The organism is Azohydromonas sediminis, from assembly GCF_003574675.1.
In the GTDB taxonomy this organism is placed as follows: domain Bacteria; phylum Pseudomonadota; class Gammaproteobacteria; order Burkholderiales; family Burkholderiaceae_C; genus Calidifontimicrobium; species Calidifontimicrobium sediminis.
On the sequence record NZ_QOAZ01000027.1, the window covers coordinates 1 to 50,740 of the forward strand.

The window sequence follows — 50,740 nt, forward strand, 5'->3', positions numbered from 1 at the left end:
ATGCTCAAGCGGCTGATCGCCAACATCGGCGCGGCCTTGCAGCACGTTCGGTCAGCTGCGGAGCAGTTCAAGGACCTCGACCGCTGGGGCTGCCTGCTGCGCTACGTCAGCGACCGCATAGCCCCGATCGTCGGCCCACCACGACCCGCGGCTGGCCTGCCAGCGACGGGGTAACTGCCGGATTTAGGGTCAGTGATCCTCGAGGCGCGTGTGCGTCTCTTCGGCGGGTTCGCCGGTCTCGGGGTCGATCCAGTCGGCGATGCCGAGCTCTTCCTCGGCTTCCTGCAGCGTCTCGCCGGGCTCGACCCCCTCGTCGTCGTCGGCGGCGAGCATGTCGGCGCGCGCCTCCTCGGCGGTCTCGAAGGGGCCGAACTGGTTCTTGCCGTCGGGGGCAAGCCAGTACCAGCCGTCGGGGTGCTGCACCAGGCCTTCGCTGTCGGGCGGCGTCAGGTCGTCGGGAAGCACCGCCTCGGGGGCCGGTTCGGGGGCTTTCGTCTTGCGCGGCGAGGCCATGATGGTCACGATCCTTTCTGGGCCGCGATGCTAACGCGCGTCACGAACGCGTCCTTGTCCGAGGTCAACGGCTGCCGGCGCGCTTGAGCGCGCGCGCCGTGCCGGTGTCCGAAGGGCGAGCGGCTCAGTGCGGCAACGGCGGCAGGCCGTGGTGCGCGCGGGCGCGGTCGCAGGCGTCGTCGCCGAGGCCCAGCGGCGCGCGCAGCCCGAACTCGCGGCACGGCGACGGGCGCCACTCGTGGATCGCGCAGCGCACGCGCTCGCCGACGCGGCCCACCAGCGCCGCGCAGCGCGGCGGCTGGTGGTCGGTGCCGCGCAGGCGGCAGGTGGCGCCGCCGAGGTCGACGGCCAGCCCGTCGGGCACGGTGCCGCCTTCGCTGTGCAGCTCGGCGCGCGCGAAGTCGACGCGAAAGCTCGCGCAGCAGGCGCCGCAGCGGGTGCAGGGGTTGTCGGCGGCGGTCATCGTCGCCGATCATCGCCGATGCCGCAGCAGCGGGCTGCGGCGTCAGGCCGACGCAAGCGCCGGCCTCAAAATCGGCCGTCGAAATCCACACGAAGATCCCGAGGAGACGCCGCATGTCGTACGCCGACTTCCACCGCCGCTCGATCACCGACCGCGACGCGTTCTGGGCCGAGCAGGCGACGCTGATCGACTGGCACCGCCCGTTCACGCAGGTCTGCGACTACTCGAACCCGCCGTTCGCGAAGTGGTTCGTCGGCGGCCAGACCAACCTGTGCCACAACGCGGTCGACCGGCACGTCGCCACGCGCGGGGCGCAGAACGCGCTGATCTGGGTCTCGACCGAGGTCGACAAGGAGGTCGTCTACAGCTTCGCCGAGCTGCACGCCGAGGTGCAGCGCACCGCGGCGATGCTGCTCGAGCTCGGCGTCAAGGCCGGCGACCGCGTGCTGATCTACATGCCGATGATCCCCGAGGCGGTGTTCGCGATGCTCGCGTGCACGCGCATCGGTGCGCTGCACTCGGTCGTGTTCGGCGGCTTCGCGAGCGTGAGCCTCGCCAGCCGCATCGACGACGCCGAGCCGACCGTGATCGTCAGCGCCGACGCCGGCAGCCGCGGCGGCAAGGTCGTGGCCTACAAGCCGCTGCTCGACGAGGCGATCCGCCTGGCGAAGCACAAGCCGGCCAAGGTGCTGCTCGTCGACCGCGGGCTGAGCCCGATGGAACGCGTGGCCGGGCGCGACGTCGACTATGCGCCACTGCGCGGCAAGCACATGGCCGCGCAGGTGCCGTGCACCTGGGTCGAGTCGACGCACCCGAGCTACACGCTCTACACGAGTGGCACCACCGGCAAGCCCAAGGGCGTGCAGCGCGACACCGGCGGCTACGCGGTGGCGCTCGCGGCGAGCATGAAGCACATCTTCCTCGGCGCGCCGGGCGAGACGTACTTCTCCACCAGCGACATCGGCTGGGTCGTCGGCCACAGCTACATCGTCTATGGGCCGCTGATCGCCGGCATGGCGACGATCCTCTACGAGGGCCTGCCGATCCGCCCCGACGCCGGCATCTGGTGGAGCCTGGTCGAGAAGTACAAGGTCACGTCGATGTTCAGCGCGCCCACCGCGGTGCGCGTGCTGAAGAAGCAGGATCCGGCGTACCTGAAGAAGTACGACCTGTCGAGCCTGAAGGCGCTGTTCCTCGCCGGCGAACCGCTCGACGAACCCACCGCGAAGTGGATCGCCGAGGCGATCGGACGGCCGATCGTCGACAACTACTGGCAGACCGAGACCGGCTGGCCGATCCTGACGATCTGCAACGGCGTCGAGCCGGCGCCGAGCAAGTTCGGTTCGCCGGGCAAGCCGGTGTACGGCTACGACGTCAAGCTGATCGATGAGAACACCGGGCAGGAGCTCACGGGCGCGAACCAGAAGGGCGTCGTCGCGATCGAGGGGCCGCTGCCCCCGGGCTGCATGCAGACCGTCTGGCGCGACGACGCGCGCTTCGTCAACACGTACTGGAAGAGCATCCCGGGCCGGCTCGTCTACAGCACGTTCGACTGGGGCATCCGCGACGAGGACGGCTACTTCTTCATCCTCGGGCGCACCGACGACGTGATCAACGTCGCCGGGCACCGGCTCGGCACGCGCGAGATCGAGGAGAGCATCTCGAGCCACCCGGCGGTGGCCGAGGTGGCGGTGGTCGGCGTCGCCGACCCGCTCAAGGGCCAAGTCGCGATGGCGTTCGCGGTGCTGAAAGATCCATCGAAGGCGGCGACGCCGGCCGACGCGCTGAAGCTCGAAGGCGAGATCATGAAGACCGTCGACGAGCAGCTCGGCGCGGTCGCCAGGCCCGCGCGCGTGCGCTTCGTCACCGTGCTGCCGAAGACGCGCTCGGGCAAGCTGCTGCGCCGCGCGATCCAGGCCGTGTGCGAGGGGCGCGACCCCGGCGACCTGACGACGATCGAGGATCCGAGCGCGTTGCAGCAGGTCAAGGACCTGATCGGGCAGCGGTGAGCCTTCAAGGATGGCCGACCCGGCCTCGGCGCCGGCGTTGACAGGCTGCGCGGGCGGGACTAGCCTGCGGCGGCGATCCACGAAGGAGACTGCGATGCGTCCCGTGAAAAAACCGCCCCGTCCACGCCTTCTCGCCATTGCCGTCGCCGCGGCTTTGGGCAGCACTGGGCCTGTCGCCGCCAAGGACGACAGCCAGTGGTATGCCGGCATCCTGCTGCAGTTCGACACCGTCATCAAGCCGGCTGCCGTGATCGGCTGGCGCAAGGCCAATGTCGACAGCGACGGCAAGCCGAGCGGGGCCGACATCGGTGTCCAGTTCTGGACCGACGGCCTGCACGCGGCGCGGCTGCAGGGGTTCAAGGGTGACCGCTGTCTGCAAGGGCAGCTGGGCGTCGGCTACAACTTCAAGAAGACCACGCCGCTGCTGACCGGCGGCGTGCACGGCAACCACTGGTTCGCTGGTGCGGACTTCACGCTCAACGACCGCGCACTGAGCCCTTACGTGGGTCTCGACACGATCGGCTGCTACGACAAGCCGTCAGCTCCGCCGCCTCCGCCGCCTCCGCCGCCTCCGCCGCCTCCGCCGCCTCCGCCGCCTCCGCCGCCTCCGCCGCCTCCGCCGCCGGCAGAGCCCCCCGCAGTGGAGTAGGCGTAGTTAGGGTCATGCCGGTTGCCTCCGCGTCCGCAGCGCCGGACGCGGGCAGGTCCTCGCGCGCTACAGCACGTCGCTCGCGTAGTCCGCCAGCCGCGAGCGCTCGCCGCGCGCGAGCATCAGGTGGCCGCTGTGCGGCCAGCCCTTGAAGCGGTCGACGACGTAGGTCAGGCCCGAGCTGCCTTCGGTCAGGTACGGCGTGTCGATCTGCGCGAGGTTGCCCAGGCAGACGATCTTCGTGCCCGGGCCGGCACGCGTGACGAGCGTCTTCATCTGCTTGGGCGTCAGGTTCTGCGCCTCGTCGATGATGACGAACTTGCTCAGGAACGTGCGCCCGCGCATGAAGTTCAGGCTCTTGATCTTGATCTTCGCGCGCACGAGGTCGTTGGTCGCGGCGCGGCCCCACTCGCCGGCGCCGCTGTCGCTGCGCGCGAGCACCTCGAGGTTGTCGTCGAGCGCGCCCATCCACGGGCCCATCTTCTCTTCCTCGGTGCCGGGCAGGAACCCGATGTCCTCGCCGAGCGGCACCGTCACGCGCGTGACGATGATCTCGCTGTAGCGCCGCTCGTCGAGCACCTGGCTCAGCCCCGCGGCCAGCGTCATCAGTGTCTTGCCGGTGCCCGCCGTGCCGGTCAGCGTGATGAAGTCGACCTCGGGGTCCATCAGCAGGTTCAGCGCGAAGTTCTGCTCGCGGTTGCGCGCCGTGATGCCCCACACGGCGTTCTTCTGGTGCGTGTAGTCCTTCAGCGTCTTGAGCACCGCGGTCTTGCCGGTGATCTCGGTCACGCGCGCATACAGCGGCGCGGCGCCGGGTGTCTCGAGGTAGACGAACTGGTTGACGAGCAGCGCGGGCACGAGCGGCCCCGCGATGCGGTAGAAGGTGTGGCCGCCTTGCTGCCAGCTCTCCATCGTCTTGCCGTGGCGCTCCCAGAAGTCGGAGGGCAGCGGCAGCACGCCGGTGTAGAGCAGGTCGCCGTCTTCGAGCGTCTTGTCGTTGAAGTAGTCCTCGGCGGCCAGCCCGAGCGCGCGCGCCTTGACGCGCATGTTGATGTCCTTCGACACCAGCACGACGTCGCGGCCCGGGTGCGCCTCGCGCAGCGCCGCCACGACGGCCAGGATCTGGTTGTCGGCCTTGCCCTGCGGCAGCGCCGCGGGCAGCTTGCTGTCGAGCAGCGTGGTCTGGAAGAACAGCCGCCCTCCGGCCTCGCGGTGCCCCGTCTTGGCCAGCGGGATGCCGTCGGCCGGCGCCAGCGCGCCGTCGGCGGCGAGCGCGTCGAGCTCGCGGCTGACCTGACGCACGTTGCGCGCGACCTCGCTCATGCCCTTTTTGTGGCCGTCGAGTTCCTCGAGCGTGATCAGCGGCAGGTAGATGTCGTGTTCCTCGAAGCGGAACAGGCTCATCGGATCGTGCATCAGCACGTTGGTGTCCAGGACGAACAGCTTCGGCGGTCCCTCGGCGCGTGGCTTGCGTGCACGCGCTGCCGGCCGCGTCGGCGGCTGCGTGGGGGCGGGGCGGGCCGCCTCGGGGCGGGCCGCGGGGGCCGTGGCGGCGGCGTCGAGCAGGTCGAGCACCGTGGTGTCGGCGTCGGTGCGCGGCGTGCCACCGAGGGTGCGCTTGGCCGTCTTCGGCGCGGCCTGGGATTCGAAGTCAGCGGGCGAGAGCAGGGCGGCTTTGCGGGCGGGTGGCTTCGGCAGGGGCATGGAGGGGCGTCGACTCGGTGCAGAAAACGAAAAAGCCGCCCAGTCGGCTGGGCGGCTTCGGCGGACGGCGCGCAAATTCGCGACTCACGCAGCCATTATGCACACCGCCCGGCGGCGTGCAGCACGGCCCGCGCCAATGCGAACGGGCCCCGCAGGGCCCGTCGTCATGGTCGACGCGTGCGCCGTCAGGCCGGCTGCTTCAGGCTCTTGACGGCCTTGAGCACTTCGTCGACGTGGCCGGCGACCTTGATGCCGCGCCACTCGGCGCGCAGCACGCCGTCGGGGCCGATCAGGAAGGTGCTGCGCTCGATGCCCTTGACCTTCTTGCCGTACATGATCTTGTTCTTGACGACACCGAACATGTGGCACAGCTTCTCTTCGGTGTCGGCAATCAGCTCGAACGGCAGCTCGAGGTTGGCCTTGAAGCGCTCGTGCGAGGCCATGTTGTCGCGCGAGACGCCGAACACGACCGCACCGGCCTTCACGAACTCCTTGTGACGGTCGCGAAACTGCATCGCCTCCGTCGTGCAGCCGGGCGTGTTGTCCTTCGGGTAGAAGTACAGCACGATGGCCTTGCCCGCGAACGCCTGCGGCGAGAACTTGACGCCGCCGGTGGCGGACGCTTCGAATTCGGGGAGGGGCTTGTTCAGGGCGGGCGTCATGGGCGGGCGGGTCTCGGCTTCGTGGCGGGCGCTGAGCAGTGCACGCGGCAGGCGCAACCGCGAACACAATCACAAATTATAGGGGCGCTGGCCCTTCGCGCCCCGGCCGCAGCCCCTGCGGCACGGCACGGCGCTCAGCCGCCGGGTTCGATCAGCAGCGCCGCCGCGACCATGCGCCCCTCGCTGGCCAGAACGTTGTAGGTGCGGCAGGCGGCGCCGGTGTCCATCGTCTCGACGCCGATGCGCCGCTCGATCAACGCGCGCTGCAGTGCGGGCGCGACGAAACGCAGGCGCGTTCCCGACCCGAAGATGACGACCTCGGGCTGCAGCGCGATCAGCTGCTCGAAATGCGCCGCGGTCAGGTCGGCCAGCCGCTGCACCGGCCAGGCGACGGCGTCACCGCGCCAGGGCACCAGCACGCTCGAACGCCACTCGGTGGCGTTGACCCACACCCGCCCGGCGTCGTGGCGCGAAATGACGTTGACGCCGTCGAGCCGGTCGGGCTGGAACTTCATACCAGATAATTCTAGGTCCGCCGTGCCACGGCGCGTCCGCACCCGACCGGAGCCCCTTTCCGTGAAACCGATCGCCAAGTCCAGCAAGCTGGCCGACGTCTGCTACGACATCCGCGGGCCCGTGCTCGACAAGGCGCGGCAGATGGAGGAAGAAGGGCACAAGATCATCAAGCTCAACATCGGCAACCTCGCCGTGTTCGGCTTCGACCCGCCCGACGAGATCGTGCAGGACATGATCCGCAACCTGCCCAGCGCCGCGGGCTACACCGACAGCAAGGGGCTGTTCGCGCCGCGCAAGGCGGTCGTGCACTACACGCAGGAAAAGGGCATCCACGGCGTCACGGTCGACGACGTCTACCTCGGCAACGGCGCGTCGGAGCTGATCGTGATGGCGCTCAACGCGCTGCTCGACAACGGCGACGAGATCCTCGTGCCGGCGCCCGACTACCCGCTGTGGACCGCGGCGGTGTCGCTGTCGGGTGGGCGCCCCGTGCACTACCTGTGCGACGAGGGCGCCGGCTGGCTGCCCGACCTCGACGACATCCGGCGCAAGATCACGCCGAACACGCGCGGCATCGTCGTCATCAACCCGAACAACCCCACCGGGGCGCTGTACCCGCCCGAGCTGCTGAAGGAGATCGTCGAGATCGCGCGCCAGCACGAGCTGATCGTGTTCGCCGACGAGATCTACGACAAGACGCTGTACGACGGCAACACGCACACGAGCATCGCGTCGCTGGCCGACGACGTGCTGTTCGTGACCTTCAACGGCCTGAGCAAGAACTACCGCAGCTGCGGCTACCGCGCGGGCTGGATGGTCGTCAGCGGCGACAAGCGCGACGCGAAGGACTACATCGAGGGCCTGAACATGCTCGCATCGATGCGGCTGTGCGCAAACACGCCGGGCCAGCTCGCGATCCAGACCGCGCTCGGCGGCTACCAGAGCATCAAGGACCTCGTCGCGCCGGGCGGGCGGCTCACGCGCCAGCGCGATCTCGCGTGCGACCTGCTCGGCCAGATCCCGGGCGTCAGCGTCGTCAAGCCGAAGGCGGCGCTGTACATGTTCCCGCGCCTGGACCCGAAGATCTACCCGATCACCGACGACCAGCAGTTCGCCTACGACCTGCTCGCCGACGAGAAGGTGCTGATCGTGCAGGGCACCGGCTTCAACTGGCCCCAGCCCGACCACTTCCGCCTCGTGTTCCTGCCCAACTCCGACGATCTCGCCGAGGCCATCGGACGCATCGCCCGCTTCCTCGAGCACTACCGCAAGCGCCACACGGCCTGAGCCCGCCCATGACCCTCCGCCCCCCAGCGGCCACCAGCCTGGCCGCCGATCGACGCGACGTCGACGCCAAACCGATCCAGGTCGGCCTGCTCGGCATCGGCACCGTCGGCAGCGGCACGTTCAACGTGCTCGTGCGCAACCAGGCCGAGATCCGCCGCCGCGCCGGGCGCGGCATCGAGATCGCGATGGTCGCCGACCTCGACACCGCGCGCGCCGAAGCCATCGTCGGCGAGCGCGCGCGCGTCGTCGGCGACGCGCGCAAGGTCATCGCGAACCCCGACATCGACATCGTCGTCGAGCTGATCGGCGGCTACGGCATCGCGCGCACGCTGGTGCTCGAGGCGATCGCCGCCGGCAAACACGTCGTCACCGCCAACAAGGCGCTGCTCGCGGTGCACGGCAACGAAATCTTCGCCGCCGCGCGCGACAAGGGCGTGATGGTCGCGTTCGAGGCCGCGGTGGCCGGCGGCATCCCGATCATCAAGGCGCTGCGCGAGGGGCTGACGGCCAACCGCATCGAGTGGATCGCCGGCATCATCAACGGCACGACGAACTTCATCCTCAGCGAGATGCGCGACAAGGGGCTCGACTTCGACGTCGTGCTCAAGGAGGCGCAGCGGCTCGGCTACGCCGAGGCCGACCCGACGTTCGACATCGAGGGCATCGACGCCGCGCACAAGGCGACGATCATGAGCGCGATCGCGTTCGGCATCCCGGTGCAGTTCGACAAGGCGCACGTCGAGGGCATCACGAAGCTGCAGGCCGCCGACATCCGCTACGCCGAGCAGCTGGGCTACCGCATCAAGCTGCTGGGCATCACCAAGCGCCGCGACAACGGCATCGAGCTGCGCGTGCACCCGACGCTGGTGCCGGCGCGGCGGCTGATCGCCAACGTCGAGGGCGCGATGAACGCCGTCGTCGTGCAGGGCGACGCGGTGGGCACGACGCTGTACTACGGCAAGGGCGCGGGCAGCGAGCCGACCGCGTCGGCCGTGATCGCCGACCTCGTCGACGTCACGCGGCTGCACACCGCCGATCCCGACCACCGCGTGCCCCATCTGGCGTTCCAGCCCGAGGCGCTGGCCGACACGCCGATCCTGCCGATCGACGACGTCGTGACCTCGTTCTACCTGCGGCTGCAGGTGGCCGACCAGGCCGGCGTGCTGGCCAAGATCACCGGCATCCTCGCCGAGCACGTGATCTCGATCGACGCGCTGCTGCAGCGGCCGAGCCAGGACGTCGGGGCCGAAGGCGAGAACAAGACCGACGTCATCATCCTGACGCACGACACCGTCGAGGGCCAGATGCGCCGCGCGATCGCGCAGATGCAGACGCTGCCGACCGTGCTCGCGCCGATCGTCAGCCTGCGCAAGGAAGAGCTGGCGTGAAGTACTTGAGCACCCGCGGCGACACGACGCCGCGCGGCTTCTGCGACATCCTGCTCGAGGGCCTGGCGCCCGACGGCGGTCTGTACCTGCCGACGCACTACCCGCGCGTCGACGCCGCGACCCTGGCACGCTGGCGCGGCCTGCCGTACGCCGACCTCGCGTTCGAGATCCTGTCGCTGTACGTCGACGACATCCCGCCCGACGACCTGCGTGCGCTCGTGCGCAAGACCTACACGCGCGAGGTGTTCGGCACCGACGCGATCGTGCCGCTGAAGCCGCTCGGCGACGGGTTGTACCTGGAGGCGCTGTCCAACGGCCCGACGCTGGCGTTCAAGGACATGGCGATGCAGCTGCTCGGCAATCTCTTCGAGTACGAGCTCGCGCGCCGCGGCCAGCAGCTCAACATCCTCGGCGCGACGTCGGGCGACACCGGCAGCGCCGCCGAATACGCAATGCGCGGCAAGAAGGGCATCCGCGTGTTCATGCTCAGCCCGCACGGGCGCATGAGCCCGTTCCAGCAGGCGCAGATGTTCAGCCTGCAGGACCCGAACATCCACAACCTCGCGATCGAGGGCGTGTTCGACGACTGCCAGGACATCGTCAAGGCGGTCAGCAGCGACCTCGAATTCAAGCGCCGCTGGTCGATCGGCACCGTCAACTCGATCAACTGGGCGCGCCTGCTCGCGCAGGTCGTCTACTACTTCGCCGGCTACTTCCAGGCGACGAAGACCAACGACGAACGCGTCAGCTTCGCGGTGCCTTCGGGCAACTTCGGCAACATCTGCGCCGGCCACGTCGCGCGCATGATGGGGCTGCCGATCCACCGCCTCGTGTGCGCGACGAACGAGAACGACGTGCTCGACGAGTTCTTCCGCACTGGCACGTACCGGGTGCGCGCGAGCGCCGAGACGTTCGAGACCTCGAGCCCGTCGATGGACATCAGCAAGGCGAGCAACTTCGAGCGCTTCGTGTTCGACCTGCTCGGGCGCGACGCCGCGCGCACCGCCGAGCTGTTCGGCGTGCAGGTGCCCCAGCGTGGCGGCTTCACGCTCGCGCCCGACGAGTTCGCGCGCGTGCCGTCGTTCGGCTTCGTTTCGGGCCGCAGCACGCACGCCGACCGGCTCGCGACGATCCGCGACACCTGGCAGCGCCACGGCGTGATGATCGACACGCACACCGCCGACGGCCTGAGGGTCGCGCGCGAGCACCTCGACCCCGGCGTGCCGATGGTCGTGCTCGAGACGGCGCTGCCGGCCAAGTTCGCGGCGACGATCCGCGAGGCGCTCGGCCGCGAGCCCGAGCGGCCTCCCGGCTTCGAGGGCATCGAGGCCCTGCCCAAGCGCTTCACGGTGCTGCCGGCGCAGGTCGACGCGGTCAAGCGCTACATCGAGACGCACTGCGCGTGAGGCAGGTCGCCGCATGAAGGTGGTGGGCTTCTGCGGCCCGTCCGGCGTCGGCAAGACGACGCTGATCGAGGGTGTCGTCGCCGAGCTTCGTCGAGCGGGGCAGCGCGTGTCGGTGATCAAGCACGCGCACGTCGGCTTCGACCTCGACCGCCCGGGCAAGGACAGCCACCGCTTCCGCGAGGCCGGAGCGTTCGAGGTGCTCGTCGCGTCGCCGCGGCGCATGGCGCTGCTGCGCGAGTACGGCACCGAGGTCGAGCTCCCGGTGCACGACCTGCTCGCCGAGCTGATCGACGTCGACTGGGTGCTCGTCGAGGGCTTCAAGCACGCCGACATCATGAAGGTCGAGGTCTGGCGCGAGGAGGTCGCGGCACGCCGCGGCGACGCGCCGATCTATCCCGAAGACCCGTTCGTCGTCGCCGTCGCGACCGACCGCCCCGACGCGCTGCCCGTGCCGACGCTGCGCCCCGTCGTGCCGCTGGACGACGCCGCGGCGCTCGTCGCCGTCTTGCACGCCGCCGGCGACCGTCTCGACCACGACCGATCCCGCTTCGCCTGACGCCATGGCCGACACTGCCCGCCCCCCGCTGCTCAGCCTCGACGAAGCGCTCGCGCGCCTGGCCGCCGGCGCCGCTGCCGCGCGCATCGCCGAGACCGAGACCGTCTCGACCTTCGACGCGCTCGGGCGCGTGCTCGCCGCCGACGTCGTCTCGGCGATCGACGTGCCGCCGGCGGACAACACGTCGATGGACGGCTACGCGCTGCGCGCCGCCGACGCGCAGTCGGCCGACGTGGTGCTGCCGGTCGCGCAGCGCATCGCCGCCGGCCACGTCGGCCAGCCGCTCGAGCCCGGCGCCGCAGCGCGCATCTTCACCGGCGCGCAGATTCCGCCAGGCGCCGACGCCGTCGTGATGCAGGAACTCGTCGACGTCGTCGACGGCGGCATCCGCGTGCGCGAGGCGCCCAAGCCCGGACAGTGGATCCGCCGCCGCGGCGAGGACGTGCAGGCGGGGCGCACCGTGCTCGCCGCCGGCACGCGCCTCACGCCGCAGGCGCTCGGCCTGGCGGCCACGGTCGGTGCGGCGACGCTCGGCGTCGTGCGCCGGCCGCGCGTCGCGCTGTTTTCCACCGGCGACGAGCTGATCATGCCCGGCGCGGTGGCGCCGCAAGACTTGCCGCCCGGCGCGATCTACAACAGCAACCGCTTCACGCTGCGCGGCCTGCTGCAGGCCGCGGGCTGCGAGGTGACCGACCTCGGCATCGTGCCCGACCGGCTCGACGCGACGCGCACCGCGTTGCGCGAGGCCGCCGCCGGGCACGACCTGATCCTGACCTCGGGCGGCGTCTCGGTCGGCGAGGAAGACCACATCCGCCCGGCGCTCCAGGCCGAGGGCCGCGTCGAGCTGTGGCAAGTCGCGATCAAGCCGGGCAAGCCGCTCGCGTTCGGCGCGGTCCGCCGTCCGGCCGGGGCGGGCGAGGCGCTGTTCGTCGGCCTGCCGGGCAACCCGGTGTCGAGCTTCGTCACCTTCGTGCTCGCGGTGCACGCGGTGCTCAACGTGCTGCAAGGCGCCGAAGCGGCGCTGCCGCGCGCACTGCCGATGACCGCCGGCTTCGACTGGCCCAGGCCCGACAAGCGGCGCGAGTTCCTGCGCGTGCGCGTCGGCGCCGACGGCACGCTCGAGCTGTTTGCGAACCAGAGTTCGGGCGTGCTGACCTCGGTCGTATGGGCCGACGGGCTCGTGGACAACCCGCCGGGGCAGGCGATCCGCGCCGGCGATCGGGTACGCTACCTGCCGTTGTCGACGCTGATCGCCGGATGAAGCTCACGGTGCGTTACTTCGCCTCGCTGCGCGAGGCGCTTGGCCCGACCGAGGCGGTCGAGCTGGCCGCGCCGGCCACCGTCGGCGCGCTGCGCGATGCGCTGATCGCGCGCGGTGGTCGCCACGCCGAGGTGCTCGCGCGCACGCGCGCGGTGCGCTGTGCGCTGAACCACGCGATGGTCGACGAGGCCGCCGCGCTCGACGACGGCGCCGAAGTCGCCTTCTTCCCGCCGGTGACCGGGGGCTGAGCGGTGGCCGCGCGCGTGTCGATCCAGACCGAGGACTTCGACCTCTCGGCCGAAGTCGCCGCGCTGCGCGCGCACGACGCCGGCGTCGGCGCGGTCGCGGTTTTCGTCGGCACCGTGCGCGACCGCAACGACGGCGCGGGCGTCAGCCGCATGGAGCTCGAGCACTACCCGGGCATGACGGAGAAGGCGATCGAGGCGATGATCGACGAGGCGATGCGCCGCTTCGACATCCGCGCCGCGCGCGTCGTGCACCGCGTCGGGCCGCTGAACCCGACCGACCAGATCGTGCTCGTGGCCGTCACGTCGGCGCACCGCGGCCAGGCGTTCCAGGCCTGCGAGTTCCTGATGGACTACCTGAAGACGCAGGCGCCGTTTTGGAAGAAGGAGCACACGCCCGACGGTGCACGCTGGGTCGACGCGCGCGTGGCCGACGACGCCGCACTCGCGCGCTGGGGCATCGCGGCCAAGAACGCGTGAGCGCGGCGCGAGCCGCGCTCACGACGGTGGCTCGTCGGCATCGAAGCGGTCGATGATCGCGCGCAGCTGCCGCTGCAGCCGCTTGCGCTCGGCCGCTGGCACGTCGGCGAGCTGGCGTGCCTCGTGCGATGCGGCGGCGGCCAGCAGCGGCGCCACGCGCTCGCGCCCGGCGCGCGTCAGCGCCACGCGCGCGCGGCGCGCGTCGTCGGGGTCGGCGCGCCGCTCGATCCAGCCCTGCTGTGCCATGCGGTCCAGCGCCTTGGTCAGCGTCGGCTGCTTGGCCAGCACCTCGCGCGCGAGCGTGCCCACCGGCAGCGGCTCGCGGTCGGCGAGCACCGCCATCACGCGCCACTCGAGCGAACTCAGCCCCGCGTCGCGTACGCGCGGCTCGAAGCCGCGCCACAGCGCGTGACTGGCGCGCGCGAGCAGGTACACGAGGTGGTCGTCGAGGAACGGGCGCATCGCGGCGTGCGGGTTGGTGGCACTTGCGCGAGATCAATGAATTTTCATATATTAGCCGCACGATGGCCGCGTTGCCCAGCTCTCCGATCCCTGCTTCGACCGTGCCGCCGGCCAAGGGCGAGCTGCGCACCGCGCTCGGCCGCTTCGCCACCGGCGTGACGATCGTCACCTGCCGCGACGCGGCGGGCAGCGCCGTGGGGCTGACGTGCAACTCGTTCAACGCGCTGTCGCTCGAGCCGCCGCTCGTGCTGTGGTCGCTGCGCCGCGCGAGCCCGAGCCTGGCCGCGTTCACTGGCGCGGGCCACTTCGCCGTCAACGTGCTCGCTGAAGACCAGATCGAGCTGTCGCGCCGCTTCGCGAGCCCTGCGGCCGACAAGTTCGCCGACGGCGTCTGGCACGACGGCGCCGGCGGCGCGCCGCTGCTCGTCGGCGCCGCCGCGGTGTTCGAGTGCGCGCGCGAGGCGCACCAGGACGCCGGCGACCACGTGCTGTTCATCGGCCGCGTGCTGCGCCTGGCCGACGCCGCGCTGCCGCCGCTGGTGTTCCACGGCGGGCGCTATCACCTGCTGGGAGAGATCCTGTGACTGCCGACCTGCGTCTCGAGCCCCGCTGGATCGACGGCTTCGCACACGTGTTCGGGCTGTGCGCGGTGCAGCGCGGCGACGTGTGCGCCGTACTGTCGGAGTCGGCGAGCCGGCGCGACCTCGTGCAGCTCGCCGAACTCGGCCTTGCGCGGCTCGGCGCGCGCGTGTTCCACGTCGTGCTGCCGCAGCAGCCGGTGACGACGCCGGTGCCGGTGCGCTCGACCGGCGCGTCCGACGCGATCGGCGGGCTCGACGCCGTCGTCGCCGCGCTGGCCAGGTGCAGCTTCGTCGCCGACTGCACCGTCGAGGGCCTGATGCACGCGCCCGAGCTGCCCGCGATCCTCGCCGGCGGTGCGCGCGTGCTCTACGTCAGCCACGAGCACCCCGAGATCCTCGAGCGCTGCCTGCCGCAGCCCGGCGACGACGCGCCGGTGCGCGACGCGATGCGCCGGCTGAAGAGCGCCCGGCGCATGACGGTGACCTCGGCCGCCGGCACCGAGCTCGAGATCGGACTCGACGGCGCGCGCGTCGGCGGCGTGTGGGGCTTCACGAGCAAACCGGGCACGCTCGGCCACTGGCCCGGCGGGCTGGTGCTGGCGTTCCCGGCCGCGGGGCGTGTGCGCGGCACGCTGGTGCTCGACCGCGGCGACGTCAACCTGACGTTCAAGCGCTATCTCGCCGATCCGGTGCGCCTCGTGATCGACGACGACCACGTCGTCGACGTCGTCGGCGACTCGCCCGACGCGCAGATGATGCGCGGCCACTACGCCGCGTGGGCCGAGCACGAGGGCCACCGCGGCGCCTACGCGGTCAGCCACGTCGGCTGGGGGCTGAACCGCCGCGCACGCTGGGACGCGATGCTGTTCTACGACAAGGCCGACTTCAACGGCACCGAGCTGCGCGCGTTCGGCGGCAATTTCCTGTACTCGACCGGCGCCAACGAAGTCGCCGGCCGCCACACGCTCGGCCACTTCGACCTGCCGCTGCGCGGCTGCACCGTCGCGCTCGACGGCGAGGTCGTCGTCGACGCCGGGAGGCTGGTGTGACGCCGGTGCTCGTCACCGCGGCGCCGCTGGCGCACTGGCGCTGGGGTGCGGGCGACACCGCCGTCGTGATGCTGCACGGCGTGGGCGGCGGGCGCGACGCGTGGAGCGACGCCACCGGTGGCACCGGGGGCGTGCTCGCCGACGCCGGCTACCTCGCGATCGCGCCCGACCTGCCGGGCTATGGCGACTCGCCGACGGTCACCCCGTACACGATGGCCGCACTCGCCGAGGCCGTCGTCGCGCTCGTCGAGTCGATCGGCGCCGCGCGCACCGTGCTGGTCGGCCACAGCATGGGCGGCATGGTCGCGCAGGAGGTCGTCGCGACGCGCCCCGGCCTCGTGCACGCGCTCGTGCTCAGCGGCACGTCGCCCGCGTTCGGCAAGCCCGACGGCGACTGGCAGCGGCGCTTCCTCGCCGAGCGGCTCGCGCCGCTCGACGCCGGTCAGGGCATGGCCGCGCTCGCGCCCGGCTTGGCGCGCGGCATGGCCGCGCCCGATGCCGACCCGCAGCGCATCGCGCGCTGCGCCGCCGTGATGGCGCGCGTGCCCGAGGCCACCTACCGCGCCGCGCTGCACGCGATCGTCGGCTTCGACCGCCGCGCCGACCTGCCGCGCATCGCGGTGCCGACGCTGTGCCTGGCCGGCGAGTGCGACCGCAACGCGTCGCCCGCGGTGATGCAGCGCATGGCGCAGGCGATTCCCGGTGCCGAGTACCGCTGCCTGCCGGGCGTCGGCCACCTCGCCAACATGGAGGCGCCGGCGCCGTTCCACGCCGCGCTGCTCGACTTCCTGCGCCGCCACGTGCCGGTGGCGGCCGTGCACCCCTGACCGAAGGACCCTGACGATGGCTGCCGTGCTCTCCGAACCCGCCGTCTCGCGCTACGTGCCGTCGCACATCGCCGGCGACGCGAGCAAGCTCACCGCGCAGCAGCGCGAGCTGATCGAGCGCGCGTCGCGCCTCGGGCGCGAGAAGTTCGCGCCGCGCGCCGCGCGCCACGACCGCGAGGCGAGCTTCCCGATCGAGAACTTCCGCGACCTGGCCGACGCCGGGCTGCTCGCGATCTGCGTGCCGAAGGCGTACGGCGGCGAGGGCGCCGACTTCACGACCTACGTGATGGTCGCCGCCGAGATCGGGCGCTGGTGCGGCTCGACGGCGCTGTCGTACAACATGCACGTGTGCTCGTGCATGTGGAGCGGCTTCATCGCCGACGCGCTCGACATGACGCCCGAGCAGCGCGCCGACCACGAGCGCATCCGCGCGATCCACTACGCGCGCATCGTGCAGGGCGGCAAGATCTACGCGCAGCCGTTCTCCGAGGGCGGCGCGGCGGCGGCCGGCAAGGCGCCGTGGGGCACGCTGGCGGCCAAGGTCGACGGCGGCTACGTCGTCAATGGCCGCAAGATCTTCGCGTCGCTGTCGGGGGCGGCGGACTACTACGGGGTCCTGTGCACCCTCGACCGGCCCGGTGCGACGCTGAAGGACTCGATGTACCTCGCGGTGCCGGCCGACGCGCCCGGCGTCACGGTCTCGGGCGAGTGGGATCCGCTGGGCATGCGCGGCACCGTCAGCCGCACGCTGACGTTCAAGGACGTGTTCGTGCCCGACGAGGCGCGGCTGATGCCCGAGGGCCTGTACGCGCAGGCTGCGCAGCGCTTCCCGCACATGTTCGCGACGCTGTCGCCGACCTACATGGGCATCGCGCAGGCGGCCTACGACTTCACGGTGCAGTACCTGCGCGGCGAGGTGCCGGGCATGCCGCCGGTCAAGAGGCGCATGTACCCGACCAAGCAGGTCGCGGTCGCCGAGATGCGCATCAAGCTCGAGCAGACTCGGGCCCTGTTCCTGCAGAACGCGCGCGACGCGCGCGTCGACCCCGACAAGGACACGCGCATGCGGCTGCTCGCGGCGCACTACACGATCATGGAGAACGCCAACGACATCTGCCGGCTGGCGATCCGCACCTGCGGCGGGCAGAGCATGCTCAAGTCGCTGCCGCTCGAGCGCTTGTACCGCGACAGCCGCTGCGGCTCGCTGATGCTGCCGTGGACCGCCGAGCTGTGCATCGACCGGCTCGGGCGCGAATGCCTCTACGAGGCCGGCGAGCGCGACGAAGCGATCGAGGCGTGACTACTCCCGTAGCGCTTGCGGTGCTTCCCACTCGCGGGGGGCGAGCCCGGACACGGAAGGCCCGGTGGGCCTTGAGTGCCTGGCGAGCGGCCGGGCCGCAAGGCACGGCGCGGCCTGCAAGGCCCGCCAGCGGACCGGCAAAGCCGGATCCGCGGCGGCCGCTTGACGCGGCAGTGCTTCGCGCGGCGTTGGCTCGTTGATCTGGCCTTGTCTGCAGGAATGTCACGCGAGATGACTGCCGACGGACCGTGGGCGCGCGTCGGCGCGCAGGCCGCGCGCCGCGGTGACGCACCGGCGCTGGTGTGCGGCCCGCGCACCTGGACCTACGCCGATCTCGCGCGCGAGGTCGCCGCTACCGCAGACGCGTTGCGCGCGCAGGGCCTGGGTGCCGGTGCCTCGCTCGGCTGGCTCGGAATGAACAGTGCGGCGATGCTCGCCGCACTGTTCGCGTGCGAGGCGATCGGCGCGCGCTTCGTGCCGCTGAACTGGCGCCTCGCGCCGGCCGAACTGGCCGCGATCGTCGAGCACGCCGGCGTGCAGCATCTGCACGTCGATGCGGCGCTCGAGGACCTGGGCCGCGCGGTGCGCGCGCTCGCCGCGCTGCCGCAGCCGCGGGCGCCGGGGCATCTTCCGGGTGACCTGATGCTCGTCTACACGTCGGGGACGACGGGGCGGCCCAAGGGCGCGATCCACACCGCCGCAGGCATGGCCGCCAACATCGACGCCGCGATCGACGCGCAGGGCTTCGACGCGCGCACGCGCGCGCTCGCGGTGCTGCCGCTGTTCCACGTCGGCGGCCTGTGCATCCAGACCCTGCCGGTGCTCGCCGCCGGCGGCTGCGTCGTGCTGCACGAGCGCTTCGACCCCGGCGCGTGGCTCGCGGCCATTGCGCACGAGCGGCCGACGACGAGCCTGCTGGTGCCGGCCGTGATGCGCGCGCTGCTCGAGCACCCGGCGTGGCCGACGACGGACCTCGGCAGCCTCGCGTTCGTCAACAGCGGCTCGCAGGTCGTGCCGGTGCCGCTGATCGAGGCCTTCCACGCGCGCAGCGTGCCGGTGTGCCAGGTGTGGGGCAGCACCGAGACGGGGCCGGTCTCGATCGTGCTGCGCCCGCACGAGGCGCTCGCGCACGTCGGCAGCACCGGGCGGCCGGCGCGCGGCGTGCAGATGCGCCTCGTCGGCGCCGACGGCCGCGACGTGGCGCCGGGCGAGGTCGGCGAGATCTGGGTGCGCGCGCCGAACCTGATGCGCGGCTACCACCGCGACGAGCACCCCGCGAGCTTCGCCGACGGGTGGTTCCGCAGCGGCGACCTCGCGCGCGCCGACGCGCAGGGCTTCGTCACCGTCGTCGGCCGCAGCAAGGACATGATCATCTCGGGTGGCGAGAACGTCTACCCGGCCGAGATCGAGAACCTGCTCGCGCACCACCCCGACATCGCCGAGTGCGCCGTCGTCGGCGTGCCCGACGCGCGCTGGGGGGAAGTCCCAGTGCTCGCCGTCGTGCCGCGCCCGGGCCGTGGCGTCGACGAGGCCGCGCTGCGCGCGCTGTTCGACGCGCGGCTCGCGCGCTACAAGCACCCGCGGCGCATCGTCGTCGTCGACACGCTGCCGAAGACGGCGCTCGGCAAGGTGCAGAAGGCCGCGCTCGCGCGCTCGCTCGCCGGTTCTTGACCGAAGTCAATACGATCCGGCGCCGGGGTTGAAAACTCCGGGCCGTCGCCTCACCTGCGCGGCAACCGGAGGACCCCATCCCATGCGTTTCGACAAACTCACGACCGCTTTCCAGCAGGCGCTGGGCGACGCCCAGAGCCTGGCGGTGGCGCGCGACAACCCCTACATCGAGCCGCAGCACGTGCTCGCGGCGATGCTGCAGCAGCCCGACGGGCCGAAATCGCTGCTCGAGCGCGCCGGCGCCAACACCGCGGCGCTCGCCACCGCGATGGACACCGCGATCCGCAACCTGCCGCAAGTCAGCGGCGGCGGCCAGCCGGTGCAGCCGGGGCGCGACCTGATCAGCTTGCTGCAGGCGGCCGACAAGGAGGCCACCCAGCGCGGCGACCAGTACATCGCCAGCGAGATGTTCCTGCTCGCGCTGGCGGACTCGAAGACCGACATCGGCGGCGTCGTGCGCGGCCACGGGCTGACGCGCAAGGCGCTCGAGGCCGCGATCGAGGCGGTGCGTGGAGGACAGAAAGTGGACAACCCCGAAGCCGAAGGCCAGCGCGAGGCGCTGAAGAAGTACACGCTCGACCTGACCGAGCGCGCGCGCCAGGGCAAACTCGACCCGGTGATCGGCCGCGACGATGAGATCCGCCGCACGATCCAGGTGCTGCAGCGGCGCAGCAAGAACAACCCGGTGCTGATCGGCGAGCCCGGCGTGGGCAAGACGGCGATCGTCGAGGGTCTCGCGCAGCGCATCGTCAACGGCGAGGTGCCCGACACGCTGAAGGACAAGCGCGTGCTCGTGCTCGACATGGCGGGGCTCCTGGCCGGCGCCAAGTACCGCGGCGAGTTCGAGGAGCGGCTCAAGGCCGTGCTGAAGGAGGTCGCCGCCGAGGAAGGGCGCATCATCCTCTTCATCGACGAGCTGCACACGATGGTCGGCGCCGGCAAGGCCGAGGGCGCGATCGACGCCGGCAACATGCTCAAGCCGGCGCTGGCGCGCGGCGAGCTGCACTGCATCGGCGCGACGACGCTCGACGAGTACCGCAAGTACATCGAGAAGGACGCCGCGCTCGAGCGCCGCTTCCAGAAGGTGATGGTCGACGAGCCGAGCGTCGAGCAGACGATCGCGATCCTGCGCGGGCTGCAGGAGAAGTACGAGGTGCACCACGGCGTCGAGATCACCGACCCGGCGATCGTCGCCGCGGCGGAGCTGTCGCACCGCTACATCACCGACCGCTTCCTGCCCGACAAGGCGATCGACCTGATCGACGAGGCGGCGGCCAAGATCAAGATGGAGATCGACTCCAAGCCGGAGGCGATGGACAAGCTCGACCGGCGCCTGATCCAGCTCAAGATCGAGCGCGAGGCCGTGCGCAAGGAAAAGGACGAGGCGTCGATCAAGCGCCTGGGCCTGATCGAGGACGAGATCGCGCGCCTCGAGCGCGAGTACGCCGACCTCGAGGAGATCTGGAAGGCCGAGAAGGCGCAGGCGCAGGGCAGCGCGCAGGTCAAGGAAGAGATCGACCGCATCAAGTTCCAGATCGAGGAGCTCAAGCGCAAGGGCGACTTCAACAAGGTTGCTGAGCTGCAGTACGGCAAGCTGCCCGAGCTCGAGAAACGGCTGAAGGAAGCCCAGGCCAAGGAGGCCGGCAAGGCCAAGGGCGAGGGCCGCCCGCAGCTGCTGCGCACGATGGTCGGCGCCGAGGAGATCGCCGAGGTGGTCTCGCGCGCGACCGGCATCCCGGTGTCCAAGCTGATGCAGGGTGAGCGCGACAAGCTGCTGCACATGGAAGAGAAGCTGCACGAGCGCGTCGTCGGCCAGGACGAGGCGATCCGCGCCGTCTCCGACGCGATCCGCCGCAGCCGCGCGGGCCTGTCGGACCCGAACCGGCCGCTCGGCTCGTTCCTGTTCCTCGGCCCCACCGGCGTGGGCAAGACCGAGCTGTGCAAGGCGCTCGCCGGGTTCCTGTTCGACAGCGACGACCACATGGTGCGCATCGACATGAGCGAATTCATGGAGAAGCACTCGGTCGCGCGGCTGATCGGCGCGCCGCCGGGCTACGTCGGCTACGAGGAAGGCGGCTACCTGACCGAGGCGGTGCGGCGCAAGCCGTACAGCGTGATCCTGCTCGACGAGGTCGAGAAGGCGCACCCCGACGTGTTCAACGTGCTGCTGCAGGTGCTCGACGACGGCCGGCTGACCGACGGCCAGGGCCGCACGGTCGACTTCAAGAACACCGTGATCGTGATGACGAGCAACATCGGCTCGCACCTGATCATGCAGATGGCCGGGCAGGACCCGGAGCTGATCCGCGACGCGGTGTGGGCCGAGGTCAAGCAGCACTTCCGCCCCGAGTTCCTGAACCGCATCGACGAGACGGTGGTGTTCCACGCGCTCGACCAGAAGCACATCGAGAACATCGCGCGCATCCAGCTCAAGGCGCTCGAGCAGCGGCTGGCGAAGATGGAGATGAAGCTCGACGTGTCGCCGGCGGCGCTGGCCGAGATCGCCAAGGTCGGCTTCGACCCGGTGTTCGGTGCCCGCCCGCTCAAGCGCGCGATCCAGCACCGCATCGAGAACCCGGTCGCGAAGCTGATCCTCGAGGGCAAGTTCGGCCCGAAGGACACGATCCCGGTCGACGTCGAGAACGGCGAGTTCGTCTTCGGCCGCGTCGTGCACTGAGGGCCGCGGCTCCAAGGCCGCCTGCGCGGCCTTGGACGGCCCGAAGGCCGCGAGCTCTGCGAGCGGCATGAGCGCCGCGGCTCCAAGGCCGCCTGCGCGGCCTTGGACGGCCCGAAGGCCGCGAGCTCTGCGAGCGGCATGAGCGCCGCGGCTCCAAGGCCCCGCCTGCCGCGGGGACGCGGTGGGCCCTCGGTCGGTCCAGGCCCGCGAAGGCGTGGCGTGCGGCGGCCGGCCTCAGCTTGCGGCGAGCACCTCGTCGAGCCGCTCGAGGTGGCGCAGCGCCAGCACGAGCGGCGTGCTGCTGCGGTCGATCACCGCGTGCAGCACCAGGCCCGGGTGCTGAGGCACCGGGCGCAGCACGAGAAAGTGTCCGGCAAGCGTGATCGCCGCTTCGGGGGCGGCCGCACCCAGGCCCAGGCCGCGCGAGGCGGTGCCGAGGGCGGCGCACAGCGCCGAGCCGTGTGATGCCAGTGCGGCGGGGCCGGGGCGCGCGCCGGCGAAGGCGAGCGTGCGCTGTGTGTCGGGCTCGAAGACGCAGCAGCTGACCATGCCCTTGACTTCGAGGCAGCGCTGCACGTAGCGCTGCAGCGGCGACGCGGTCTCGCTGCCGGCGGCGCGCGCCGAAGCCTTCGGATCGGGCATCGGCTGCATCGGCAGCACGCCCGCGCGCGCGGCGGGCGGTGCCGGCGGCGTGCCGGCGCTGGGGGCAGCGTGCGTGCGGGTCACCGACAGCGTGATCGTCGGCCCGACGCCACCGTGGCTGCCCAGCGGCTGGTGCAGCTGGTTCCAGACCGCGACGACCTGGCCCAGCGCCTCCTCGCCACGGCTGACGGTCGGTGCGACGCGGGTGTGCACCATCGTGCCGGCACCGAGCCGGTCGGCCTGCTGCGCGAGCACGCCCGAGCCGCTCAGCGGAAGCAGCAGCAGTTCGCGGTTGCGCCACGGGCCCGCGACGACGGCATCGTGCAGCGGCCGCAGCGCGGCCGCGAGCGCGTGCGCCGGCAGGTCGCCGACGAGCACGGCGCCGAGCCGGCTCGCGCCGAGCAGTACGCGCGCGAGCTGCTGGCGCTGGCGCGAATCGGCGTCGGCATCGGTCGAGTACAGGCGCAGCGGCGCCGCGCCGTCGACCGGCAGCTCGACGAATTCGATCGTCGCCAGCGCGACGCCGTAGCCCTGGCTGCGGATCACGAGCTTCTGCACCGGCAGCAGGTGCGCCGAGGCGATCTCGGCCAGCCAGCGCCGCGACACCGTGGTGCCGACGTCGTGCAGGGCGATGAAGGGCTCGGCACGCACGTCGAACTGCTGCTGCAGCGCCTGCGCCGGGTCGAAGACGACGAACATCTCCCACAGGTTCTCGCCGACGCGTCGGCCGATCCCGGCGTCGGCGCTGGCGCGCTCGCGGTCGGTGAGGATCTGCGTCGCCGGGCCGGCCTGCTGTGTCTGCTGCCAGGGTTCGATCGCGGAACCGGCGGTGGGCGACAGGTCGGGGTGGGCCATGGCGGGGGAGGTGTAGAGGGCTGTTCGGGATGTCGGCGCCGCGGGTGCGGCGCTTGAGCCGGTCGCGGGTCTCGATCGTGCTGGAGCGTGACGCAGCGCGCAAGTCCGTGCATTCGCACCGCGTGCGCCACGCATCGGCATGCGCCCCGACGGTGCCGCAGCGGCTGCGCGCGGCCCATCCCCCGACGGCGGATGGTGCCCTCCGTAGAATCGCCCGCATGGACGCCCGTTCGAGCCCGCCCGAGGGCGCCCCGGTCGTGATCGTCGGCGCCGGCCTGGCCGGCCTGACGGTGGCGCTGCGACTGGCCGAACACCGCCGCGTCGTCGTGCTGGCCAAGCGCAGTGCCGCCGAGGGGGCGACGCCGTGGGCGCAAGGCGGCATCGTCGGCGTGCTCGGCGCCGACGACAGCGTCGATGCGCACGTGCGCGACACGCAGGACGCCGGTGCCGGGCTCGTCGAGGAGCACACGGCGCGCTTCGTCGCGGCGCACAGCGCGCAGGCCATCGAGTGGCTGGTCGCGCAGGGCGTGCCGTTCACGCCCGACGCGCAGGGGCCGCTGGGGCTGCACCTGACGCGCGAGGGCGGCCACACGGTGCGGCGCATCGCCCACGCGGCCGATGCCACCGGCCGCGCGATCCACGAGACGCTGCTCGCGCGCGTGCGCGCGCACCCGCACATCGAGCTGCGCGAGCGCTGGATGGCCGTCGACCTGATCACCTCGCGGCTGCTGCGCCGGCGCGAGGCGCCGCGCTGCTACGGCGTCTATGCGCTCGACATCGACCGCGGGCGCGTGCAGACGCTGCCGGCGGCGGCCGTCGTGCTCGCCACCGGCGGCGTCGGCAAGGTCTACCGCTACACGAGCAATCCCGACACCGCGACCGGCGACGGCATCGCGATGGCGTGGCGCGCCGGCTGCCGCGTCGCGAACATGGAGTTCGTGCAGTTCCACCCGACCTGCCTTTACCACCCGCAGGAGCGCAGCTTCCTGATCACCGAGGCGATGCGCGGCGAGGGCGCGAAGCTGCGCCTGCCGTTGGGCACACCGGGTGACGACGGCTCGCCGTGGGGTCCGCGCTTCATGCCCGCGCACGACGCGCGCGCCGAGCTCGCGCCGCGCGACATCGTCGCGCGCGCGATCGACTTCGAGATGAAGAGGCACGGCCTCGACCACGTGTGGCTCGACGCGACGCACCTCGGCGAGGCCTTCCTGAAGGCACACTTCCCGACGATCCACGCACGCTGCGCGGCGCTGGGCATCGACATCGCGCGGCAGCCGATTCCGGTCGTGCCGGCGGCGCACTACACCTGCGGCGGCGTCGTCACCGACCTCGACGGACGCACCGACCTCGTCGGGCTGTACGCGGTCGGCGAGACGACGTACACCGGGCTGCACGGTGCCAACCGGCTGGCGAGCAACTCGCTGCTCGAGTGCGTCGTGCTCGGCCATGCCTGCGCGCGCCACGTCGCCGCGCACGCGCCGGCGGCGGCCGAGGCGCTGCCGGCGTGGGACGAGAGCCGCGTCGAGGATGCCGACGAGCAGGTCGTCATCGCGCACAACTGGGACGAGCTGCGGCTGCTGATGTGGAACTACGTCGGCATCGTGCGCACGACGAAGCGGCTCGAGCGTGCGCTGCACCGCATCGAGCTGCTCGACGGCGAGATCGGCGAGTACTACGCGCACTTCCGCGTCACGCGCGACCTGCTCGAGCTGCGCAACCTCGTCGACTGCGCGCGGCTGATCGTGCGCTCGGCGCTGCAGCGCCACGAGAGCCGCGGCCTGCATTACAGCCGCGACCACCCCTACACGCTGCCGGCGAGCCTGCCGACGGTGCTGGTGCGCGAGTCGCGGCGCGACTGACGCGCACCGCCGCGGCTCAGCTGCGCGCGCCCATCAGCTCGCGCGCCTGCACGAACTCGAACGCGTGGCGCACGGCGGCGCGCACCTCGCGCGCGTGCTCGACGCGCTCGCGGTCCGACTGGTAGAAGCTGAAGTCCACTGTGTGGCGGATGTAGCGCGGCGGCAGCCGGTTCAGCGCGACGCAGGCCACGTCGGCGAGCAGGCCGGGGTCGTGGCCGATCGCCGGATAGCGCGGCGCCAGCTCGCCGATGGCTTCGAAGACGGCGGTTTCGTTGCGGTTGTGCAGCGAGCTGAAGTCGGGCGTCATGGCGCGCAGCGGCAAGGGGTCGCGCCAGCATAGCGAGCGCCGGCCGCGGCCGCACGTGGGCGGCCGGCGCGGCCGTGAAATCGTGCCGTGCGCTGTCGGGCGTGGGCGCGGCGGGCCGCCGCTTCAGGCCGCGCCCAGGTGGCGCACGAAGCCGCCCTGCGGCGCTGCGAGCACCTGCGGATGGCGGGCGACGAAGTCGAGCATGCGCTCGATGCAGCCCAGCGCCTGCGTGCGCGTCGGCTCGGGCACGACGATCTCGCCGCTGCCGCGCTCGAGGCAGTCGACGACGCCTTGCAAGGAGTTCATCGCCATCCACGGGCAGTGCGCGCAGCTCTTGCAGGTCGCGCTCTTGCCGGCGGTGGGCGCCTCGATCAGCGTCTTGCCCGGCGCGAGCTGGCGCATGCGGTGGAACAGGCCGTTGTCGGTGGCGACGATGTACTCCTTCGCCTGGCCCTCGACGACGGCTTTGAGCAGCTGCGACGTCGAGCCGACGACGTGCGCCTGCGCGACGACGCTGTCGGGCGCCTCGGGGTGCACGAGGATCATCGCGTCGGGGTGCTGCTTCTTCAGCAGGTCGAGCTCGATGCCCTTGAACTCCTCGTGCACGATGCATGCGCCGTTCCACATCAGCATGTCGGCGCCGGTGCGGTGCTGCACGTAGCGGCCGAGGTGGCGGTCCGGCGCCCACAGGATCTTCTGGCCCTGGCTCTTCAGGTGCTCGACGATGCCCAGCGCGCACGAGCTCGTGACCATCCAGTCGGCGCGCGCCTTCACCGCCGCGCTGGTGTTGGCGTAGACGATGACGGTGCGGTCGGGGTGCGCGTCGCAGAAGGCGGCGAAGTCGTCGATCGGGCAGCCGAGGTCGAGCGAGCAGGTCGCGTCGAGGTCGGGCATCAGCACGCGCTTGGCCGGCGACAGGATCTTCGCGGTCTCCCCCATGAAGCGCACGCCGGCGACGACGAGGGTCTTGGCCGGGTGGTCGCGGCCGAAGCGCGCCATCTCGAGCGAGTCGGCCACACAGCCGCCGGTTTCGAGGGCGAGGTCCTGCAGGTCGCCGTCGACGTAGAAGTGCGCCACGAGCACCGCGTCGTGCGCCTTCAGCAGCGCGGCGGCACGCGCCTTGACCTCGGAGCGCTCGGCCGGTGTCAGCGCCGGCGGCACCTTGGCCCAGGCATGGGCGGTGCAGCTGTGGCCTTGGGCGTCGGGCTTGGTGAAGTCGTAGAGGACGGTTTGGCTCATCGTCTCGGCCGGGACGGCCGGCTGTGGCCGGCGTGTCGGTCTCGGGAACCCGGATGGTACGGCAGCCCACGTGCGTGCACGGCCGGCGCGCACGATGGCCACAGTGCGTAACATGCCGCCATGGTTGCCTCCACGCTGTCACCACCGCTGGCGTCGAATCCCGTGCCGTGGCGCGACGATGCGCGCACGATCGCGCTGGTCGGCGTCGCGCACGGCACCTCGCACTTCTTCCACCTGCTGCTGCCGCCGCTGTTTCCGGCGCTGATCGCCGAGTTCGGCGTCTCGTACTCGCAGCTCGGCCTGCTGGTGACGCTGTTCTTCGTCATCTCGGGCGTCGGTCAGGCGCTGGCCGGCTTCGTCGTCGACCGCGTCGGCGCGCGACCGGTGCTGTTCGCCGCGCTGGGCTGCTTCGTGCTCGCGGCGCTGGCCGCTGCGTCGGCGCAGGGCTTCGGCGGGTTGATGCTCGCGGCGGCGCTGGCCGGCCTGGGCAACGCGCCGTTCCACCCGGTCGACTTCACGATCCTCAACAAGCGCGTGTCGATGCCGCGGCTGGGGCATGCATTTTCGGTGCACGGCATCACCGGCAGCCTCGGCTGGGCCGCGGCGCCGGTGTTCCTGATCGGCGTCTCGACGCTGACCGGCTCGTGGCGCTGGGCGCTCGTCGCGGCGGCGGGGTGGGCGCTGGCGGTGCTGCTGCTGCTCGTGTGGCAGCGCGACGCGCTCGACGACCGCCTCGGGCAGGGCGGGCACGCGAAGCAGGGTGCCGATGCGACGGCCACCGAGCACGTGCTGGCGTTCCTGCGGCTGCCGTCGGTGTGGCTGTGCTTTTCGTTCTTCTTCTGGTCGACCGTCGCGCTCGCGGCGATCCAGAGCTTCGCCGGGCCGGCGCTCGGGCGGCTGTACGGGCTGCCGCTGGAGGTCACCGCCTTCGTCGTCACCGGCTACATGCTCGCCAGTGCCGCGGGCATGCTGCTCGGCGGCTTCGTCGCCGTGCGCGCCCGCCGGCTCGAGTCGGCGATCGCCGCGGCGATGCTTGCCAGCGCCACGGCGCTGTTGCTGGCCGGCAGCGGCTGGCTGCCAGGGGCGCTGGCGGCCGCGCTGGCGGCGCTGTCTGGGCTGGGCACCGGGCTCGCCGGCCCGTCGCGCGACATGCTGATCAAGCGCGCGACGCCGCCCGGGGCCACCGGTCGGGTCTATGGGACGGTGTACTCGGGGCTGGACGCCGGTTTCGCGGTCGGTGCGCCGGTGTTCGGCGCGCTGCTCGACCGGGGCCTGGCCGGCGGCGTGTTCGCCGGTGCGGCGCTCGCGCTGGTGCTGGGCGTGGTGTCGGCTGCCGTCGTCGGCCTGCACCTGCGCCGCCGGGCTGTCCTGGGGGTGGCGTGAGCGTGCCGCGGCTGGCGGGGCACGCGCTCGTCGAGGCGCTCGTCGCGCAGGGCGTCGACACCGCGTTCGGCGTGCCCGGCGAGAGTTACCTCGCCGTGCTCGACGGGTTTCACGAACACCGCGAGCGCATCCGCTTCGTCGCCTGCCGCCACGAGGGCGGTGCGGCGTTCATGGCCGAGACGCAGGGCAAGCTCACCGGACGCCCGGGCGTGTGCTTCGTCACGCGCGGGCCCGGCGCGACGAACGCGGCGATCGGCGTGCACACCGCGTTCCAGGACTCGACGCCGATGGTGCTGTTCGTCGGCCAGGTCGCGTCGGACCAGCGCGACCGCGAGGCGTTCCAGGAGGTCGACTACCGCCAGATGTTCGGCCCCGGCACGCTCGGGCTGGCCAAGTGGGCGGCCGAAGTGCACAGCGCCGAGCGGCTGCCCGAATACGTCGCGCGCGCGTTCCACACCGCGCTGCAGGGGCGCCCCGGGCCGGTGGTGCTCGCGCTGCCCGAGGACATGCTCACCGCCACCACCACAGCGGCGGTGCTGCCGCGCGTCGAGCCGGCGCAGGCGTGGCCGGCGCCGGGCGCGCTGCGCGCGCTGCGCGAGCGGCTGCTCGCAGCGCAGCGGCCGTTCATGATCGTCGGTGGCAGCGGCTGGACCGCCGAGAGCGCGCAGGCGCTGCAGCGCTTCGCCGCGAACTGGCAGCTGCCGGTGGGCTGCGCGTTCCGCTTCCAGGACACGTTCGACAACCGCCACCCGCAGTACGCCGGCGACGTCGGCATCGGCATCGGCCCGGCGCTCGCGCAGCGCATCCGCGACGCCGATCTCGTGCTCGCCGTCGGCGCGCGGCTCGGCGAGATGACGACCGGCGGCTACACGTTGCTCGAGGCGCCGCGTCCGGCGCAGACGCTGGTGCACCTGCACCCCGGTGCCGAGGAACTCGGCCGCGTCTATGCCGCCGACTTGCTGCTGCAGTGCTCGCTGGCCCAGGCGGGCAAGGCGCTCGAGACGCTCGCCGCGCCGCCCACGCTGCCGTGGCGTGCGTGGACCGAGGCCGCCGCGGCCGACGCGGCGCGCAACCGCGAGCACACGCCGGTCGAGCCGCTCGATCTGGCCGTCGTCGTCAAGACGATCGAGCGCCTCGCGCCGGAGGACACCGTCTACACCAACGGCGCCGGCAACTACAGCGGCTGGCTGCACCGCTTCCTGCGCTACCGCGGGCTGCAGCACCACGGCCGCACGCAACTGGCGCCGACCTCGGGCGCGATGGGCTACGGGCTGCCGGCCGCGGTCGCGGCGAGCCTGCTGCAGCCGCAGCGCACGGTCGTCAACCTCGCCGGCGACGGCGACTTCCTGATGACAGGGCAGGAGCTGGCCACGGCGGTGGCGCACGGCGCGACGAAACTCGTGAGCATCGTCGTCGACAACGGCTCGTACGGCACGATCCGCATGCACCAAGAGCGCGAGTACCCCGGCCGCGTCAGCGGCAGTGCGCTCGTCAACCCCGACTTCGTCGCGCTCGCGCGCGCCTATGGCTGGCATGCGGCGCGCGTCGAGCGCACCGCCGAGTTCGAGCCGGCGTTCGCGCAGGCGCTGGCCGCCGGGCGGCCGACGCTGCTGCACCTGCAGCTCGATGCCGACGTCATCACGTCGCGCACGACGCTCTCGGCGATCCGCGACGCGGCGTTGCGCCGGCAGGGCTGAGGCTGCGCGACCGCGCGACGCCGGCACCGCCTTCGTCGCGCCGACGCGGCTGTTCTCGTCCGCGCCGCTGCGGAGCCCCGGCGCGGTCGCACTCGTCTACGGGCGTGACCGCCGCCGCGCCGCCGGTGCGCCGGCCACCAGCAGCACGACGCCGGCCAGCACGACGGCGGCCGCGGCCCACTCGCCGGCGCTGACCACCTCGCCATCGACGGCCACGCCCAGCGCCAGCGCGATCACCGGGTTGACGTAGCTGTAGCTCGACGCGAGCGCGGCCGAGCTGCGCTCGAGCAGCACCATGTAGGCCGTGAACGCGAGCAGCGTCGACGCGACGACGAGGTAGGCCCAGCTCGCCGCCGAGCGCGCGTCGGGCGGCCACTGCACACGCTCGCCGACCGCCCACGACATCGCCAGCAGCAGCACGCCGCCGGCCAGCATCTGGCTCGCGTAGCCGGCCGCGCCCGGCGCGAGTGCGGCGGCGCGCAGCGCCCGCGGCGGCCCCTGGCGCGCCCACACCGAGCCGAGCGACCAGGCCGCGCAGGCGACGACGATCGCCGCGAGCCCCGACGGCGACGCGCAGAAGCCCTGGCCAGAGGCCAGCAGCAGCACGCCGCCCAGGCCGAGCGCGATGCCCAGCATCTCGGCGCCGCCGGGCCGCTCGCCGTAGGGCCACTGGCCGAGCGCGACGAGCGCCGGCACGACGGCGATGAACGCGACCACCAGCCCGGACGCGACCTCGGTCTGTGCGAGCGCCGTGAACCCGTAGCCGCCGCCGATCATCAGCGCACCGAGCACCGCGGCGGCGCGCCACTGCGCCGCGTCGGGCCAGCGCGCCCCGCGCCATGCGGCCCATGCGCCGAGCAGCAGCGCTGCCGCGACGAAGCGCGTGCCCATCTGGAAGAACGGCGGCAGGCTCACCAGCGCCCACTTGATCGCGAGGTACGACGTGCCCCAGATGACCCACGTGGCGGCCAGGCACGCGACGACGAGCGGGGACAGCGAGGCAGTCACCGGCGGCGCCGCCGGGTTCGAACTCGATGCGGCCATCGCGGCATCGTAGCGTGCGGCATTGCATACTCGGCCCCGACCTGGCTGACCCTTTCGTTGCGATGACTGCCGACGTTCCCCCCACCTGCGACCTGTGCGACGCCCACAAGGGCGACACCAGCGGCGCTTTGCGCGTGCTGCCGCCCGTCTTCCGCGACTTCGGCGGCGTCAGCGCGTTCGCCGGACCGGTGTCGACGGTGCGCTGCTTCGAGGACAACTCGCTCGTCAAGGCCGCGCTCGACGAGCCGGGCGACGGGCGCGTGCTCGTCGTCGCCGGCGGCGGCTCGCTGCGCCGTGCGCTGGTGGGCGGCAACCTCGCATCGGCGGCGGCGCGCAACGGCTGGGCCGGCGTCGTCGTCGACGGCTGCGTGCGCGACGTCGCCGAGCTCGCGCAGTGCACGGTGGGCATCCGCGCGCTGGCGCCGATGCCGCTGCCCACCGACAAGCGCGGCGAGGGTCAGCGCGACGTGCCGGTGCAGGTGCAGGGGGTGTGGATCCGCCCCGGCGAGCGCCTCGTGGCCGACGCCGACGGCATCGTCGTGCTGCCCGCGGGCTGAGGGGCGGCGCATGGCGGGCGCGGACTGGACCGTGGTGCCGTCGACGCCCGAGGAGATCGAGGCCGTCGCGCGCCACTGCCGCAGGCTCGTCACGAAGCGCGCGCTGCTGGCGGCCGGCGTCGCGGTGGTGCCGATTCCGGGCCTCGACTGGGTGACCGACGTCGGCGTGCTCGTCAAGGTGATCCCGCAGATCAACGAGGCCTTCGGCCTGACGCCCGAGCAGATCGAGCGGCTGGCGCCCGACCGCCGCGTCGTCGTCTACAAGGCGATCTCGGCCGGCGGCGGCCTGCTCGTCGGGCGTCTGGTCACGCGCGAGCTGGTGATGCAGCTGCTGCGGCTGGTCGGGGTGCGACTGACGGCGCAGCAGGCGGCGAAAGTCGTGCCGCTGGCCGGGCAGGCGGTGTCGGCGGCGCTGACGTTCTCGGCGCTGAAGTTCGTCTGCGAACAGCACATCCGCCAGTGCATGGCGGTCGCACGGCAGCTGCAGCTGCCCGCCCCCGTCGGGCAGGCCGAGCGTGTCGATGCATGACCTCGTCGCTACAATGGCTTGACATCGGGGTGTAGCGCAGCCTGGTAGCGCAACTGCTTTGGGAGCAGTGGGTCGGATGTTCGAATCATCTCACCCCGACCATGAGCGAGCGACGAGGGACGGGCCGCAGGGCGCCGAGGGGCACGATGCGATGAACGACGCTGCTGCCGAGTTGAACGAGCTGGAGGGGCTGTTCGAGAAGGTCTCGGGTTACTTCTCGCTGCTGTCCGAGCCGATGCGGCTGAAGATCCTGCACGTGCTGTGCAACACGGAGCTCAGCGTCGGCGAGATCGTCGACGCGCTCGGTGCGACACAGGCCAACGTCTCGCGCCACCTGAACCTGATGCACCGCGCCGGCGTGCTGTCGCGGCGCAAGGACGGCAACCTGGTGTACTACACGGTGTGCGACGACGAGGCGGTGCAGCTGTGTCGCACCGTGTCGGTGAACATGGCCAGCACGCCGGAGCCGCCGGTCAAGCGCGCCAGCGTGCGGCGTTTCATGCAGAAGGCGACGTGAGCGCGGTGCGCTGACGCCGCACTGACGTCCGACACCCGGGTTTATCCCGGGTGTTTTCTGGCAAACTGTATGCGTCAATACGCATATACGGAAAGAGCGGAAGGACAACCATGACGGGCATTCCTTCGTTCCCTGGGCGTCTGCGCAAGGCGCCGGAGAACTTCGTCAGCCGCGAGCTCAAGCTGGCCGTCGACAAGCACGGCCTCGACAGCGAGCGCCGCGGCTTCCTGCGCAAGAGCTTTGCCGCTGCCGCAGCGTCGATGGCCGCTGGCGGCGCGCTGGCGCAACCCAAGGGCGAGGATGCGATCCTCAAGCTGCCCGAGCACACGACCGGGCTGGGTCAGCCGGTGGCCGCGCGCGGCTACGGCGTGCCGTCGAAGTACGAGGCGGGCCTGCAGCGCCGCGAGAGCCCGGGGCTGACGCGCGTGAGCCAGGCCAGCGTGTCGTTCTGCCCGCTGCAGGGCCTGTTCGGCATCATCACGCCCAGCGGCCTGCACTTCGAGCGTCACCACCAGGGCTGGTGGGACATCGACCCGACCAAGCACCGGCTGATGATCAACGGGCTCGTGAAGACGCCGCTCGTGTTCACGGTCGACGAGATCATGCGCCTGACCCCGGTCAGCCGCATCCACTTCATCGAGTGCGGCGCGAACACCGCGATGGAGTGGGGCAACGTCGCGGTGCCGACGGTGCAGTACACGCACGGCATGCTCAGCTGCAGCGAGTTCACCGGTGTGCCGCTGCGCGACCTGCTCGACATGGCCGGTGCCGACTACAAGAAGGGCCGCTACGTGCTCGCCGAGGGCGCCGACGGCTCGTCGATGACGCGCACGATCCCGATGGAACTCGTCGAGTCGGGCGAGGTGCTCGTGGCCTACGGCCAGAACGGCGAGATGCTGCGCCCCGAGAACGGCTATCCGCTGCGGCTGGTCGTGCCGGGCGTGCAGGGCGTGAGCTGGGTCAAGTACCTGCGCCGCATCGAGGTCGGCGACGAGAAGTACGCGACCAAGGACGAGGCGGTCCACTACATCGACCTGATGCCCGACGGCCTGCACCGCCAGTACAGCGGCATCCAGGAGTGCAAGTCGGTGATCACGACGCCCTCGGGCGGGCAGATCCTGCTCGACAAGGGCTTCCACAACATCACCGGCCTCGCGTGGTCGGGCCGCGGCAAGATCACGCGCGTCGACGTCTCGGTCGACGGCGGGCGCAACTGGCGCACCGCGCGGCTCGAGGGGCCGGTGCACAGCAAGGCGCTGACGCGCTTCAACATCGACTGGGTGTGGGACGGCAAACCGGCGATCCTGCAGTCGCGCGCGATCGACGAGACGAACTACGTGCAGCCGACCTACAAGCAGCTGCGCGCGGTGCGCGGCACGCGGTCGATCTACCACAACAACGCAATCCAGTCGTGGCTGGTGTCCGAGTCGGGCGAGGTGAGCAATGTCCAGGTTTCGTAAGGCCGTCCTGATCGGGGCGCTCGCCGCCGCGTGCGGCACGGTGTGGGCGCAGAAGCTGCCGCCCGGGCTCGGGCGCGTCGCGACGCCCGACGAGGTGAAGGCGTGGGACATCGACGTGCGCCCCGACTTCAAGGGACTGCCGCCGGGCTCGGGGTCGGTCGCCAAGGGCATGGAGGTGTGGGAAGGCAAGTGCGCCTCGTGCCACGGCGTGTTCGGCGAGTCGAACGAGGTGTTTACGCCGATCGTCGGCGGGACCACCGCCGAGGACATCAAGACCGGGCGGGTGAAAGGCCTCGTCCACGGCGAAGGCCGCACGACGCTGATGAAGGTCGCCACGCTGTCGACGCTGTGGGACTACATCAACCGAGCGATGCCGTGGAACGCGCCGAAGAGCCTGACCACCGAAGAGGTCTACGCGGTGGTGGCGTACATCCTGCACCTCGGCGACATCGTGCCCGACAACTTCGTGCTGTCGGACCAGAACATCCGCGACGTGCAGAACCGCATGCCCAACCGCAACGGCATGACGACGAACCACGGCATGTGGCTACCCAATGGCAAGCCCGACGTGCGCAACACGGCGTGCATGAAGAACTGCGAGGTCGACGTCGCGAAGGTGTCGTCGCACCTGCCCGATTTCGCACGCGACGCACACGGCAACCTGATCGAGCAGAACCGCCCGGTCGGGCCGGTGCGTGGCATCGACGTGACGAAGCCACCTGGCGCGCGGCCATCGTCGGCCGCGCCGGCACCGGCCGTCGTCGCCGCCGCGCCGGCGGCCGCCACGGTGTCGGGCCTCGAGCTCGCCAAGGCGCAGGGCTGCACGGCGTGCCATGGCGTCAACAACAAGATCGTCGGACCGGGCTTCAGCGAGATCGCGGCCAAGTACCGCGGGCGCGCCGACGCCGAGGCCTACCTCGCCGGCAAGGTGCGTGCCGGTGGCAGCGGTGTGTGGGGTGCGGTGCCGATGCCCCCGCAGGCGCAGCTGAAGGACGACGAAGTGAACGCATTGGCGAAGTGGATCGCCGGCGGCGCGAAGTGACATTGCCCCGCCGTCGGATACCACTTGCCGTACGATTCGGCCCCCTTCATACTTCCCCAGGAGATCCAATGTTGCCAACCCTGCGACTGTGCGCGCCGGCCGTTGTGGGCCTGGTGGCTCTGATGGCCCTGCCGACCGCACATGCCGTGGACGCCGCCAAGGCGACCGAGCTGGCCAAGGCGAAGGCCTGCATGAGCTGCCACGCCGTCGACCGCAAGCTGGTCGGGCCCGCCTACAAGGACGTGGCGGAGAAATACAAAGCCGACAAGGAAGCCCCCGCCAAGTTGGCGCAGAAGATCCTGAAGGGTGGCAGTGGCGTTTGGGGGCCGGTGCCGATGCCGGCCACCGCCGGACTGGCTGAGAATGACGCCCTGCTGCTCGCGCAGTGGGTGCTGGCCGGCGCGCCGTCCAAGTGACGAACCGACATTGAAGGAGATCGATATGAGCATGAATCGACGCGAGGCACTCCAGGCCACCGGTGGTCTTGGCGTGCTCGGCATGTTCGTCGCGGCCGGCGTGCTGACGCCGGAAGAGGCGCGTGCGCAGCAGGCCGAATGGAACAAGGCGGCCTTCGAGACGAAGGACGTCAACTCGACCGCGAAAGCGCTCGGCGGGGATGCGCCGACGGCGTCGGACAAGATCACGGTCACCGGTCCGGACATCGCCGAAAACGGCGCCGTCGTGCCGGTGGGGGCGACCTCGACGCTGCCGAACGTCCAGATGATCGCGCTGCTCGTCGAGAAGAACCCCAACGCGCTGGCCGCGGCATTCAACCTGACCCCCGAGTGCGAGCCGTTCGTCACGACCCGCGTCAAGATGGGCCAGAGCTCGGACGTCTACGCCCTCGTGAAGTCCGACGGCAAGTTTTACGTGGCCAAGAAAGAGATCAAGGTCACGCTCGGCGGCTGCGGCGGCTGATCCACATCACGATTCAAGGAGATTGACATGGGTAGCCCGATGCGCATTCGTGCCACCGAGAGCGGTGGCGTGGTCGACGTGAAGGTGCTGATGAGCCACATCATGGAGACCGGTCAGCGCAAGGACGCGTCCGGCAACGTGATCCCGGCGCACTTCATCTCGAACGTGATTGCCAAGCACGGCGACAAGGTCGTGATGACGGCCCAGTGGGGGCCGGCGATCTCAAAGGATCCGTTCCTGAACTTCAAGTTCAAGGGTGGCAAGAAGGGTGAAAAGGTCACCGTCACCTGGAACGACAACAAGGGCGATTCACGCACCGACGAAGCCACGGTGTCGTGAGCGCGTACCCGCCGTGAGGCGGGCCGCTGTCGAGAGCCTCGGCCACGCCCGAGGCTTTCTCGTTTCGGCGCCTGAATGGGTTGTTGCCCTATGCGGGCCACCCCGGATTGGCGCCGTTCAAATGTGAGTGTTCAATTGAGCAATTATCCATTTATCCGGAGCGAGGCATGAAGAAGCTGCTTGCTGCCGTCGCACTCGGGGTCGCCGGCGCCGCCTGGGCGCAGGGCTCGGCCGTCGACGAGATCGAGCGCTATCGGCAGATGATCGCCGAGGGGAACCCCGCCGAGCTGTACGAAGCGCAAGGCGAGGAACTGTGGAAGAAGAAGGCGGGGCCGAAGAACGCCTCGCTCGAGAAATGCGACCTCGGCCTTGGCCCGGGTGTCACGAAGGGCGCCTACGCCCAGCTGCCCCGCTACTTCGCCGACACCGACAGGGTGCAGGATGCCGAGTCGCGCATCCTGACCTGCATGCAACAGCTGCAGGGCATCGACCCGCAAGAGATCATCAAGGGGTCATTCGGCCGAGGCAAGCGCGCCGAAGTGGTGGCCATCGTCACCTGGCTGTCGGGACAGTCGAAGGGCATGAAGGTCAATGTCGTGCCGAAGCACCCGAAGGAGAAGGAGGCCTACGCGCTCGGGCGCAAGGCGTTCTATTACCAGGCTGGGCCACACGACTTCTCGTGCGCGTCGTGCCACGGTGAGGACGGCAAGCGCATCCGGCTGCAGGATCTGCCCAACATCACGACGCCAGAAGGCGCTGCGAAGGGTTGGACGACGTGGCCCGCGTACCGCGTCAGCAACGGCCAGATGTGGTCGATGCAGCACCGCCTCGAGGACTGCTATCGGCAGCAGCGCTTCCCGCAGCCCGTCTACACGTCGGATCTGACGATCGCGCTGTCGTACTTCATGGCCGCCAACTCGAACGGGGCGACGATGGCGACCCCGGGCATCAAGCGCTGACAGACGAGGGAGAGACCGCATGACCCGCATCACCCTTACCGCCGCGGCTGTGGCCGTCGTGCTGGCCGGCTGTGCTTCGGGCGGCCCCGACCCGAAGGCGCTCGACGAGAAGTTTGCCCGGCTGAAGCAGACGGACTTCCAGCCGCGTGGCATCGCGACGTTGGACCGCCTGAACCAGGACGAGGCGCAGAAGCTCTGCTCGGATCCTGCCGCCTGGGGCGGCAAGGAGTTCGAGGCCGCGCGCAAGAAGGTCGAGGAGATCAACCTCGCGTCGATCAAATGGCCCAGCGACGGCAAGTTCCTCGGCGACTGGAAGCAGGGCGAAGCGATCGCGCAGAGCGGCCGTGGCCTGACCTGGACCGACGACGCCAAGACCGTCAACGGCGGCAACTGCTACAACTGCCACCAGATCGACAAGAAGGAGATCTCGCACGGCACGATCGGCCCGAGCCTTTGGAACTACGGCAAGCTGCGTGGCGTGACCGACCCGAATTCGCCCGCCAGCCAGGAGATCGTCAAGTACACCTGGGGCAAGATCTGGAATGCGAAGGCTTACAACGCATGCTCGAACATGCCGCGTGCGGGCCACATGGGCATTCTCAACGAGCAGCAGATCAAGCACCTGATGGCGCTGCTGCTCGATCCGAAGTCGCCCGTGAACCAGTGACGCCGCGGGCGGCGACGCCGTGTGGCGATCGCGCCGTCAGCAGGGGCCGCGGGACGCGGCCCCTTTTTGCGCGAGAATATCCATCCTTGATTGAATAGTGAAGGAAACCGACATGTCCCTGTCGCGCCGCGAGTTCCTCAACGTCCTGGCCGTCGCGTCGGCCGCCGGCATGGCGCTCGATGCGCCCGACGCACTGGCCGCCAGTGCGCGCGCCACGAGCAGGATGTACGATGTGCCGCGCTACGGCAACGTGCACTTCCTGCACTTCACCGACTGCCATGCGCAGCTGCTGCCAGTGTACTTCCGCGAGCCGAACGTCAACCTGGGCATCGGCGAGGCCAACGGCCGCCTGCCGCACCTGGTGGGCGACAAGCTGCTGAAGGCGGTGGGCCTCAAACCCGGCACGATCGAGGCGCATGCCTTCACCTACCTCGACTTCGAGAAAGCCGCGCGCACCTACGGCAAGGTCGGCGGCTTCGCGCACATGGCCACGCTCGTCAAACGGCTGCGCGCGACCCGTCCCGGCGCGATCCTGTGCGATGGCGGCGACACCTGGCAGGGCTCGGGCACCGCACTGTGGACCAACGGCCAGGACATGGTCGACGCATGCCTGGCGCTGGGCGTCGACGTGATGACGCCGCACTGGGAGTCCACCCTCGGCGCTGAGCGCGTGCTCGAGATCGTCGGCAAGGACTTCAAGGGCAAGGTGGACTTCGTCGCGCAGAACATCAAGACGACCGACTTCGGCGACCAGGTGTTCGCGCCCTACACGCTGCGCGAGATGAACGGCGTCAAGGTCGCCGTGATCGGCCAGGCGTTCCCCTACACGCCGATCGCGAACCCGCGCTACCTGGTGCCCGACTGGACCTTCGGCATCCAGGACGAGCACATGCAGAAGATGGTCGACGAGGCGCGGGGCAAGGGCGCGCAGGTCGTCGTCGTGCTCAGCCACAACGGCATGGACGTCGACATCAAGATGGCGTCGCGCGTGCGCGGCATCGACGCGATCCTCGGCGGCCACACGCACGACGGCATGCCGGTGCCGGTGATCGTCAGCAACGCCGGCGGCAAGACGCTCGTCACCAACGCGGGCTCGAACACCAAGTTCCTCGGCGTGCTCGACTTCGACGTGCGCGGCGGCAAGGTGCAGGGCTACCAGTACAAGCTGCTGCCCGTGTTCGCGAACCTGCTGCCGGCCGACGCCGAGATGGCCGCGCTGGTCCAGAAGGTCCGCGCACCGTACGAGGCCAAGCTCGGCGAGAAGCTCGCGCGCACCGAGGGCCTGCTGTACCGCCGCGGCAACTTCAACGGCACCTTCGACCAGCTGATCGTCGACGCGCTGATGGAGGTGCGCGGCGCCGACCTCGCGTTCTCGCCCGGGTTCCGCTGGGGCACGTCGCTGCTGCCGAACAGCGACATCCTGATGGAGCACATACTCGACCAGACCGCCACCACCTACTCGTACTCGACGCTCACCGAGATGAGCGGCGAGATGATCAAGACGGTGATGGAAGACGTCGCCGACAACCTGTTCAACCCCGACCCGTACTACCAGCAGGGCGGCGACATGGTGCGCGTGGGCGGCATGACGTATGCGATCGACCCGATGAAGCCCGCAGGCCAGCGCATCACCGACATGCGCCTGAAGGGCCAGCCGATCGAGGCGGGCAAGACGTACAAGGTCGCCGGCTGGGCGCCGGTGTCCGAAGAGGCCAAGGCCGCCTCGGGCGGGCGCATGGTGTGGGACGACGTCGCGACGTGGCTGCGCGACAAGAAGGTCGTCACGCCGCGCAAGCTGAACACGCCGCGCATCATCGGCATGGAAGGCAACCCCGGCATCGCGCTGTGACGCGGCCACGGGCGGCGCTGTGAGGGTCAGGCTGGACCGACGGCGGCTGATGGTGGCGCTGGTCGCCGCCACCGCAGGGATGCGGGCCGTGCAGGCGCAGCCGCAAGACCGTTCGCACGGCGATGCGCTGCCCGCGGCGAAGGACCTCGCTCGCGAAACCGCGGCCGCGGCGGCGCGCGGCGAGCCGCTGGTCGTGATGGTCACGCTGGCCGGTTGCGCTTACTGCGAACTCGTTCGCCGCCACTACCTGCGGCCGCTGCTGGCCGAAGGGCGCGTGCCGGTGGTTCAGATCGACATGCGCTCGCAAGGCGAGCTGCGTTCGGCGTCGGGGCAAGCCGTGCGCGAAGCCGCGCTCGCGCGCCAGTGGAAGGTGACGATGGCGCCGACGGTGCTGTTCCTCGGCCCAGGCGGTGCCGAGCTGGCACCGCGTCTGCGCGGCTACAGCGAGGACTTCTACGGCGGCTACCTCGACAGCGCACTCGAGCAGGCGCGGGCGCGGCTCGCATCGACGACGCGCCGCGGCTGAGGCTGCGGCGTTCGACGCCGGCGCTCAGGGGCGCAGGTAGACATATCCCTCTTTGGCTTGCAGTCTGGCGACTTCGGCCACGCCCGACGGGACGATCTTGGCTTCCATCACGACCTTGTTCGGATCGATGTTGCGGCTGACCAGCGTGTTGTTGCACACGCGGAACTGCACGCCGCGGCTCGCGAGCTCGCCGATCGCGCCGGCGAACGGCTGCTCCTGCATGTTCTTCGCGCCGTCGAGCAGGAAGTCGATGCCGGGCCCGTGCGTGACGACGACGATCTTCGCGCTCGGGTCGGCGTTCAGGTGGTTGCGGATGTTGCCGATCGCGCGGCTGGCCTGCTGGACGCCCTCGTTGAGGTGGTAGACGACCTTAATCGCATCCTGCGCCCACGCCGACGTGGCAGTGGCGGCAGCGAGCAGCAGGGGCAACAGCAGACGGGCATGACGGGTCTTCATGGCGGTGTCTCCGAGCACGGGATCGCAAGGGGGGCGGGTGACCGGGGTGCCGATACCCGGCACTGCATCGGGTCCACACATCGTGCATCATTTGCGTCGATGATCACTCAGTGTTTTTACCGTTCTCTACGGGGGTGACGATGGCCGGTTTACGACGGCAGTTGGCTGCGGTGCCGCAGGTCGCCCCGGCGCTGTGGAAATGCCGATGGGCCTGGTGGGGATTTGCCGTGTGGTGCTGGACGCTGGCGGCATGGCCGGCGCACGCGCAGGACTTCGTGCTGCAGCCGCGCCAGGTCGGTACGCACAGCTGGGCCGTGTTCGGCGAGTCGGGGATGGCCACGGCCGCCAACCGCGGCTTCAACTCGAATGCCGGCTTCGTCGTGACGCCGGGCGGCGTCGTCGTGTTCGACACGCTCGGCACACCGGCGCTCGGCGAGGCACTGATCGCGGCGATCCGCCGTGTGACGCCGCAGCCGATCCGTCGCGTGATCGTCAGCCACTACCACGCCGACCACTACTATGGCGCGCAGGCGTTCAAGGCGATCGGCGCCGAGATCTGGGCGCACGACGCCGGGCGCGGTGTCGTCGGCAGTGACGACGCGAAGGCGCGGCTCGAGCAGCGCCGGCAGGACCTGTTCCCGTGGGTCGACGAGAAGACGCAGCCCGTCGAGGCCGACCGCTGGCTCGCGTTCGGCACGCGCGGCTCGATCGACTTCGAGTTCGGCGGCATGAAGTTCCGCCTGATCGACGTCAGCGGCGCGCACTCGCCGCAGGACCTGATGATGTACGTGGCCGACGACGGCGTGCTGTTTGCCGGCGACCTGTACTTCACCGGGCGCATCCCGTTCGTCGTCGGCGCGAACACGAAGCGCTGGCTGCAGGCGATGGACCGCATCGCCGAGGTGAACCCGCGCGTTGCGGTGCCGGGTCACGGCGAGGCCTCGGACCGGGTGATGGCAGACCTGACCCTCACGCGCGACTACCTGCGCCACCTGCGCGAGACGATGGGCAAGGCGGCCGAGGCGATGGACGACTTCGAGACCGCCTACGACCGCGTCGACTGGTCGCGCTGGGAAAAGCTGCCGGCGTTCCTGCCGGCCAACCGGCTCAACGCGCGCTCGGTGTACCTCGAGATGGAGCGCGAGAGCCTGCGCCGCTGAGCGCGGCTACTGCGTGAACTTGTACCACTGCTGGTTGACGAACGCGGCGACGTCGCGCTCGTCCTCGGGGAACAGGCCGAGCCGCAGCTCGCTGTTGCACAGGCTGACGTAGCGCTTGAGGTCGAAGATCGTCTTGACCTTGCGTTCGTCGCGCAGGTAGATGAAGCCCGCGTCGCGGCCCGTCTTCTCCTCGTGGCACGCGGCGCACTTGCTCTCGAAGTGGATCTTGCGCCCGTTGGCGAGGTCGGCGTCGGGAAACGGGTTGGCCGCGCCACTCGAGCCGACGGCGGCGGCGAGCAGGCCGGTGGCGAGATGGAGCAAAAGGCGCATGGGGCTCGGCGGGCGGGGACGACGCCGCAAGCGTGCGACGGTGCGCGCGCGCTGTCAAGCCGAGGCGGGGGTTGCGACTCGGGCAAGCGGGCAAGGCGCTGCGGCGTGCCAGCGGCGCAGGTCGTCGAGCGTGACCGCGCGTGCCGGGTCGTCGGGGTGGTGGTCGAGGTCGGCGAGCCGCACGGCGGCCGCGCCGAGGTCGTCGCCGGCGCTGTACGCGGTGGGGGTCACGATGCAGCGCACGCCGGCGGTCGTCGCCGCCGTGACGCCGTGGCCTGAATCCTCGAACGCGAGCGCGGCGTCGGCGGGCAGCCGCAGCCGCTCGAGCACCCAGCGGTACACCGCCGGGTCGGGCTTCTTGACCGTGACCTCCTGTGCTGTGCCCATCACGTCGAACCAGTCCGGCGCGTCGGCGCCGAGCGTGGCCTGCAGCAGCGCGATCACGTTGTCGCGCGTCGTCGTCGTCGCGATCGCCAGGCGCAGGCCCTCGCGGCGCGCCTGGCGGATCAGCCGTTCGACGCCGGGGCGCAGACGCACCGCGCCGGCGGCGACGCGCTGCACGTAGTGGCGCGTCTTGCTCGCGTGCAGCCGCTTCAGCAGTGCGGCAAGGTCGTCGTCGGCGAGCCCGAGGCCGCGATGGCGCTGCGCGTAGTGCGCCATCCGCTCGACGCCGCCGGCGACCTGCAGCAGTTCGCCGTACAGCGCCTCGTCCCAGTGCCAGTCCAGGCCGTGCTCGGCGAACGCGGCGTTGAACGCGACGCGATGGCCTTCGCGCTCGGTGTCGGCGAGCGTGCCGTCGACGTCGAAGATCAGCGCCTGCAGCGGCACCGGGTCAGCCCTCGTCGCGCCACTTGATCGAGCAGCCGATGCAGGGGTGCTGCTCCTCGGGTGCGCGGCCGGTCAGCGCGACGAGCTTCATCGCCTCGAACAGCTCGCGCGGCGTGCCTTCGGGCGCCGCTTCCTTGCGCGAGGCGTCGAGCCGGCCGCGGTAGCGCAGCCTGAGCTGCGCGTCGAAGCCGAAGAAGTCGGGCGTGCAGACGGCGCCGTAGGCGCGCGCGACCTGCTGCGTCTCGTCGTGCAGGTAGGGGAAGCCGAGCGTCGGCGCGATCTCGACCATGCGCTCGAAGCTGTCCTCGGGGTACGCGGCGGGGTCGTTCGCGTTGATGCCGACCACGTGCACGCCGAACGCGCGCAGTTCGCGCGCGTCGCGCACGAGCCGCGGCAGGATCGCCTTCACGTAGGGGCAGTGGTTGCAGATGAACGCGACGACGGTGCCGCGCGGCCCGGCGAGCTCGGCCAGCGTGTGCGTGCGGCCGTCGGTGCCACTCAGCGCGAACGGCGGCGCGGCCCAGCCGATCTCGGCGTGCGGTGCTTCGGCGGCCATCGTCGGCTCCCCGTCAGCGGTAGCGGCGGATCATGTCGTCGAGCGCGATCGGCTTGATCTTCGCCGCCTGCCCGGCGCAGCCGAAGGCCTCGAAGCGGGCCTTGCAGATCTCACGCGCGGCCTTCGTCGCGGCGGCGAGCGCCTTGCGCGGGTCGAACTCGCTCGGCTGCTCGGCGAAGACCTGCCGCATCGCGCCGGTCATCGCGAGGCGGATGTCGGTGTCGATGTTGACCTTGCGCACACCCGACCGAATGCCGCGCACGATCTCCTCGACCGGCACGCCGTAGGTCTCCTTGATGTCGCCGCCGTACTTGCGGATGATCTCGAGCCACTCCTGCGGTACGCTCGACGAGCCGTGCATCACGAGGTGCGTGTCGGGCACCGCGGCGTGGATCGCCTCGATGCGGTCGATCGCGAGGATGTCGCCGGTGGGCGGGCGGGTGAACTTGTAGGCGCCGTGGCTGGTGCCGATCGCGATCGCGAGCGCGTCGACGCCGGTCGCGGCGACGAAGTCCTTCGCCTGCGCCGGGTCGGTCAGCAGCATGTCGTGGCTGAGCTTGCCCTCGGCACCGACGCCGTCCTCCTCGCCGGCTTCGCCGGTCTCGAGCGAGCCGAGGCAGCCGAGCTCGCCCTCGACCGAGACGCCGACCGCGTGCGCGATCTCGCAGACCTTACGCGTGACCTCGACGTTGTACTCGTAGCTCGCCGGCGTCTTCGCGTCTTCCTTCAGCGAGCCGTCCATCATCACGCTCGTGAAGCCCGAGCGGATCGACTGGATGCACACCGCCGGCGACGCGCCGTGGTCCTGGTGTAGCACGACGGGGATGTCGGGGTGCGCCTCGACGGCCGCGAGCACCATGTGGCGCAGGTAGGGTTCGCCGGCGTACTTGCGCGCGCCGGCCGAGGCCTGCAGGATCACCGGCGACATCGTCTCCTGCGCCGCCTGCATGATCGCGTGGATCTGTTCGAGGTTGTTGATGTTGAACGCCGGCACGCCGTAGCCGTGTTCGGCGGCGTGGTCGAGCAGCTGTCGCAGCGAGATCAGGGCCATGGGTCGTCCTCGAAAGGTGGGGTGTGGAAGCGGATCAGGCCGGCTGCGCCTCGCGCAGCAGCAGCGCGGGCAGGTCGGCCAGCGTGTCGACGAAGGCGTCGCACGGCAGCGAGCGCGGGTCGCGGCCCTCGTTGTAGCCGTAGGGCACGCACACCACCGGGATGCCGGCGGCGCGCGCCGCCTGCACGTCGTTGATCGAGTCGCCGACCATCAGCGCCTGCGTCGGCGGCACGTGCAGCGACTCGCACGCGTACAGCAGCGGCTGCGGGTCGGGCTTGCGGCGCTCGCAGGTGTCGCCGCCGACGACGAGGTCGACCGAGCCCGACAGCCCCAGCCTCTGCAGCAGGCCGGTCGCGAAGCGCTGTTGCTTGTTCGTGACGACGGCGATGTGCAGCCCGGCGTCGTGCAGCTGCTGCAGCGACTCGGTGACGCCGCCGTACGGTTCGGCGGCGCACTCGTCGAAGTCCTGCAGCGCGCCGTAGTGGTGGAAGAAGCGCTCGAGCACGGCGGCGTGCGTCGCGTCGTCGAGCGTGCGGCCCTGCGCCGCTGCGGCGCGGTGCACCAGCATCGGTGCCCCGCGGCCGATCATGCGCCGCACGTCGGCCTCGGCGAGCGGTCCCCAGCCGTGTTCGGCCACGGCGCGGTTGAGCGCGAGCGCGATGTCGGCAGCGGTGTCGAGCAGCGTGCCGTCGAGGTCGAACAGCACCGCGCCCAGCGGCTGCCCGTGCCAGTACGCCTGCCGCTGCAGCAGGCGTCCGCCGAGGTCGAGGCGGCGGCTCATCGCGCGCCCTTCGCGGCGAGCGCCTTCGCACGCTCGACGACGCGCGCCGTCGTGACGCCCAGCGCCTCGTAGACCTGCGGGCCCGGCGCCGACTCGCCGAAGCGGTCGATGCCGATCACGTCGCCGTCGAAGCCCGTGTAGGCGCGCCAGTAGTTCGTCACGCCGGCCTCGATCGCGAGCACCGGCACGTCGCGCGGCAGCACCTGCGCGCGGTACGCGGCGTCCTGCATGTCGAAGACCTCGCAGCACGGCATCGAGACGACGCGCGCGGCGATGCCCTCCTGCGCGAGCTGTTCGCGCGCGGCCATCGCCAGTGCCACTTCGGAGCCGGTGGCCAGCAGCGTGACCTGCGCCGGCGCGTCGGCACCGGCGAGCACGTAGCCGCCGCGGCGGATCGCGTCGAGCTGCGCGTCGCTGCGCATCTGCGCCGGCAGGTTCTGCCGCGACAGGATCAGGCACGTCGGCCCGTCGCGGCGCTCGACGGCGGCTTGCCACGCGACGAAGGTCTCGACGGCGTCGCACGGGCGCCAGACGCGGTTGTTCGGGATCAGCCGCAGGCTCGCGATGTGCTCGATCGGCTGGTGCGTCGGTCCGTCCTCGCCGAGCCCGATGCTGTCGTGCGTGTAGACGTAGACGACGCCCTGGTGCATCAGCGCCGACATGCGCACCGCGTTGCGCGCGTAGTCGGAGAAGGTCAGGAACGTGCCGCCATACGGGATGAAGCCGCCGTGCAGCGCGACGCCGTTCATGATCGCGCTCATGCCGAACTCGCGCACGCCGTAGTTGACGTGGTTGCCCGCGAGGCCTTCGGGGCCGCGGCGCACCGGCACGCTCGTCTTGCCGTCGGTCAGGTTCGAGCCGGTGAGGTCGGCGCTGCCGCCGAGCAGTTCGGGCAGCAGCGGCAGCAGCGCGGTGATCGCGTTCTGCGAGGCCTTGCGGCTCGCGATCGTCGCCGCCTCGGCGACGACCTTGGCCAGCGCCTCGGCGCTGCGGCGTGGGTAGTCGGCGGGCAGCGCACGGCGCATCACGCGGCGCTCGAACTCGGCGGCCAGGTCGGGGTGGGTGGCGCGGTAGGCGTCGAAGCGCTGCGTCCACTGGCGGCGCAGGCTCGCGCCCTTTTCGCGCTGGTCCCACGCGGCACGGATCTCGGCGGGGATCTCGAACGGCGGGTGCGGCCAGCCGAGCGCGGCGCGCGTGGCGGCGACCTCTGCGGCGCCGAGCGCGGCGCCGTGCACGTCGTGCGTGCCGGCCTTGTTCGGGCTGCCGTGGCCGATCACCGTCTTGCAGCACACGAGCGTGGGCTTGCCGACGTCGTCCATCGCGGTGCGCAGCGCGGCGTCTACGGCGGCCGCGTCGTGGCCGTCGACGTCGCGGATCACGCGCCAGCCGTAGGCCTCGAAGCGCTTGGGCGTGTCGTCGCTGAACCAGGGCTCGACGTGGCCGTCGATGCTGATGCCGTTGTCGTCCCACACCGCGATCAGCTTGGAGAGGCCCAGCGTGCCGGCGAGCGAGCAGGCCTCGTGGCTGATGCCTTCCATCAGGCAGCCGTCGCCGAGGAAGACCCACGTGCGGTGGTCGACGATGCGGTGGCCGGGGCGGTTGAACGTGCTGGCGAGCAGTGCCTCGGCGAGCGCCATGCCCACCGCGTTCGTGATGCCCTGGCCGAGCGGGCCGGTGGTGGTCTCGACGCCCGGCGTGATGCCGACCTCGGGGTGGCCCGGCGTCTTGCTGTGCAGCTGGCGGAAGCGCTTGAGTTCGTCGATCGGCAGGTCGTAACCGGTCAGGTGCAGTAGCGCGTACAGCAGCATCGATCCGTGGCCGTTGCTGAGCACGAAGCGGTCGCGGTCAGGCCAGGCCGGGTCGGCCGGATCGTGCTTCAGGTGCTGGCGCCACAGCACGGTGGCGATGTCGGCCATGCCCATCGGCGCGCCGGGGTGGCCCGAGTTGGCCTGCTGCACGGCGTCGACCGCGAGCATGCGGATCGCGTCGGCGAGGGTCTTGAGGCTGGGAGTCATGGCGTCGTCGTGTCGGGGTGTCGTTTCAGGCGCAGCGGGTGGGATCGATGGCGAACCGCGCAGCGGAAGCTCTTGCCGGCGCACGCCGCCGATGCGGCTTCGCCGCTCCGTCGGCGTGGCCCCCGCGAGGGGAGGCGGCCGCAGGCCGCTTCGGCGGTGGGCCTAGCCTCGCTTCTTCATTTCCATCATGCGCAGGATCATCGGCGTGAAGATCAGCTGCATCGCCAGCCCCATCTTGCCGCCCGGGATCGCGATCGTGTTCGGCCGCGTCATCATCGAGTCGTGCAGCATCGACAGCAGGTACGGGAAGTCGATGCCCTTGGGGTTCGCGAAGCGGATCACGACCATGCTCTCGTCGGCGGTCGGGATGTCGCGCGCGATGAACGGGTTGCTGGTGTCGACTAGCGGCACGCGCTGGAAGTTGACGTGCGTCTGCGTGAACTGCGGGCAGATGTAGTTCACGTAGTCGGGCATGCGGCGCAGGATCGTGTCGACGACCGCCTCGTGGCTGTAGCCGCGCTTGGTCTTGTCGCGGATCAGCTTCTGGATCCACTCGAGGTTGATCGACGGCACGACGCCGATCAGCAGGTCCGCGTGGCGGGCGACGTTGACCTTGTCGGTCACGACAGCACCGTGCAGACCCTCGTAGAACAGCAAGTCGGTGTCGGGCGGGATGTCTTCCCAGGGCGTGAAGGTGCCGGGCGACTGCTTGTACGGCTCGGCTTCCTCCTCGTTGTGCAGGTACTTGCGGATGCGCCCGGTGCCGTTCTCGCCGTACTGACGGAACAGCTGCTCGAGCTCCTCGAACAGGTTCGCCTCGGGGCCGAAGTGGCTGAAGTGGCGGTTGCCGGCGGCCTCGGCCTCTTTCATCTTCGCGCGCATCTCGGCGCGGTCGTAGCGGTGGAACGAGTCGCCCTCGACGATGGCGGCATTGATCTTCTCGCGCCGGAAGATGTGCTGGAAGGTCTGCGTGACCGTGGTCGTACCGGCGCCCGAGGAGCCGGTGATCGCGATGACGGGATGGCGGCGGGACATGGCGTGACTCTCGAGGATGGAATTCAGTTGGCGCCGCCGGGGGCGAACGACGAGAACAGCGAGCGCGTGTTGAACAGCGGCGAGCGGAATGGCTTGTCCTGCCCGGTGTCGTACTCGTGGTGGTAGCGGTCGAGGCGGTCGACCTCGTCGCGCGAGCCGAGGATCACCGGGATGCGCTGGTGGATCGCGGTGGGCTGCACGTCGAGCATGCGCTCGCGCCCGGTCGAGCAGCGCCCGCCGGCCTGCTCGATCAGCATCGCCATCGGGTTGGCCTCGTACATCAGGCGCAGCCGGCCGGGCTTGGACGGATCCTTGGTGTCCTTCGGGTACATGAACAGACCCCCGCGCATCAGGATGCGGTGCACCTCGGCGACCATCGAGGCGACCCAGCGCATGTTGAAGTCCTTCTCGCGCGGGCCGGTCTTGCCCTGGATGCACTCCTCGACGTAGCGCGCCACCGGCGGCTCCCAGAAGCGCTCGTTGCTGGTGTTGATCGCGAACTCCTGCGTCGCGGCCGGCACCTTGAGGTGCGGGTGCGTCAGGATGAAGGCGCCGATCTCGCGGTCGAGCGTGAAGCCGTGCGTGCCGTCGCCGAGCGTGAGCACCATCATCGTCGACGGCCCGTACAGCGCGTAGCCGGCGGCGACCTGCTTGGTGCCGGGCTGCAGGAAGTCGGCCTCCACCGGCGGGCGGCTGATGTCGGGGGCGCGCAGCACCGAGAAGATCGAGCCGACCGACATGTTGATGTCGAGGTTGCTCGAGCCGTCGAGCGGGTCGAACACGAGCAGGTACGGCCCGCGCGGGATGCCCTCGCTGATCGGCAGCGGCTCGTCCATCTCCTCGCTGGCCATGCCGGCGAGGTGCCCGCCGGACTCGAGGTGGTAGATGAACAGCTCGTTGCTCAGCACGTCGAGCTTCTTCTGCTCCTCGCCCTGGATGTTCATGTTGCCGGCGTCGCCATGGTGGCCGGCGAGCACGCCGCGGCCCACCGCCGACGCGACGTACTTGCACGCGGTCTGCACGTCGTTGAGCAGCGCGGTCAGGTCGGTGTCCAGGCCCAGCCGGCGGGCCTCCTGCATCAGGAACTTGCTGAGGGTCGTGCGGCCGATTTCCATCGCGGTCTCGATACTGAATGTGGTGTCGACACCGACTTTACGGATCTGGCGCCGCAGCGCCACTCAGAACTGCTTAAGCGCAGCCTCAGCGATCGGTGAGTCGAGCGCCGTCAGGCGGCGCGTGCATCGTCGGCCGCGGCGCCGAACACGCGGCTGGCGCGGATGTCGCTCTCGGCGATCGTCGTCAGGTCGTCGCGCGTGAGCTCGCGGTCGCGCTCGGCGAACAGCCGCGAGGCCTGGCGCAGCCGCGCGCGGTCGAGCGCATTGCGCACGCTGCGCGCGTTGGCGAAGTGCGGCTGGCGGATGCGGTGGTGGATGTACTCGTCGAACGCCTCGCGCGCGCCGGGGCCGAAGTGGTAGTTCTGCGCCGCGAGCATCTTGTCGGCGATCTGCAGCAGTTCGCCCGGCGAGTAGTCCGGGAAGTCGAGGTGGTGCGCGATGCGCGAGCTCATGCCGGGGTTGGACTGGAAGAAGGTGTCCATGCGGTCCTTGTAGCCGGCGAGGATCACGACGAGGTCGTCGCGCTGGTTCTCCATCACCTGCAGCAGGATCTCGATCGCCTCCTGGCCGTAGTCGCGCTCGTTCTCGGGCCGGTACAGGTAGTACGCCTCGTCGATGAACAGCACGCCACCCATCGCCTTCTTCAGCACCTCCTTCGTCTTCGGCGCCGTGTGGCCGATGTACTGGCCGACGAGGTCGTCGCGCGTGACGGCCACCAGGTGGCCTTTGCGCACGTAGCCCAGCCGGTGCAGGATCTCGGCCATGCGCATCGCCACCGTCGTCTTGCCGGTGCCGGGGTTGCCGGTGAAGCACATGTGCAGGCTCGGCGTCTGCGCGGTCAGCCCGAGGTTCATGCGCAGCTTGTCGATCACGAGCAGCGCGGCGATGTCGCGGATGCGCTGCTTGACCGGGGCGAGTCCGATCAGGTCGCGGTCGAGCTCGTCCATCACGGCCTCGACCTGGCTTTGCGCGAGGACGTCGCCGACGGTGCGCGCGGCCGCGACGCCCTGCGCCGTCTCGGTCGCTGGCGCGGGCGCCACGGGCGCGGTGCCGGGGATCGAGTACAGCGGTGCGTTCATCGTCGTCTCCCGGAAGGGGCGGACCGCGCGCCGACTCAGGGCGACGGCGCCCGCGGTGCCGCCAGCGCGCTGCGCATCGCGTCGATGACGGCGCGGTAGTCCTTCTGGCCGAAGATCGCGCTGCCGGCGACGAAGGTGTCGGCGCCGGCGTCGGCGACGCGGCGGATGTTGTCGGCCTTGATGCCACCGTCGACCTCGAGCCGGATGTCGCGCCCGCTCGCGTCGATGAGCCTGCGCGC

The 50,740-nt window shown here is 70.9% G+C and carries 51 protein-coding genes, 1 tRNA gene and 1 pseudogene; 32 read left to right on the forward strand and 21 right to left on the reverse strand.

All coding sequences use genetic code 11. The features are described from left to right. Positions 1–189 precede the first annotated feature (189 nt). The gene (locus DRV96_RS13330; RefSeq protein ID WP_119291916.1) at positions 190–513 is read right to left on the reverse strand and encodes a hypothetical protein; all 324 of its coding nucleotides are present in this window, start codon (positions 511–513) and stop codon (positions 190–192) included. Positions 514–637: 124 nt separating this feature from the next. Then, positions 638–976 carry a YkgJ family cysteine cluster protein gene (locus DRV96_RS13335; RefSeq protein ID WP_119291918.1) on the reverse strand — a complete coding sequence of 113 codons (339 nt, stop codon included), beginning with the start codon at positions 974–976 and terminating at the stop codon, positions 638–640. Positions 977–1,089: 113 nt separating this feature from the next. On the opposite strand from DRV96_RS13335, the gene DRV96_RS13340 reads away from it, so the two are divergent. Further along, a complete protein-coding gene (locus DRV96_RS13340; RefSeq protein ID WP_119291920.1) occupies positions 1,090–2,985 on the forward strand; it encodes a propionate--CoA ligase in 1,896 nt (631 codons plus the stop codon). Between the two features lie 94 nt (positions 2,986–3,079). Continuing rightward, entirely contained in the window at positions 3,080–3,634 is a 555-nt protein-coding gene (locus tag DRV96_RS18415; protein WP_210757046.1) for a hypothetical protein, read from the forward strand. A gap of 66 nt (positions 3,635–3,700) precedes the next feature. On the opposite strand, the gene DRV96_RS13350 is transcribed toward DRV96_RS18415, so the two are convergent. From DRV96_RS13350 to DRV96_RS13360, 3 genes are all read right to left on the reverse strand, one after another. Next, positions 3,701–5,338: a PhoH family protein gene (locus tag DRV96_RS13350; RefSeq protein ID WP_119291924.1), complete on the reverse strand. Its 1,638-nt coding sequence runs from the start codon at positions 5,336–5,338 to the stop codon at positions 3,701–3,703. A gap of 185 nt (positions 5,339–5,523) precedes the next feature. Continuing rightward, positions 5,524–6,000, reverse strand: coding sequence for a peroxiredoxin (locus DRV96_RS13355; protein WP_119292016.1), 477 nt, complete (start codon positions 5,998–6,000; stop codon positions 5,524–5,526). A 134-nt stretch (positions 6,001–6,134) separates the two neighbouring features. Further along, on the reverse strand, positions 6,135–6,515 hold the full coding sequence (locus DRV96_RS13360) for an Mth938-like domain-containing protein (RefSeq protein ID WP_119291926.1): 381 nt from the start codon (positions 6,513–6,515) through the stop codon (positions 6,135–6,137). 61 nt (positions 6,516–6,576) lie between these two features. Here DRV96_RS13360 and DRV96_RS13365 point away from each other — a divergent pair, with 61 nt between their 5' ends. Genes DRV96_RS13365 through DRV96_RS13395 form a run of 7 tightly spaced genes read left to right on the forward strand, consistent with a single transcriptional unit; the run spans position 6,577 to position 13,139 of the window. Then, entirely contained in the window at positions 6,577–7,803 is a 1,227-nt protein-coding gene (locus DRV96_RS13365) for a pyridoxal phosphate-dependent aminotransferase (RefSeq protein WP_119291928.1), read from the forward strand. A gap of 8 nt (positions 7,804–7,811) precedes the next feature. Continuing rightward, positions 7,812–9,191: a homoserine dehydrogenase gene (locus tag DRV96_RS13370; protein ID WP_119291930.1), complete on the forward strand. Its 1,380-nt coding sequence runs from the start codon at positions 7,812–7,814 to the stop codon at positions 9,189–9,191. After that, a complete protein-coding gene (thrC, locus tag DRV96_RS13375) occupies positions 9,188–10,597 on the forward strand; it encodes a threonine synthase (protein ID WP_119291933.1) in 1,410 nt (469 codons plus the stop codon). Before DRV96_RS13370 ends, thrC begins: the two co-directional genes overlap by 4 nt. 13 nt (positions 10,598–10,610) lie before the next feature. After that, the gene (mobB, locus tag DRV96_RS13380) at positions 10,611–11,153 is read left to right on the forward strand and encodes a molybdopterin-guanine dinucleotide biosynthesis protein B (protein WP_119291935.1); all 543 of its coding nucleotides are present in this window, start codon (positions 10,611–10,613) and stop codon (positions 11,151–11,153) included. A gap of 4 nt (positions 11,154–11,157) precedes the next feature. Beyond that, positions 11,158–12,414 carry a molybdopterin molybdotransferase MoeA gene (locus DRV96_RS13385; RefSeq protein WP_119291937.1) on the forward strand — a complete coding sequence of 419 codons (1,257 nt, stop codon included), beginning with the start codon at positions 11,158–11,160 and terminating at the stop codon, positions 12,412–12,414. Beyond that, on the forward strand, positions 12,411–12,662 hold the full coding sequence (moaD, locus tag DRV96_RS13390; RefSeq protein ID WP_119291939.1) for a molybdopterin converting factor subunit 1: 252 nt from the start codon (positions 12,411–12,413) through the stop codon (positions 12,660–12,662). Before DRV96_RS13385 ends, moaD begins: the two co-directional genes overlap by 4 nt. Before the next feature lie 3 nt (positions 12,663–12,665). Then, positions 12,666–13,139 (forward strand): molybdenum cofactor biosynthesis protein MoaE, encoded by a 474-nt coding sequence (locus DRV96_RS13395; protein ID WP_119291941.1) that lies wholly within the window; start codon positions 12,666–12,668, stop codon positions 13,137–13,139. Positions 13,140–13,157: 18 nt separating this feature from the next. Here the strand turns inward: DRV96_RS13395 and DRV96_RS13400 are convergent, their stop codons facing one another. After that, positions 13,158–13,601, reverse strand: coding sequence for a MarR family winged helix-turn-helix transcriptional regulator (locus tag DRV96_RS13400; RefSeq protein ID WP_119291943.1), 444 nt, complete (start codon positions 13,599–13,601; stop codon positions 13,158–13,160). 62 nt (positions 13,602–13,663) lie between these two features. Between DRV96_RS13400 and DRV96_RS13405 the strand changes: the two genes are divergently transcribed. From DRV96_RS13405 to clpB, 6 genes are all read left to right on the forward strand, one after another. Beyond that, complete coding sequence (locus DRV96_RS13405) at positions 13,664–14,185, forward strand: flavin reductase family protein (protein ID WP_119291945.1); 522 nt, start codon at positions 13,664–13,666, stop codon at positions 14,183–14,185. Then, entirely contained in the window at positions 14,182–15,231 is a 1,050-nt protein-coding gene (locus DRV96_RS13410) for a 2,5-dihydroxypyridine 5,6-dioxygenase NicX family protein (RefSeq protein ID WP_119291947.1), read from the forward strand. Before DRV96_RS13405 ends, DRV96_RS13410 begins: the two co-directional genes overlap by 4 nt. After that, positions 15,228–16,058, forward strand: coding sequence for an alpha/beta fold hydrolase (locus tag DRV96_RS13415; protein ID WP_336470520.1), 831 nt, complete (start codon positions 15,228–15,230; stop codon positions 16,056–16,058). Before DRV96_RS13410 ends, DRV96_RS13415 begins: the two co-directional genes overlap by 4 nt. Positions 16,059–16,074: 16 nt before the next feature. Then, complete coding sequence (locus DRV96_RS13420) at positions 16,075–17,358, forward strand: acyl-CoA dehydrogenase family protein (RefSeq protein WP_119291949.1); 1,284 nt, start codon at positions 16,075–16,077, stop codon at positions 17,356–17,358. A 231-nt stretch (positions 17,359–17,589) separates the two neighbouring features. Next, positions 17,590–19,029 carry a class I adenylate-forming enzyme family protein gene (locus DRV96_RS13425; protein WP_119292020.1) on the forward strand — a complete coding sequence of 480 codons (1,440 nt, stop codon included), beginning with the start codon at positions 17,590–17,592 and terminating at the stop codon, positions 19,027–19,029. An 82-nt stretch (positions 19,030–19,111) separates the two neighbouring features. Then, positions 19,112–21,706 carry an ATP-dependent chaperone ClpB gene (gene clpB / locus DRV96_RS13430; protein WP_119291951.1) on the forward strand — a complete coding sequence of 865 codons (2,595 nt, stop codon included), beginning with the start codon at positions 19,112–19,114 and terminating at the stop codon, positions 21,704–21,706. A gap of 234 nt (positions 21,707–21,940) precedes the next feature. On the opposite strand, the gene DRV96_RS13435 is transcribed toward clpB, so the two are convergent. Then, positions 21,941–23,203 carry a hypothetical protein gene (locus DRV96_RS13435; protein WP_119291954.1) on the reverse strand — a complete coding sequence of 421 codons (1,263 nt, stop codon included), beginning with the start codon at positions 23,201–23,203 and terminating at the stop codon, positions 21,941–21,943. A 218-nt stretch (positions 23,204–23,421) separates the two neighbouring features. Here DRV96_RS13435 and nadB point away from each other — a divergent pair, with 218 nt between their 5' ends. Then, entirely contained in the window at positions 23,422–25,062 is a 1,641-nt protein-coding gene (gene nadB / locus DRV96_RS13440; protein WP_119291955.1) for an L-aspartate oxidase, read from the forward strand. Positions 25,063–25,078: 16 nt separating this feature from the next. Here nadB and DRV96_RS13445 read toward each other — a convergent pair whose 3' ends face one another. Both DRV96_RS13445 and nadA read right to left on the reverse strand, forming a co-directional pair. Next, positions 25,079–25,369: a late competence development ComFB family protein gene (locus DRV96_RS13445; protein ID WP_119292022.1), complete on the reverse strand. Its 291-nt coding sequence runs from the start codon at positions 25,367–25,369 to the stop codon at positions 25,079–25,081. Between the two features lie 123 nt (positions 25,370–25,492). Continuing rightward, positions 25,493–26,608, reverse strand: a complete 1,116-nt coding sequence (nadA, locus tag DRV96_RS13450) for a quinolinate synthase NadA (RefSeq protein WP_119291957.1) — start codon at positions 26,606–26,608, stop codon at positions 25,493–25,495. A 120-nt stretch (positions 26,609–26,728) separates the two neighbouring features. On the opposite strand from nadA, the gene DRV96_RS13455 reads away from it, so the two are divergent. Together DRV96_RS13455 and DRV96_RS13460 are read left to right on the forward strand one after the other, a co-directional pair. Beyond that, on the forward strand, positions 26,729–27,991 hold the full coding sequence (locus DRV96_RS13455; RefSeq protein WP_119291958.1) for an MFS transporter: 1,263 nt from the start codon (positions 26,729–26,731) through the stop codon (positions 27,989–27,991). Further along, a complete protein-coding gene (locus tag DRV96_RS13460; RefSeq protein ID WP_119291960.1) occupies positions 27,988–29,688 on the forward strand; it encodes a thiamine pyrophosphate-binding protein in 1,701 nt (566 codons plus the stop codon). Before DRV96_RS13455 ends, DRV96_RS13460 begins: the two co-directional genes overlap by 4 nt. 96 nt (positions 29,689–29,784) lie before the next feature. On the opposite strand, the gene DRV96_RS13465 is transcribed toward DRV96_RS13460, so the two are convergent. Beyond that, positions 29,785–30,732 carry an EamA family transporter gene (locus DRV96_RS13465; RefSeq protein WP_119291962.1) on the reverse strand — a complete coding sequence of 316 codons (948 nt, stop codon included), beginning with the start codon at positions 30,730–30,732 and terminating at the stop codon, positions 29,785–29,787. Positions 30,733–30,794: 62 nt separating this feature from the next. Here DRV96_RS13465 and rraA point away from each other — a divergent pair, with 62 nt between their 5' ends. The 13 genes from rraA (at position 30,795) to DRV96_RS13530 (ending at position 40,095) form a co-directional block, all read left to right on the forward strand. Next, complete coding sequence (gene rraA, locus DRV96_RS13470; protein ID WP_119291964.1) at positions 30,795–31,289, forward strand: ribonuclease E activity regulator RraA; 495 nt, start codon at positions 30,795–30,797, stop codon at positions 31,287–31,289. Positions 31,290–31,299: 10 nt separating this feature from the next. After that, complete coding sequence (locus DRV96_RS13475; protein ID WP_119291967.1) at positions 31,300–31,818, forward strand: hypothetical protein; 519 nt, start codon at positions 31,300–31,302, stop codon at positions 31,816–31,818. Between the two features lie 25 nt (positions 31,819–31,843). Continuing rightward, positions 31,844–31,920: transfer RNA gene (locus DRV96_RS13480), tRNA-Pro, on the forward strand. Positions 31,921–31,969: 49 nt separating this feature from the next. Next, on the forward strand, positions 31,970–32,335 hold the full coding sequence (locus tag DRV96_RS13485; protein WP_162911056.1) for an ArsR/SmtB family transcription factor: 366 nt from the start codon (positions 31,970–31,972) through the stop codon (positions 32,333–32,335). A 110-nt stretch (positions 32,336–32,445) separates the two neighbouring features. Next, entirely contained in the window at positions 32,446–33,795 is a 1,350-nt protein-coding gene (gene soxC, locus DRV96_RS13490) for a sulfite dehydrogenase (RefSeq protein ID WP_119291972.1), read from the forward strand. Further along, the gene (locus tag DRV96_RS13495) at positions 33,779–34,837 is read left to right on the forward strand and encodes a c-type cytochrome (RefSeq protein WP_119291974.1); all 1,059 of its coding nucleotides are present in this window, start codon (positions 33,779–33,781) and stop codon (positions 34,835–34,837) included. The genes soxC and DRV96_RS13495 overlap by 17 nt, the downstream gene beginning before the upstream one ends. Positions 34,838–34,959: 122 nt before the next feature. Continuing rightward, positions 34,960–35,253 carry a c-type cytochrome gene (locus DRV96_RS13500; protein ID WP_119292024.1) on the forward strand — a complete coding sequence of 98 codons (294 nt, stop codon included), beginning with the start codon at positions 34,960–34,962 and terminating at the stop codon, positions 35,251–35,253. Positions 35,254–35,278: 25 nt separating this feature from the next. Further along, positions 35,279–35,755 carry a thiosulfate oxidation carrier protein SoxY gene (soxY, locus tag DRV96_RS13505; protein ID WP_210757047.1) on the forward strand — a complete coding sequence of 159 codons (477 nt, stop codon included), beginning with the start codon at positions 35,279–35,281 and terminating at the stop codon, positions 35,753–35,755. A 27-nt stretch (positions 35,756–35,782) separates the two neighbouring features. Then, on the forward strand, positions 35,783–36,094 hold the full coding sequence (gene soxZ / locus DRV96_RS13510; protein ID WP_119291988.1) for a thiosulfate oxidation carrier complex protein SoxZ: 312 nt from the start codon (positions 35,783–35,785) through the stop codon (positions 36,092–36,094). A 167-nt stretch (positions 36,095–36,261) separates the two neighbouring features. Then, positions 36,262–37,053 (forward strand): sulfur oxidation c-type cytochrome SoxA, encoded by a 792-nt coding sequence (gene soxA, locus DRV96_RS13515; RefSeq protein ID WP_119291991.1) that lies wholly within the window; start codon positions 36,262–36,264, stop codon positions 37,051–37,053. A 19-nt stretch (positions 37,054–37,072) separates the two neighbouring features. After that, on the forward strand, positions 37,073–37,720 hold the full coding sequence (gene soxX, locus DRV96_RS13520) for a sulfur oxidation c-type cytochrome SoxX (protein WP_119291993.1): 648 nt from the start codon (positions 37,073–37,075) through the stop codon (positions 37,718–37,720). 112 nt (positions 37,721–37,832) lie between these two features. Continuing rightward, on the forward strand, positions 37,833–39,569 hold the full coding sequence (soxB, locus tag DRV96_RS13525) for a thiosulfohydrolase SoxB (RefSeq protein ID WP_210757048.1): 1,737 nt from the start codon (positions 37,833–37,835) through the stop codon (positions 39,567–39,569). Between the two features lie 49 nt (positions 39,570–39,618). After that, entirely contained in the window at positions 39,619–40,095 is a 477-nt protein-coding gene (locus DRV96_RS13530; protein WP_235823402.1) for a thioredoxin fold domain-containing protein, read from the forward strand. Positions 40,096–40,119: 24 nt separating this feature from the next. On the opposite strand, the gene DRV96_RS13535 is transcribed toward DRV96_RS13530, so the two are convergent. Then, complete coding sequence (locus DRV96_RS13535; protein WP_119291995.1) at positions 40,120–40,551, reverse strand: DsrE family protein; 432 nt, start codon at positions 40,549–40,551, stop codon at positions 40,120–40,122. A 140-nt stretch (positions 40,552–40,691) separates the two neighbouring features. On the opposite strand from DRV96_RS13535, the gene DRV96_RS13540 reads away from it, so the two are divergent. Next, entirely contained in the window at positions 40,692–41,711 is a 1,020-nt protein-coding gene (locus tag DRV96_RS13540; protein WP_119292031.1) for an MBL fold metallo-hydrolase, read from the forward strand. 6 nt (positions 41,712–41,717) lie between these two features. Here the strand turns inward: DRV96_RS13540 and DRV96_RS13545 are convergent, their stop codons facing one another. The 10 genes and pseudogenes from DRV96_RS13545 to DRV96_RS13590 all read right to left on the reverse strand — a co-directional run. Continuing rightward, a complete protein-coding gene (locus DRV96_RS13545; RefSeq protein WP_235823403.1) occupies positions 41,718–42,041 on the reverse strand; it encodes a c-type cytochrome in 324 nt (107 codons plus the stop codon). A gap of 54 nt (positions 42,042–42,095) precedes the next feature. Then, positions 42,096–42,869: an HAD-IA family hydrolase gene (locus DRV96_RS13550; protein WP_119291998.1), complete on the reverse strand. Its 774-nt coding sequence runs from the start codon at positions 42,867–42,869 to the stop codon at positions 42,096–42,098. A 4-nt stretch (positions 42,870–42,873) separates the two neighbouring features. Further along, complete coding sequence (locus DRV96_RS13555; RefSeq protein WP_119292000.1) at positions 42,874–43,425, reverse strand: thioredoxin family protein; 552 nt, start codon at positions 43,423–43,425, stop codon at positions 42,874–42,876. A gap of 13 nt (positions 43,426–43,438) precedes the next feature. Then, a complete protein-coding gene (gene fba / locus DRV96_RS13560; protein ID WP_119292002.1) occupies positions 43,439–44,476 on the reverse strand; it encodes a class II fructose-bisphosphate aldolase in 1,038 nt (345 codons plus the stop codon). A gap of 34 nt (positions 44,477–44,510) precedes the next feature. Then, positions 44,511–45,257, reverse strand: coding sequence for a phosphoglycolate phosphatase (gene gph, locus DRV96_RS13565; protein ID WP_119292005.1), 747 nt, complete (start codon positions 45,255–45,257; stop codon positions 44,511–44,513). Continuing rightward, positions 45,254–47,272, reverse strand: a complete 2,019-nt coding sequence (gene tkt / locus DRV96_RS13570) for a transketolase (protein WP_119292008.1) — start codon at positions 47,270–47,272, stop codon at positions 45,254–45,256. Before tkt ends, gph begins: the two co-directional genes overlap by 4 nt. Positions 47,273–47,434: 162 nt before the next feature. After that, positions 47,435–48,307 (reverse strand): phosphoribulokinase, encoded by an 873-nt coding sequence (locus DRV96_RS13575; RefSeq protein ID WP_119292010.1) that lies wholly within the window; start codon positions 48,305–48,307, stop codon positions 47,435–47,437. A 23-nt stretch (positions 48,308–48,330) separates the two neighbouring features. After that, complete coding sequence (locus DRV96_RS13580; protein WP_119292012.1) at positions 48,331–49,422, reverse strand: class 1 fructose-bisphosphatase; 1,092 nt, start codon at positions 49,420–49,422, stop codon at positions 48,331–48,333. Between the two features lie 110 nt (positions 49,423–49,532). Beyond that, positions 49,533–50,501 carry a CbbX protein gene (gene cbbX / locus DRV96_RS13585; RefSeq protein WP_119292014.1) on the reverse strand — a complete coding sequence of 323 codons (969 nt, stop codon included), beginning with the start codon at positions 50,499–50,501 and terminating at the stop codon, positions 49,533–49,535. 35 nt (positions 50,502–50,536) lie between these two features. Next, positions 50,537–50,740, reverse strand: a pseudogene (locus tag DRV96_RS13590) (ribulose-phosphate 3-epimerase); the annotation flags it as partial.

Coding starts and splice junctions, on each gene's coding strand:
- DRV96_RS13330 (WP_119291916.1), bottom strand. CDS start 513: ATGGCCTCGCCGCGCAAGACGAAAGCCCCCGAACCGGCCCCCGAGGCG.
- DRV96_RS13335 (WP_119291918.1), bottom strand. CDS start 976: ATGACCGCCGCCGACAACCCCTGCACCCGCTGCGGCGCCTGCTGCGCG.
- DRV96_RS13340 (WP_119291920.1), top strand. CDS start 1,090: ATGTCGTACGCCGACTTCCACCGCCGCTCGATCACCGACCGCGACGCG.
- DRV96_RS18415 (WP_210757046.1), top strand. CDS start 3,080: ATGCGTCCCGTGAAAAAACCGCCCCGTCCACGCCTTCTCGCCATTGCC.
- DRV96_RS13350 (WP_119291924.1), bottom strand. CDS start 5,338: ATGCCCCTGCCGAAGCCACCCGCCCGCAAAGCCGCCCTGCTCTCGCCC.
- DRV96_RS13355 (WP_119292016.1), bottom strand. CDS start 6,000: ATGACGCCCGCCCTGAACAAGCCCCTCCCCGAATTCGAAGCGTCCGCC.
- DRV96_RS13360 (WP_119291926.1), bottom strand. CDS start 6,515: ATGAAGTTCCAGCCCGACCGGCTCGACGGCGTCAACGTCATTTCGCGC.
- DRV96_RS13370 (WP_119291930.1), top strand. CDS start 7,812: ATGACCCTCCGCCCCCCAGCGGCCACCAGCCTGGCCGCCGATCGACGC.
- mobB (WP_119291935.1), top strand. CDS start 10,611: ATGAAGGTGGTGGGCTTCTGCGGCCCGTCCGGCGTCGGCAAGACGACG.
- DRV96_RS13385 (WP_119291937.1), top strand. CDS start 11,158: ATGGCCGACACTGCCCGCCCCCCGCTGCTCAGCCTCGACGAAGCGCTC.
- moaD (WP_119291939.1), top strand. CDS start 12,411: ATGAAGCTCACGGTGCGTTACTTCGCCTCGCTGCGCGAGGCGCTTGGC.
- DRV96_RS13400 (WP_119291943.1), bottom strand. CDS start 13,601: ATGCGCCCGTTCCTCGACGACCACCTCGTGTACCTGCTCGCGCGCGCC.
- DRV96_RS13405 (WP_119291945.1), top strand. CDS start 13,664: ATGGCCGCGTTGCCCAGCTCTCCGATCCCTGCTTCGACCGTGCCGCCG.
- DRV96_RS13420 (WP_119291949.1), top strand. CDS start 16,075: ATGGCTGCCGTGCTCTCCGAACCCGCCGTCTCGCGCTACGTGCCGTCG.
- DRV96_RS13425 (WP_119292020.1), top strand. CDS start 17,590: ATGACTGCCGACGGACCGTGGGCGCGCGTCGGCGCGCAGGCCGCGCGC.
- clpB (WP_119291951.1), top strand. CDS start 19,112: ATGCGTTTCGACAAACTCACGACCGCTTTCCAGCAGGCGCTGGGCGAC.
- DRV96_RS13435 (WP_119291954.1), bottom strand. CDS start 23,203: ATGGCCCACCCCGACCTGTCGCCCACCGCCGGTTCCGCGATCGAACCC.
- nadB (WP_119291955.1), top strand. CDS start 23,422: ATGGACGCCCGTTCGAGCCCGCCCGAGGGCGCCCCGGTCGTGATCGTC.
- DRV96_RS13445 (WP_119292022.1), bottom strand. CDS start 25,369: ATGACGCCCGACTTCAGCTCGCTGCACAACCGCAACGAAACCGCCGTC.
- nadA (WP_119291957.1), bottom strand. CDS start 26,608: ATGAGCCAAACCGTCCTCTACGACTTCACCAAGCCCGACGCCCAAGGC.
- DRV96_RS13455 (WP_119291958.1), top strand. CDS start 26,729: ATGGTTGCCTCCACGCTGTCACCACCGCTGGCGTCGAATCCCGTGCCG.
- DRV96_RS13465 (WP_119291962.1), bottom strand. CDS start 30,732: ATGGCCGCATCGAGTTCGAACCCGGCGGCGCCGCCGGTGACTGCCTCG.
- rraA (WP_119291964.1), top strand. CDS start 30,795: ATGACTGCCGACGTTCCCCCCACCTGCGACCTGTGCGACGCCCACAAG.
- DRV96_RS13475 (WP_119291967.1), top strand. CDS start 31,300: ATGGCGGGCGCGGACTGGACCGTGGTGCCGTCGACGCCCGAGGAGATC.
- DRV96_RS13485 (WP_162911056.1), top strand. CDS start 31,970: ATGAACGACGCTGCTGCCGAGTTGAACGAGCTGGAGGGGCTGTTCGAG.
- soxC (WP_119291972.1), top strand. CDS start 32,446: ATGACGGGCATTCCTTCGTTCCCTGGGCGTCTGCGCAAGGCGCCGGAG.
- DRV96_RS13495 (WP_119291974.1), top strand. CDS start 33,779: ATGTCCAGGTTTCGTAAGGCCGTCCTGATCGGGGCGCTCGCCGCCGCG.
- DRV96_RS13500 (WP_119292024.1), top strand. CDS start 34,960: ATGGCCCTGCCGACCGCACATGCCGTGGACGCCGCCAAGGCGACCGAG.
- soxY (WP_210757047.1), top strand. CDS start 35,279: ATGAGCATGAATCGACGCGAGGCACTCCAGGCCACCGGTGGTCTTGGC.
- soxZ (WP_119291988.1), top strand. CDS start 35,783: ATGGGTAGCCCGATGCGCATTCGTGCCACCGAGAGCGGTGGCGTGGTC.
- soxA (WP_119291991.1), top strand. CDS start 36,262: ATGAAGAAGCTGCTTGCTGCCGTCGCACTCGGGGTCGCCGGCGCCGCC.
- soxX (WP_119291993.1), top strand. CDS start 37,073: ATGACCCGCATCACCCTTACCGCCGCGGCTGTGGCCGTCGTGCTGGCC.
- soxB (WP_210757048.1), top strand. CDS start 37,833: ATGTCCCTGTCGCGCCGCGAGTTCCTCAACGTCCTGGCCGTCGCGTCG.
- DRV96_RS13530 (WP_235823402.1), top strand. CDS start 39,619: ATGGTGGCGCTGGTCGCCGCCACCGCAGGGATGCGGGCCGTGCAGGCG.
- DRV96_RS13535 (WP_119291995.1), bottom strand. CDS start 40,551: ATGAAGACCCGTCATGCCCGTCTGCTGTTGCCCCTGCTGCTCGCTGCC.
- DRV96_RS13540 (WP_119292031.1), top strand. CDS start 40,692: ATGGCCGGTTTACGACGGCAGTTGGCTGCGGTGCCGCAGGTCGCCCCG.
- DRV96_RS13545 (WP_235823403.1), bottom strand. CDS start 42,041: ATGCGCCTTTTGCTCCATCTCGCCACCGGCCTGCTCGCCGCCGCCGTC.
- DRV96_RS13555 (WP_119292000.1), bottom strand. CDS start 43,425: ATGGCCGCCGAAGCACCGCACGCCGAGATCGGCTGGGCCGCGCCGCCG.
- fba (WP_119292002.1), bottom strand. CDS start 44,476: ATGGCCCTGATCTCGCTGCGACAGCTGCTCGACCACGCCGCCGAACAC.
- gph (WP_119292005.1), bottom strand. CDS start 45,257: ATGAGCCGCCGCCTCGACCTCGGCGGACGCCTGCTGCAGCGGCAGGCG.
- tkt (WP_119292008.1), bottom strand. CDS start 47,272: ATGACTCCCAGCCTCAAGACCCTCGCCGACGCGATCCGCATGCTCGCG.
- DRV96_RS13575 (WP_119292010.1), bottom strand. CDS start 48,307: ATGTCCCGCCGCCATCCCGTCATCGCGATCACCGGCTCCTCGGGCGCC.
- DRV96_RS13580 (WP_119292012.1), bottom strand. CDS start 49,422: ATGGAAATCGGCCGCACGACCCTCAGCAAGTTCCTGATGCAGGAGGCC.
- cbbX (WP_119292014.1), bottom strand. CDS start 50,501: ATGAACGCACCGCTGTACTCGATCCCCGGCACCGCGCCCGTGGCGCCC.